Annotated in this window: 59 protein-coding genes and 1 other RNA gene (1 of these 60 running past the window's edge); 21 read left to right on the top strand and 39 right to left on the bottom strand. The window is 47.2% G+C overall.

What is annotated here, in order from left to right; genetic code table 11:
- Positions 1 to 392 precede the first annotated feature (392 nt).
- The 6 genes from pyrE to A3GA_RS0107955 form a co-directional block, all read right to left on the bottom strand.
- Positions 393 to 1,079 (bottom strand): orotate phosphoribosyltransferase, encoded by a 687-nt coding sequence (gene pyrE, locus A3GA_RS0107930; protein WP_018026862.1) that lies wholly within the window; start codon positions 1,077 to 1,079, stop codon positions 393 to 395.
- Positions 1,080 to 1,164: 85 nt separating this feature from the next.
- Positions 1,165 to 2,418, bottom strand: coding sequence for a sensor histidine kinase (locus tag A3GA_RS0107935; RefSeq protein ID WP_018026863.1), 1,254 nt, complete (start codon positions 2,416 to 2,418; stop codon positions 1,165 to 1,167).
- Positions 2,419 to 2,421: 3 nt separating this feature from the next.
- Positions 2,422 to 3,138: a response regulator transcription factor gene (locus A3GA_RS0107940; protein WP_018026864.1), complete on the bottom strand. Its 717-nt coding sequence runs from the start codon at positions 3,136 to 3,138 to the stop codon at positions 2,422 to 2,424.
- Positions 3,139 to 3,141: 3 nt separating this feature from the next.
- Positions 3,142 to 4,605, bottom strand: a complete 1,464-nt coding sequence (locus A3GA_RS11505) for an ArnT family glycosyltransferase (protein ID WP_018026865.1) — start codon at positions 4,603 to 4,605, stop codon at positions 3,142 to 3,144.
- A gap of 16 nt (positions 4,606 to 4,621) precedes the next feature.
- Positions 4,622 to 5,731 (bottom strand): glycosyltransferase family 2 protein, encoded by a 1,110-nt coding sequence (locus A3GA_RS0107950; protein WP_018026866.1) that lies wholly within the window; start codon positions 5,729 to 5,731, stop codon positions 4,622 to 4,624.
- Positions 5,712 to 6,095: a GtrA family protein gene (locus tag A3GA_RS0107955; RefSeq protein ID WP_040614181.1), complete on the bottom strand. Its 384-nt coding sequence runs from the start codon at positions 6,093 to 6,095 to the stop codon at positions 5,712 to 5,714. The genes A3GA_RS0107950 and A3GA_RS0107955 overlap by 20 nt, the downstream gene beginning before the upstream one ends.
- 245 nt (positions 6,096 to 6,340) lie before the next feature.
- Here A3GA_RS0107955 and A3GA_RS0107960 point away from each other — a divergent pair, with 245 nt between their 5' ends.
- The 4 genes from A3GA_RS0107960 to A3GA_RS0107975 all read left to right on the top strand — a co-directional run bounded on the left by A3GA_RS0107960 (position 6,341) and on the right by A3GA_RS0107975 (position 10,042).
- Positions 6,341 to 7,141 carry an exodeoxyribonuclease III gene (locus A3GA_RS0107960; protein ID WP_018026868.1) on the top strand — a complete coding sequence of 267 codons (801 nt, stop codon included), beginning with the start codon at positions 6,341 to 6,343 and terminating at the stop codon, positions 7,139 to 7,141.
- Positions 7,142 to 7,300: 159 nt separating this feature from the next.
- A complete protein-coding gene (locus A3GA_RS0107965) occupies positions 7,301 to 8,188 on the top strand; it encodes an extracellular catalytic domain type 1 short-chain-length polyhydroxyalkanoate depolymerase (protein WP_018026869.1) in 888 nt (295 codons plus the stop codon).
- Positions 8,185 to 9,519, top strand: a complete 1,335-nt coding sequence (locus A3GA_RS0107970) for a class I SAM-dependent methyltransferase (RefSeq protein WP_018026870.1) — start codon at positions 8,185 to 8,187, stop codon at positions 9,517 to 9,519. Before A3GA_RS0107965 ends, A3GA_RS0107970 begins: the two co-directional genes overlap by 4 nt.
- A gap of 52 nt (positions 9,520 to 9,571) precedes the next feature.
- Entirely contained in the window at positions 9,572 to 10,042 is a 471-nt protein-coding gene (locus A3GA_RS0107975) for a DMT family transporter (protein ID WP_018026871.1), read from the top strand.
- A gap of 19 nt (positions 10,043 to 10,061) precedes the next feature.
- Here A3GA_RS0107975 and A3GA_RS0107980 read toward each other — a convergent pair whose 3' ends face one another.
- Together A3GA_RS0107980 and A3GA_RS0107985 are read right to left on the bottom strand one after the other, a co-directional pair.
- Positions 10,062 to 11,321 carry a tRNA nucleotidyltransferase/poly(A) polymerase-related protein gene (locus tag A3GA_RS0107980; protein WP_018026872.1) on the bottom strand — a complete coding sequence of 420 codons (1,260 nt, stop codon included), beginning with the start codon at positions 11,319 to 11,321 and terminating at the stop codon, positions 10,062 to 10,064.
- 9 nt (positions 11,322 to 11,330) lie between these two features.
- The gene (locus A3GA_RS0107985; protein ID WP_018026873.1) at positions 11,331 to 13,397 is read right to left on the bottom strand and encodes a lytic transglycosylase domain-containing protein; all 2,067 of its coding nucleotides are present in this window, start codon (positions 13,395 to 13,397) and stop codon (positions 11,331 to 11,333) included.
- Positions 13,398 to 13,444: 47 nt separating this feature from the next.
- Here A3GA_RS0107985 and A3GA_RS0107990 point away from each other — a divergent pair, with 47 nt between their 5' ends.
- Both A3GA_RS0107990 and A3GA_RS0107995 read left to right on the top strand, forming a co-directional pair.
- Positions 13,445 to 14,101, top strand: a complete 657-nt coding sequence (locus A3GA_RS0107990) for a 5-formyltetrahydrofolate cyclo-ligase (RefSeq protein WP_081606600.1) — start codon at positions 13,445 to 13,447, stop codon at positions 14,099 to 14,101.
- Between the two features lie 101 nt (positions 14,102 to 14,202).
- Positions 14,203 to 14,823, top strand: a complete 621-nt coding sequence (locus A3GA_RS0107995; protein WP_018026875.1) for a glutathione S-transferase family protein — start codon at positions 14,203 to 14,205, stop codon at positions 14,821 to 14,823.
- 83 nt (positions 14,824 to 14,906) lie between these two features.
- Here the strand turns inward: A3GA_RS0107995 and A3GA_RS0108000 are convergent, their stop codons facing one another.
- The 9 genes from A3GA_RS0108000 to A3GA_RS0108040 form a co-directional block, all read right to left on the bottom strand.
- A complete protein-coding gene (locus A3GA_RS0108000; RefSeq protein ID WP_018026876.1) occupies positions 14,907 to 15,332 on the bottom strand; it encodes a F0F1 ATP synthase subunit epsilon in 426 nt (141 codons plus the stop codon).
- A gap of 9 nt (positions 15,333 to 15,341) precedes the next feature.
- Positions 15,342 to 16,745 (bottom strand): F0F1 ATP synthase subunit beta, encoded by a 1,404-nt coding sequence (gene atpD, locus A3GA_RS0108005; RefSeq protein WP_018026877.1) that lies wholly within the window; start codon positions 16,743 to 16,745, stop codon positions 15,342 to 15,344.
- Between the two features lie 64 nt (positions 16,746 to 16,809).
- On the bottom strand, positions 16,810 to 17,721 hold the full coding sequence (gene atpG / locus A3GA_RS0108010) for a F0F1 ATP synthase subunit gamma (RefSeq protein ID WP_018026878.1): 912 nt from the start codon (positions 17,719 to 17,721) through the stop codon (positions 16,810 to 16,812).
- A gap of 72 nt (positions 17,722 to 17,793) precedes the next feature.
- Positions 17,794 to 19,332, bottom strand: coding sequence for a F0F1 ATP synthase subunit alpha (gene atpA / locus A3GA_RS0108015; protein ID WP_018026879.1), 1,539 nt, complete (start codon positions 19,330 to 19,332; stop codon positions 17,794 to 17,796).
- A gap of 33 nt (positions 19,333 to 19,365) precedes the next feature.
- Positions 19,366 to 19,905 (bottom strand): F0F1 ATP synthase subunit delta, encoded by a 540-nt coding sequence (locus A3GA_RS0108020; protein ID WP_018026880.1) that lies wholly within the window; start codon positions 19,903 to 19,905, stop codon positions 19,366 to 19,368.
- A gap of 12 nt (positions 19,906 to 19,917) precedes the next feature.
- The gene (locus tag A3GA_RS0108025; protein WP_018026881.1) at positions 19,918 to 20,388 is read right to left on the bottom strand and encodes a F0F1 ATP synthase subunit B; all 471 of its coding nucleotides are present in this window, start codon (positions 20,386 to 20,388) and stop codon (positions 19,918 to 19,920) included.
- A gap of 149 nt (positions 20,389 to 20,537) precedes the next feature.
- A complete protein-coding gene (gene atpE / locus A3GA_RS0108030; protein ID WP_018026882.1) occupies positions 20,538 to 20,777 on the bottom strand; it encodes a F0F1 ATP synthase subunit C in 240 nt (79 codons plus the stop codon).
- 149 nt (positions 20,778 to 20,926) lie between these two features.
- On the bottom strand, positions 20,927 to 21,814 hold the full coding sequence (atpB, locus tag A3GA_RS0108035; RefSeq protein ID WP_018026883.1) for a F0F1 ATP synthase subunit A: 888 nt from the start codon (positions 21,812 to 21,814) through the stop codon (positions 20,927 to 20,929).
- A 122-nt stretch (positions 21,815 to 21,936) separates the two neighbouring features.
- Positions 21,937 to 22,362 carry an ATP synthase subunit I gene (locus A3GA_RS0108040; protein WP_018026884.1) on the bottom strand — a complete coding sequence of 142 codons (426 nt, stop codon included), beginning with the start codon at positions 22,360 to 22,362 and terminating at the stop codon, positions 21,937 to 21,939.
- Between the two features lie 308 nt (positions 22,363 to 22,670).
- Here A3GA_RS0108040 and A3GA_RS0108045 point away from each other — a divergent pair, with 308 nt between their 5' ends.
- Entirely contained in the window at positions 22,671 to 24,548 is a 1,878-nt protein-coding gene (locus A3GA_RS0108045; RefSeq protein ID WP_018026885.1) for a M61 family metallopeptidase, read from the top strand.
- Positions 24,549 to 24,644: 96 nt separating this feature from the next.
- Here the strand turns inward: A3GA_RS0108045 and A3GA_RS0108050 are convergent, their stop codons facing one another.
- The 4 genes from A3GA_RS0108050 to gpmA are packed head-to-tail and all read right to left on the bottom strand — an operon-like array spanning position 24,645 to position 29,403.
- Complete coding sequence (locus tag A3GA_RS0108050; protein ID WP_026156888.1) at positions 24,645 to 25,400, bottom strand: HesA/MoeB/ThiF family protein; 756 nt, start codon at positions 25,398 to 25,400, stop codon at positions 24,645 to 24,647.
- Positions 25,393 to 26,916 (bottom strand): S41 family peptidase, encoded by a 1,524-nt coding sequence (locus A3GA_RS0108055; RefSeq protein ID WP_018026887.1) that lies wholly within the window; start codon positions 26,914 to 26,916, stop codon positions 25,393 to 25,395. Before A3GA_RS0108055 ends, A3GA_RS0108050 begins: the two co-directional genes overlap by 8 nt.
- Positions 26,917 to 26,938: 22 nt before the next feature.
- Entirely contained in the window at positions 26,939 to 28,615 is a 1,677-nt protein-coding gene (locus tag A3GA_RS0108060; RefSeq protein ID WP_018026888.1) for a murein hydrolase activator EnvC family protein, read from the bottom strand.
- A 41-nt stretch (positions 28,616 to 28,656) separates the two neighbouring features.
- Positions 28,657 to 29,403, bottom strand: a complete 747-nt coding sequence (gpmA, locus tag A3GA_RS0108065) for a 2,3-diphosphoglycerate-dependent phosphoglycerate mutase (protein WP_018026889.1) — start codon at positions 29,401 to 29,403, stop codon at positions 28,657 to 28,659.
- 151 nt (positions 29,404 to 29,554) lie between these two features.
- Between gpmA and A3GA_RS0108075 the strand changes: the two genes are divergently transcribed.
- The 4 genes from A3GA_RS0108075 to A3GA_RS0108090 are packed head-to-tail and all read left to right on the top strand — an operon-like array spanning position 29,555 to position 31,960.
- Complete coding sequence (locus A3GA_RS0108075; protein WP_018026891.1) at positions 29,555 to 29,974, top strand: rhodanese-like domain-containing protein; 420 nt, start codon at positions 29,555 to 29,557, stop codon at positions 29,972 to 29,974.
- A 52-nt stretch (positions 29,975 to 30,026) separates the two neighbouring features.
- On the top strand, positions 30,027 to 30,284 hold the full coding sequence (gene grxC / locus A3GA_RS0108080; RefSeq protein WP_018026892.1) for a glutaredoxin 3: 258 nt from the start codon (positions 30,027 to 30,029) through the stop codon (positions 30,282 to 30,284).
- A 47-nt stretch (positions 30,285 to 30,331) separates the two neighbouring features.
- Positions 30,332 to 30,853, top strand: a complete 522-nt coding sequence (secB, locus tag A3GA_RS0108085; protein WP_018026893.1) for a protein-export chaperone SecB — start codon at positions 30,332 to 30,334, stop codon at positions 30,851 to 30,853.
- Positions 30,854 to 30,874: 21 nt separating this feature from the next.
- Positions 30,875 to 31,960: an NAD(P)H-dependent glycerol-3-phosphate dehydrogenase gene (locus A3GA_RS0108090; protein ID WP_018026894.1), complete on the top strand. Its 1,086-nt coding sequence runs from the start codon at positions 30,875 to 30,877 to the stop codon at positions 31,958 to 31,960.
- A gap of 35 nt (positions 31,961 to 31,995) precedes the next feature.
- On the opposite strand, the gene A3GA_RS0108095 is transcribed toward A3GA_RS0108090, so the two are convergent.
- Positions 31,996 to 32,949, bottom strand: coding sequence for a methyltransferase domain-containing protein (locus A3GA_RS0108095; RefSeq protein ID WP_018026895.1), 954 nt, complete (start codon positions 32,947 to 32,949; stop codon positions 31,996 to 31,998).
- Between the two features lie 92 nt (positions 32,950 to 33,041).
- Between A3GA_RS0108095 and A3GA_RS0108100 the strand changes: the two genes are divergently transcribed.
- On the top strand, positions 33,042 to 33,827 hold the full coding sequence (locus A3GA_RS0108100) for a ComF family protein (RefSeq protein ID WP_244264055.1): 786 nt from the start codon (positions 33,042 to 33,044) through the stop codon (positions 33,825 to 33,827).
- 20 nt (positions 33,828 to 33,847) lie between these two features.
- Complete coding sequence (locus A3GA_RS0108105) at positions 33,848 to 34,318, top strand: tRNA (cytidine(34)-2'-O)-methyltransferase (RefSeq protein ID WP_018026897.1); 471 nt, start codon at positions 33,848 to 33,850, stop codon at positions 34,316 to 34,318.
- Between the two features lie 49 nt (positions 34,319 to 34,367).
- On the opposite strand, the gene A3GA_RS0108110 is transcribed toward A3GA_RS0108105, so the two are convergent.
- The 6 genes from A3GA_RS0108110 to rsmB form a co-directional block, all read right to left on the bottom strand.
- A complete protein-coding gene (locus A3GA_RS0108110) occupies positions 34,368 to 35,837 on the bottom strand; it encodes a TrkH family potassium uptake protein (protein ID WP_018026898.1) in 1,470 nt (489 codons plus the stop codon).
- 51 nt (positions 35,838 to 35,888) lie between these two features.
- Entirely contained in the window at positions 35,889 to 37,265 is a 1,377-nt protein-coding gene (trkA, locus tag A3GA_RS0108115; RefSeq protein ID WP_018026899.1) for a Trk system potassium transporter TrkA, read from the bottom strand.
- Between the two features lie 70 nt (positions 37,266 to 37,335).
- Complete coding sequence (locus tag A3GA_RS0108120) at positions 37,336 to 38,049, bottom strand: response regulator (RefSeq protein ID WP_018026900.1); 714 nt, start codon at positions 38,047 to 38,049, stop codon at positions 37,336 to 37,338.
- Between the two features lie 115 nt (positions 38,050 to 38,164).
- Positions 38,165 to 40,471 carry a sensor histidine kinase gene (locus tag A3GA_RS0108125; protein WP_162138012.1) on the bottom strand — a complete coding sequence of 769 codons (2,307 nt, stop codon included), beginning with the start codon at positions 40,469 to 40,471 and terminating at the stop codon, positions 38,165 to 38,167.
- Positions 40,472 to 40,485: 14 nt separating this feature from the next.
- Complete coding sequence (locus A3GA_RS0108130) at positions 40,486 to 41,121, bottom strand: DUF4390 domain-containing protein (protein ID WP_018026902.1); 636 nt, start codon at positions 41,119 to 41,121, stop codon at positions 40,486 to 40,488.
- 27 nt (positions 41,122 to 41,148) lie between these two features.
- Complete coding sequence (gene rsmB, locus A3GA_RS0108135; protein ID WP_018026903.1) at positions 41,149 to 42,570, bottom strand: 16S rRNA (cytosine(967)-C(5))-methyltransferase RsmB; 1,422 nt, start codon at positions 42,568 to 42,570, stop codon at positions 41,149 to 41,151.
- Between the two features lie 36 nt (positions 42,571 to 42,606).
- On the opposite strand from rsmB, the gene rimO reads away from it, so the two are divergent.
- Positions 42,607 to 43,935 carry a 30S ribosomal protein S12 methylthiotransferase RimO gene (gene rimO / locus A3GA_RS0108140; RefSeq protein WP_018026904.1) on the top strand — a complete coding sequence of 443 codons (1,329 nt, stop codon included), beginning with the start codon at positions 42,607 to 42,609 and terminating at the stop codon, positions 43,933 to 43,935.
- A gap of 85 nt (positions 43,936 to 44,020) precedes the next feature.
- Here the strand turns inward: rimO and fmt are convergent, their stop codons facing one another.
- The 6 genes from fmt to A3GA_RS12275 all read right to left on the bottom strand — a co-directional run bounded on the left by fmt (position 44,021) and on the right by A3GA_RS12275 (position 48,793).
- Positions 44,021 to 44,965: a methionyl-tRNA formyltransferase gene (gene fmt, locus A3GA_RS0108145; RefSeq protein ID WP_018026905.1), complete on the bottom strand. Its 945-nt coding sequence runs from the start codon at positions 44,963 to 44,965 to the stop codon at positions 44,021 to 44,023.
- A gap of 9 nt (positions 44,966 to 44,974) precedes the next feature.
- A complete protein-coding gene (locus A3GA_RS0108150) occupies positions 44,975 to 45,649 on the bottom strand; it encodes a DUF484 family protein (protein WP_225792238.1) in 675 nt (224 codons plus the stop codon).
- Between the two features lie 223 nt (positions 45,650 to 45,872).
- Entirely contained in the window at positions 45,873 to 46,931 is a 1,059-nt protein-coding gene (locus A3GA_RS0108155; RefSeq protein ID WP_018026907.1) for a metal ABC transporter solute-binding protein, Zn/Mn family, read from the bottom strand.
- 39 nt (positions 46,932 to 46,970) lie between these two features.
- Positions 46,971 to 47,819 (bottom strand): metal ABC transporter permease, encoded by an 849-nt coding sequence (locus A3GA_RS0108160; RefSeq protein ID WP_018026908.1) that lies wholly within the window; start codon positions 47,817 to 47,819, stop codon positions 46,971 to 46,973.
- Positions 47,820 to 47,828: 9 nt separating this feature from the next.
- A complete protein-coding gene (locus A3GA_RS0108165) occupies positions 47,829 to 48,542 on the bottom strand; it encodes a metal ABC transporter ATP-binding protein (protein WP_018026909.1) in 714 nt (237 codons plus the stop codon).
- A gap of 74 nt (positions 48,543 to 48,616) precedes the next feature.
- Positions 48,617 to 48,793 (bottom strand): hypothetical protein, encoded by a 177-nt coding sequence (locus tag A3GA_RS12275; RefSeq protein WP_018026910.1) that lies wholly within the window; start codon positions 48,791 to 48,793, stop codon positions 48,617 to 48,619.
- A gap of 130 nt (positions 48,794 to 48,923) precedes the next feature.
- Here A3GA_RS12275 and A3GA_RS0108175 point away from each other — a divergent pair, with 130 nt between their 5' ends.
- From A3GA_RS0108175 to hslU, 5 genes are all read left to right on the top strand, one after another.
- Positions 48,924 to 49,394 carry a Fur family transcriptional regulator gene (locus A3GA_RS0108175; RefSeq protein ID WP_018026911.1) on the top strand — a complete coding sequence of 157 codons (471 nt, stop codon included), beginning with the start codon at positions 48,924 to 48,926 and terminating at the stop codon, positions 49,392 to 49,394.
- A gap of 174 nt (positions 49,395 to 49,568) precedes the next feature.
- Complete coding sequence (locus A3GA_RS0108180; protein WP_018026912.1) at positions 49,569 to 50,633, top strand: CobW family GTP-binding protein; 1,065 nt, start codon at positions 49,569 to 49,571, stop codon at positions 50,631 to 50,633.
- A gap of 37 nt (positions 50,634 to 50,670) precedes the next feature.
- A complete protein-coding gene (gene dksA, locus A3GA_RS0108185) occupies positions 50,671 to 51,126 on the top strand; it encodes an RNA polymerase-binding protein DksA (RefSeq protein WP_018026913.1) in 456 nt (151 codons plus the stop codon).
- 163 nt (positions 51,127 to 51,289) lie between these two features.
- A complete protein-coding gene (gene hslV / locus A3GA_RS0108190) occupies positions 51,290 to 51,823 on the top strand; it encodes an ATP-dependent protease subunit HslV (protein ID WP_026156891.1) in 534 nt (177 codons plus the stop codon).
- Between the two features lie 32 nt (positions 51,824 to 51,855).
- Positions 51,856 to 53,190: an ATP-dependent protease ATPase subunit HslU gene (gene hslU / locus A3GA_RS0108195; protein WP_026156892.1), complete on the top strand. Its 1,335-nt coding sequence runs from the start codon at positions 51,856 to 51,858 to the stop codon at positions 53,188 to 53,190.
- 71 nt (positions 53,191 to 53,261) lie between these two features.
- On the opposite strand, the gene A3GA_RS0108200 is transcribed toward hslU, so the two are convergent.
- Complete coding sequence (locus A3GA_RS0108200) at positions 53,262 to 53,558, bottom strand: copper-binding protein (protein WP_018026916.1); 297 nt, start codon at positions 53,556 to 53,558, stop codon at positions 53,262 to 53,264.
- A gap of 104 nt (positions 53,559 to 53,662) precedes the next feature.
- Between A3GA_RS0108200 and A3GA_RS0108205 the strand changes: the two genes are divergently transcribed.
- Both A3GA_RS0108205 and lgt read left to right on the top strand, forming a co-directional pair.
- Entirely contained in the window at positions 53,663 to 54,229 is a 567-nt protein-coding gene (locus tag A3GA_RS0108205) for a cob(I)yrinic acid a,c-diamide adenosyltransferase (RefSeq protein ID WP_018026917.1), read from the top strand.
- Positions 54,230 to 54,299: 70 nt separating this feature from the next.
- Positions 54,300 to 55,088, top strand: a complete 789-nt coding sequence (gene lgt, locus A3GA_RS0108210; protein ID WP_026156893.1) for a prolipoprotein diacylglyceryl transferase — start codon at positions 54,300 to 54,302, stop codon at positions 55,086 to 55,088.
- On the opposite strand, the gene A3GA_RS0108215 is transcribed toward lgt, so the two are convergent.
- From A3GA_RS0108215 to ssrS, 4 genes are all read right to left on the bottom strand, one after another.
- Entirely contained in the window at positions 55,057 to 55,782 is a 726-nt protein-coding gene (locus A3GA_RS0108215; protein WP_018026919.1) for an SIMPL domain-containing protein, read from the bottom strand. The two genes, lgt and A3GA_RS0108215, sit on opposite strands and share 32 nt — an antisense overlap.
- A 24-nt stretch (positions 55,783 to 55,806) precedes the next feature.
- Positions 55,807 to 56,541: an SIMPL domain-containing protein gene (locus A3GA_RS0108220; RefSeq protein WP_018026920.1), complete on the bottom strand. Its 735-nt coding sequence runs from the start codon at positions 56,539 to 56,541 to the stop codon at positions 55,807 to 55,809.
- A 58-nt stretch (positions 56,542 to 56,599) separates the two neighbouring features.
- Positions 56,600 to 57,211 (bottom strand): class I SAM-dependent methyltransferase, encoded by a 612-nt coding sequence (locus A3GA_RS0108225; RefSeq protein WP_102705707.1) that lies wholly within the window; start codon positions 57,209 to 57,211, stop codon positions 56,600 to 56,602.
- A 69-nt stretch (positions 57,212 to 57,280) separates the two neighbouring features.
- Positions 57,281 to 57,425: non-coding RNA, 6S RNA (ssrS, locus tag A3GA_RS12020), on the bottom strand (it continues 39 nt past the right edge of the window).

A 57,425-nucleotide genomic window follows, 5' to 3' on the forward strand; every position in this document is an offset into this window, starting at 1 on the left:
ACCGTAAATTCAAACATAAGCGGGCAGGCTATTTTGGTCTCGTCAAGGTGCATGCGCAGTCGCTTTTGAAAGCGATTTGCATCAATTGTTTAAAAGCTGCCAATAAGCTTAGGATAGTTGCGCCTAATTTTGCCTAAAAGGCAGAATTAGGCAGATAAATGTCTAAAAAACAGGCATTTATCGATAAAAGCGGGGTGAAATTTGTCGAAAATTTCCAAAAAAAATCAAAAAATTTCCAAGTAGAACAGAAATCCGGTATTTAACTGCTTTTATGCAAAAGTCTCTATCTGTGAAAAACACTTCAGGGTGACCCAACGCTGAAGACAGGAAAAAGCTCTGCCGTCATCACGCACAGAGCCCTAGGTTTTGTTTTTAGTTCTTAATTAAATTAATTAAGCACCGTACTTCTCACGATAAGCAGCAACAGAGTTTTTATGCTGAGAGAATTGCTCATCCTCTTCTAACAAGCTCATAATATCGCTTAATGAAGCGATTGAAATCACCGGTAAACCGTATTTTTGTTCCACTTCTTGTACTGCTGAATGTTCGGCGATTTCCTCATGATTACCGCCCCGCTCCATACGATCCAAAGCAATTAAGACGGCCGCTGGCGTTGCACCCTGTGACTCGATAATATCAACCGAATGGCGCACTGACGTCCCAGCGGTAATCACATCATCAATGATCACTACCTTACCAGCAAGCGGCGCCCCCACCAGCACACCGCCCTCACCGTGATCCTTGGCTTCTTTACGGTCAAAGGCATAAGGCACATCGCGCCCCTCTAGCTGAGGATGATTCGCTAAGGCGATGGAGGTTGCCGCAGCCAAACTAATGCCCTTGTAGGCAGGGCCAAAGAGCATATCAAATTCAACACCCGAGTTAACGAGCGCATCTGCATAAAACTTCGCTAATTCGCCTAATGATTTACCGCTATTAAATAAACCGGCATTAAAAAAATAAGGACTCAGACGCCCTGACTTAGTTTCAAACTGACCAAATCGCAACACCCCAAGATCCAGGGCAAAACGCACGAAATCACGGCGCTGTTGAGCTTGCTGTTGAGTAGTATTCGTCATATCAATGATTCAGCAACAAAAAAGAAAAAGTCATTATACAATTTTTTACAGTTTTAACGATCCAAGGCACCACTCAAATAGCGGATTAAGGCGCAAATATCACCCGGATGCTTGCTCCCTGCTGCTGAGCCTCCACCACTTCCAAGCGCCACTGTAAGCGCTCACACATCAATGTCACAATATACAAGCCCAAACCGCCACCACTCGGCGCCTTTGCTAGACCCATACCTTGCTCCAACAAGGCCACTTGCTGAGCGGTCAAACCTGAACCCTCATCACAGACCGTAAAGTAGGTAGCAAACAAACTCACTGCCACCTGACCCTTACTATGCTGAATCGCATTTTGAATTAAATTTCTGGCTACCATATAAGCCATATTAAATTGTGTTAGCACCGTTGGCTCTGCCAACACATTAAGTGACAAACGATCAGCTACCGCCGGATCCGCTGCTTCTAAGTCTGTTTGCACCTGCCTCAAAATCTCTGCTAAGGAGTGCTGCGCTAATTCACTGGGGTTCGCTTCAGAGCGCGCTAATTTCAAGAGCACCTCGACATTATTCTGCATAATTTGACAAGCGTGCCGTACGCGCTGTAGCGTCACCTCGTCCTTTGGCGAGAGATTGCCCCGTTTATCAAGAATATCCAAACCACCTAACATAACCGCAAGCGGTGTTTTTAACTCATGACTCGCCATATTTAAGAGATTTTTTTCACGCTGTACAAACTGCTCAATTTGCATCAAAAACTGATTAAAACTGTCCGAAATTGAATGCAGTTCAATCTCATCGTAATCGGTATCCAAGCGCTGCATCTGCACTCCCGCTTGCGTGCGACTAATCGCATCGGCAAGCTGCTCCAGAGGCCTAGCAATGCGCCGACTCAAATACCTGGCTAAAAATAAGCTCAATAAGACGGCAATACCACTAATCACCAGCAAAGCCAATGCAAATAGCATCTCCTGCTTTTCAAAATGGCTAATATCCTTGGAAATATATAAAGCACCGCCGGGTAGTGTTTCAATCGTAAAAAGATACGTTTTACCATTGCGCTCGATTTCGCCTCGGTAATTTTCAGGGAACTCCAAAAAAAATTCGGGTAATTGAGGTAGCGGATCGCCCTTTTTCGCATAAGCGATCAAATGCCCCTCACTATTTATCAGCACACTCTCGGCAAAATCGAACTGCTGCAAAAAAAAGTCCCGCTCCTGCTGAAACTCAATCTCCAGCATGGTTGCTTCCAGACCTTCCTGCATACTCCAAGCGATCAGGTTAAACACCACGAGCAGCAGGCAGCATAAACTGATAATGGCATAATAAATGCGTCTTGCAATGGGCTTCATTACTTATTCCCCTGCCTCGGGCGCATCAATACTCAGCTCATAACCCACGCCATAAATAGTTTTAATCAATGGTCTACCAAAGGTATCACTTAATAACTTTCTAAGCGCATAGGTCTGGGTGCGAATGGTATTCATATCCACCTCGCGCTCTCCCCATACCTGTTGCTGTAATTCCTGATAGCTCACATGATTGGGATAGCTTTTCATCAGTGTTTCAAAGATCCTTGCGCCAATCCCTGATAAATGCAAAGAACCTACCTCAGCCACGGTCAGTAAGAAGCTACGGGGGTCATACACTATCTGACCGACGCGTAACTTCTTTTTGTCCAAACGCCCTGCATGACGACGTGCTAAGGCATGAATGCGTAATTCCAACTCCTTTAAAGCAAAGGGCTTTACCAAGTAGTCATCAGCACCCAAACTAAAGGCTAAGGTTTTATCCTCAATCTGATCCTTTGCCGTCATCATAATAATTGGCGTGCTGCTATCCAAGTCCTCCCGAATACGTTGACAGAGCTCAATCCCGGAAATCGCCGGCAACATAATATCCAACACAATCACATCGTATTGATTAGTGGCTAATAAATGTAAAGCGGTTAAGCCATCAGCGGCAAAGTCCAACTGATAAGCGGCTTCATCAAAGTACTCCGCCAGATTCTGCGCTAAGGCAGAATGGTCCTCAACAATTAAAACTCTCAGACTCTCGGTAGCAGTCATCATTATTCACTGGTTAGTAACATACGATGGTGGCGATAATTTAAATAGTATATAACGCTTGCTGCTAGCAATGATCGTATCTTGATAAGGCGCCAAATCGCTTAAGCTTTTTTCATCTCGTTTTGACACCGCAAGACAGATCGGTGCACTTTTATGTGCCTGTAGCCAGCTGTGAATATCAGCTACCGCTAGACTTTGACTTTGCTCTGAGCTGTAAAATCTTGCCGAAAATGGTGCTTTATCCACATAGTACAAAGGACATGACGGCGTGATTGCTTGCCATGCTTGAATCAAATACTTCTCCGTTTTAAATTGCTGCGGCACCAACAACACGAGCGCACACAACACGACCCCCGCCACTGGCATCAACAGTGCTGTTGTGACTGGCAAGAGCTTCAAACGAGGCCTAGTCTCCATCACATAGGGCACGAGCAGCATGGACAATAAATAGGCAAAGGCTGGTATTGCGGGTAACACATAGGTCCACAGCACATTACCGGAGAAGGTAAAAAAGCTCGGCACAAACAGTCCATAGCATAAAAATAATGAAAAATACGGTGCTTGAGAAAGTGCTTGCCAGTGCCCCCGCAGCTTCGTTGAGAATGCGGCACCCACTGCAAAAGCAATTAACAGTAGACTCCACGGCGCCATTGCCTGTAACGCAAACCACCAAATAGTGCCATGCATATACTCATGCGCCGTGCCATACATATCACCTTGCCAACCCGGATCAAGAAAGCGTAAAACATGCTCGCCCACGATAAAATAATACAAAAAACCAGGCGTTTTAATCTCTGCCAAGATATACCATGGCAGCACCAATATCGCTGTGATGACTAATCCACTGCACCAAGCAAAGCGCTTTAAGAGCAGCACACGCTCTTTGAAGCTTAACAGTACCCACAATAGCAAGGGTGCCCCTAACAACACCAAAGCCAAAGGACCTTTAGCTAATAAAGCAATGCTTAAGCCAATAAAAAAACCGTAATTCCAAGCACTTTGGCCCTCCATCACCATCACAAAGGATACTAATGCGAGCAATAAGCCTAAATTAAGCAAAGGATCGGTTAATACCCCAGCGCCGGTGGTAAAACTTAAAGCGCAACTCACATAAATAATAGCCGCCCATAAGCCCTGCCAGGCGCTATGTAGCTGCTGAACAACACGCTGCAACAAAAAGGCACAGGCACATAAACTTAAGTAAGACGGCAAACGAGCAGCAAATTCCGATACGCCGAAAAACTTCATACTTAAGGCTTGCAACCAAAAAGATAGCGGCGGTTTACCCCAAAATGGCGTTTGTGGATCAAACCAAGGCGTGATCCAGTCATTACGCTCTAGCATCAAGCGGGCGATTTCCGCATAACGTGGTTCGGTGGTATCACTAAAAGGCATCAAGGCCATCACTGGCAACAAAGCCACTAAAATTAGCGCCAATAAAAACAAAGGACGCTCAAATAACTTCAACATTTATTCAATTCACTTATTAAGACACTTTGCGCTGAGCTAGCGGCGCTTTCTCAGCTGAGGGTTCCAGCGATTGCGCCATAGGATGACCGTGCACCGTGGCCACGTAAGGACTTGCTTGCGAGACGCCACCATACGCTGGACGACAAGCTTGCGCCTGCTCTACCGCATCACTCAATAAATAAATTGGACGCTGCTTAGACTCATAGTAGATTTTGCCCACATACTCACCTAATAAACCGACCGTCATTAATTGCACCCCACCCAAAAATGTCACTAAGGCAATAATCGACGGGTAACCTGGCACCACCTCGCCTAACATTAAGGTTTTAAAAACAATCCAAAGACCGAATAAGACGCCTGCCAGTGCAATAAACACACCCAAGCCCATGGCAAGACGTAGCGGAGAACGGGAAAAAGAAGTAATCCCTTCAAAGGCCAAACCCACCAAAGCAAAATAATCCCACTTGCTTTTACCGGCAACACGCGCCTGACGATCGTATTCCACTACCTTGGTTTTCATCCCAATCCATGCAAATAGCCCTTTCATATAGCGATTACGCTCGGGCAATTGCTTTAAGGCTTCTAAAGCATGCCGACTCAACAAACGAAAATCACCCGTATCGGTAGGAATATCAACATCACTGATTTTGTTCAACATGCGATAATAGCAATGCGCCGACCATGTCTTGAAGCGCGTCTCACCCTCACGGCTACGACGCTTCATGCTGACAACATCATAGCCTTCACGCCAATGCGCCACCATTTGCGGAATTAACTCAGGGGGATCCTGTAAATCCGCATCCATAATAATCACAGCCTCGCCCCGCGCATGATCCAGACCGGCGGTTAAAGCCGCTTCTTTGCCAAAATTACGGCTTAGACGCAAGACATGTAAGCTGGGATCGCTTAAGGCTAAGCGGTACATTAATTCACCGGAACCATCACGACTACCATCATCGACTAAGACAATTTCATAACTCAGCTCTAAGCCTGACATGACCTGTTTCAGTCGTTCTAACAACAGAGGAATCACCGGTTTTTCGTTGTACACAGGAATCACTAGCGACAGCGCTACAGAAGCCTGCTGATTGACTGCTACAGTCTCTTTAAACGGATAAGGTGTCATAGCAAAATACCTTTTTGTATAAAACAAAATTAACTAAGCTCACAATGGTGCTCACCATCAGTTGTAAAATCAGCTCAGGCGCAGCGAGCAGTGCTTGTAAGGCATAAAATAAGAGCGCGTTGAGCCCGCAAGACAAAACACCGACGATCAAAAAACTCGGAAATGCTCGACCATGTGAGATAGCGCTGGCAAAGGTGAAGTGATATTGCAACAAGTAATTAGCAACGAGACCCACCAAGGCACCCACCGTAGTAGCAACGAGTCCGCTTGTCCCCAGTTGCAGCAGCCATATAAAAACCGCATAATGCATCGCCGTCGCCAGACCGCCATTGATTAAAAAACGAAGAAAAATGATGTAGTGCATGGTTTCCAAGCGGCTAATTTCCTAGCCCAATATTCATCTCATGGGTAGTGTAGAGAATCAGACTTCAAATTCTTATCAAAAAAATATCAAATACTTATCAAATTTTATTTTTTTGTATATCAGAAAATCTAAAAGAAAGACAATAAAAATCAATACCTTAGAACCTTACACCCAAGGGTAAACCCCTAGGTGTTACAATGACTTAACACGATAAAATTTGACCATTTTTCATAACATCATTTGCTATGCTAAAAATCACCACGCTTAATGTTAACGGTATCCGTGCGGCGGCCCGAAAAGGCTTTTTTGAATGGATGCAGACTCAAGATGCTGATATCCTCTGTCTTCAGGAAACCCGTATCAGCGAGGCCGATCTTAAGGACGAGATACGCCATCAAAGGGGTTATCAAAGTGTTTATAACCATGCTCAGAAAAAGGGCTACAGTGGCGTGGCGCTCTATTACAAGGGTAATCCTGACATCGAACATGGCATGGACTGTGAGGAATTTGACCCAGAGGGACGTCTAATCAGCGCCACCTGGGACGATCTCACCGTTATCAGTGCCTACCTACCGTCCGGCTCCAGTAGCGAAGAACGTCAAGCGGCCAAATTTCGCTTTTTAGACAAGTTTGGTCCATGGATTGATCGCATGATGGAACACCATCGCCAAACGGGTCATGAGTATATTATTTGTGGTGACTGGAATATGGCGCATAAAGAAATTGATCTAAAAAACTGGCGTGGCAATTTAAAAAACTCCGGTTTTACCCCAGAAGAGCGCGCCTGGATGAGTCATCTCTTTGAGGAACGCGGTTTTGTCGATGTGTTTCGTCAATTAAATCAAGAGGCTGAGCAATACACTTGGTGGAGTAATCGCGGACGGGCGTGGGACAATAATGTCGGCTGGCGTATCGACTATCATATCAGCACCCCCGGCATTGCCTCCAAAGCCATCCGTACCGAGATTTACAAGGAACAACGCTTTTCTGACCATGCGCCTTTAACCGTGGTGTATGACATTGATAAGGAACCATACCTAAGATAAACACTAGCTAGGCAAAGTGCAAACGACAGCATAGAATAGCAAGATTAGGTATAAACATATAAGTAAAACTTATAAAGCGATGTGTGCGATTGACTGTAACCCGGACGATAAGCGCCCATCAACATTAGTGCTCACTCAGCGCTAAGGATGCACAATAAAATGAATACTATCCATAAATTTGAATTTGTCGAAAAGCATGGCTTTGCTAACTTAGAAGGCAAATGGTTAGAACCCGTTCTTAAAAACAGTTCACCCATCGGCTTATTTAATTTTCAACAATTGGAGTATGCAGCCTATTTTCCAAAAAACAAAGCACAAACAAAATTACCGTTGATCGTGATGATTCACGGCTGTGGTCAAAGCGCTAATAGTTTTGCGGCTGGTACACGGATGAATGAATACGCCGAACAATACGGTTTTGCAGTACTTTATCCCTATCAAAACACCTTTCGTAATATGAATAACTGTTGGCATTGGTTTGATGCTGATGGCAGGCAAAGTATTGAAGAAAAAAACTCTGTGGTTGAGCTGCTGAGCGCCATGGTGGAGACGGTGGATAGCATTGACCCAGAGCGGATTTATTTAGCCGGTATTTCCTCGGGTGCAGCCTTGGCAGGTCATATCGCCATGGACTACAGCCATTTATTTGCTGGCTTAGCGCTCCACTCCTGTCCGATGTTTCCCCTTGCCCGCAATGCCGCCGGCGCCATTCGCATCATGAAGGATGGCTGTAGCGAGGACATAGCTGATATTCCAGTGCCTATTAACTATATAGAGCACCCCCTACCGCTGATGATTATTCATGGCGAAAAGGATGATTACGTCAATCCGCTGAATGCTGAACAACTTAAAAAGTGGTTTAGCAGCCTAAATCGCAAAGCAGGACGGATTCATCAAACAAGTGCCCAGCCAGTACGCCTTAAAATGATCCCCGACTTATGGCATGGTTGGGCTAATGGCAACCCTGATTATCGCTATAATGAAGTATCCGACTTTGACGCTAGCAAAGAAATTTTAAAATTTTTTCATCTGCATAATACTAAATGAACATTAAAAACCTGCCGCAGCTACACCCTGCCGAATTGGAGCACACCCAAAGGCTAGCTGAGCTTTTAAAAAAAGAAATCGAGTCCAATGGACCGATTTCTTTTGAGCATTTTATGGCTCAAGCGCTTTATCACCCCCAATACGGCTACTACACCAGCGGTAGGCTAAAACTAGCCAGTCATCAAAGCAGTCAGGAAGCGATTGCCGCCTCCAGTCTAGCTTATCTTGAACGAGGTGAGGCGATTCCGCTAGAGGGCGATAACCCCTCCATCGGTATGAGTCGCGTTGATAAAGGTAACCCTGCGGCCATGAGCAGCGCTTCCGCCGTGAGTGGTGACTTTATTACTGCACCTGAGTTGAGCCCTTGGTTTGGTCGTACGTTAGCACTTGCGGTTAGCGATGTGCTAAGTCACTGTAGCGAAAAAAATATTCTCGAATTTGGTGCCGGCAGTGGTGCTTTAGCGGCACAGATTTTGGAGAGTTTAGACGATAGCTCGGTCAAGTATTTCATCCTTGAAGTTTCTTCCGACTTAAAAGAGCTACAACAGCAAAGCTTGTCGGCCTATGCCGACCGCGTGGTCTGGTTAGAGCAATTACCGGAGAGCTTTGTTGGTTGTGTAATAGCCAATGAGGTGCTGGATTCAATGCCAGTGCGCCTTTATATCTACGACGATGAAGAAAAGCTCAAGGAGAGCCATGTCACGCTACGTCCTACCTCCACCAGCGAGGAGGAGACGGTAGCAACCCAGCCTCAAAACCTCTTTACTTGGGCTGATGAGGAGGTGACAGCCGAACGCTTAGCAGATGGGATTGAGCGTATGCCTAAAATTGCCGGTTATAGCTCTGAATTCAATCAACAAGCCAGAGCTTGGATTCGCAGCCTGGGTGAGTGGCTAAAGCAAGGCGCAGCCATCATTATTGACTACGGCTTCCCTGCTGCCGAGTACTACCATCCCCAGCGTGCTCAGGGTACCTTAATGTGTCATTTCCGCCATCATGCGCACCCGGATGTACTATCCTTACCGGGCATTCAGGACATTACCGCTCATGTGGACTTTTCAGCAATCGCTGATGAGGCTTTCAAAGCCGGTTTAGAGCTAGCTGGCTACACCTCACAAGCCAATTTCCTCATCAATTGTGGTATGTTGGATTTATTATCCACGCTGGATCCAGAGGATGTTGAAAGCTATGCATTACATATTGGTCCGGTGCAAAAGCTACTCTCCGAATCGGAAATGGGTGAGCTCTTTAAAGTGATGATACTTAGCAAGGGGCTGCAAGGTTTTTGCCCCATTGGCTTTAGCCACGCCGATCGTCGCTCGCAGTTGTAATGAGGAGCGAAGCTTAAGCGATTGAGACCCAGTACTATCAAACGAGAAATCTATGCTTTTATACTATCTTTTGGCCTTTACTGCGGCCATCGCCATTGCACTGCAAGCACCTATCAACTCTAGACTGGGTCAGGATTTATTAGGGCAGCCTTTATTGGCAGCCCTCATCTCTTTTTCCGTGGGTACCATCACCCTCTTTATTATCTGCTTATTTCGTGCTGACTTCAGCCCCCTGGCTCCTACCCTCGGACAACAGCCCTTATGGAAGTTTTCCGGTGGTTTACTGGGGGCCTTTATGGTCTTCTGTAGCGCCTTTTTACCCTTAAAAATGGGTTTAAGTAATTTTCTCTTTGTGGTGGTTTTTACCCAAATTATGGTGGCAATTGTGGTGGATCATTTCGGTTTAATCGGCATGCCGACTAGACCAGTGGATGTATGGCGTATCCTGGGCGCAATCATTAGCTCCATCGGTCTCTTTGTGTTTTTCTTTGGAGAAAAAATCACTAAGCAGCTACTCGCTTAGACTTGATTCGCCCCACACACTAAGCACAACGGACCTGTTCCAATGCCCTTAGACGTGCACTATAAATTGCCTCTTTAATTGGTCGCCCCTCTGCCGCACAAGCTTTAGCGATCGCTCCCGCGTCAACCGCTTGTACAGCGGCAAGTAGTCGACGCCATTGACCCAGTTCCGCCTCAATTTGCTCAGCCGACACCCCTTTGACGCTTAATAGTAAGGCAGAACTCTGCAGCAACTCCTCAAAGCGCTCAGGCTTTCTAAGCGGATCGGTAGCTAATATCGCCCGCAATAATTGCTCGGGTGGCGTGGTAGCGTTCAAAGGATACTGCTGCATGGCTTGCACCCATTGGGCAATTAACTGCGCCGCTTCTTGACAGGCATGAGGCGCTCTCAAGCGCTGAGAAAACGCCATAATATCGGCCACACGATAAAAGATCAAACCATAGCTAAAGGCTAAACTGAGCTCGCTGTTAGCTACTAAATGTAGCAATTCAGCCGCCTCCCTATCCCAAACAAAGCCTGGTAACACACGCTCCAAGGCCGCAATCTCTGCTAAAAACCGGAACGTACGGTAGGGTGCGGGCTGCATCAAAGCGCGTGATAACTCCTGCCACACACGCTCGGCCACCAAATGGTCGACCTCGCCATTGTCCACCATTGTTTGACAGTAACTCAAGGTTTCAGGGGCTACCCTAAAGTCCTCAAAACGCGCCAAAAAACGTGCCAAACGTAAAATACGAACAGGATCCTCAATAAAGGCCTCACTGACATGCCGAAAAACCTTTTGTCGTAGATCCTGTAAACCACCAAAGGGATCGCTTAAAAACGGTGGACTACCCGCACTGAGTCGTTGGTCTAAGGCACCGCTTTGCAATAAGGTATTAAGCTGCGCTTCTCCCAACTCATCACTTAGTTGCGCCAAATAACGCTGCCCCGCTTGACTCAAGGCCATGGCATTGACCGTCAGATCACGCCGCAATAAGTCCTGCTCCAAACTAACATCGCTGCCAGTATAAAAGGTAAAGCCTTGATAACCTCGACCAGACTTACGTTCGGTGCGGGCTAAGGCGTATTCTTCATGGGTGCTAGGGTGTAAAAACACAGGAAAATCACCACCCACGGGTAGGTAGCCATTGGCCACCATTTGTTCAGGGGTAGCACCTACTACCACCCAATCATAATCACCCGCAGGTAGACCTAATAAGCGGTCACGCACCGCCCCACCCACCGCATAAATGGCTGTGGGGTCTAGGGTATTTTGATGACTCGTCTGCGCTGACATCCTTAGCTACTAGGGATGAATGGTACCCAAACGCTGCGTGAGCGAGGCAGGTCTACCGTGATTAAACTTAATATCGTACCAAACAGCATTAGACAATACATGCTTCACATATAAGCGAGTTTCGGTAAAGGGGATCGTTTCCGCAAAAATCGCCCCCTCTACTGACCGTGTCAGGCTATTACGCCAACGTACAGCACGGTTCGGACCTGCGTTATAACCCGCAGTGGCCAAGACTTCAGAACCTGCCTGCTTATCTAAAATATCCTTAAGGTAGGTCGTACCAAATAAGGTATTGGTATCGAAATCGTTAATCATGCTGTGATTATAATTTTGCACCCCCAGCTTACGCGCCACTAATTGCGCCGTACCCGGCATCAGCTGCATCAAACCAGAGGCACCGACACCAGAACGAGCCACCGGCACAAAGCGCGACTCCTGACGAATTAAGCCATACACCCAGGCTGGTGATACCCCAACCCGACGAGCTTGCGCAGTCACTCGCCCATCAAAGGGAGCCACATAGCGTTGCTCAAAGTTCACACTGTGTTTTGTCAGTAAGGAGGTATTAATGGTGCGATCATAAAAGCCCACTTGCTTGGCCCACTCAGCAGCTGACATTAACTGCCTATCGTTGAGACCACGAATGGCATGATTCCACTCCACCACCGCATACTCACGCGCCCCAATCCCTAGAAGCGCTACCGCATTTTGTAAGCCGCTATTGCGCTTAATCGCCGCTAATTCGGCCGCCGTGACCGGCGCTGCTTGCTCTGGCCAAGTGATCTGCTGCCCCAATGCCTCACGGGCCAATTGACCATAAAAATCATAGTGACTCCATAAACTCTGATAGCCCGTATGCGCCGCTGCCGTCTGGCCTAAGGCTGCCAAGGCACGTGAATGCCAATAGACCCAAGCCGTCTCTTTTTGCTGCTCCTTATTCATCATCTCGATGGTGTCTTTCACACGGCGCCAATCAACTGTGGGCTGACGTAAGGCAGCGCGAACCCTCCAAGCCGCATTGTAATCGCTTAAGGCCACATCCTCCGACTGCCGATACCAGCGATCCGAGCGATCCTCCAGATTGAGGGCTGAGACTAATCCAAACTGAGCATAAGCCCATTGCTTATCCTGTTTACTGAGCAGATTAGTGGCATTCAACAGCTGAATGCCTTGCTCACGATCCTGACGTGCCAAGCGGCTAAAAGCAATGGCACGCAATTCCGCCTCCAGTGGTGAGGCGGCAGCACCGGATTGGCGACTAATCCAAGCGCGCGGATCGGCCATAATGGCACGATACTGTGCTAGCTGTGCCGGTGAAAAAACCAGTGCCGCATAACGGGCCGCAGCGTTTTTATTATCATATTCTACTGCCGCTCTCAAGGCTGGCTGTAATTGCTCAAAGCTCAAACGCCCTTGACGATTCAAAGTTTCTAACATCGCCCAACAAGACTCACCTGGACTAAAGCTTGCCAACGCTTCACGAATCCCAACGCGCTGACCTGTCATGGCGTGACTTTGGATAGAGGCGCATTCAGCTTGGCTCAAACTTACGTTTACCGGTCCCAAGGCTGCTGCCGTTTGATAGTCACCCAAAGCCGCAGCCTTGATAATCCATTCTGCCTTAAGGCGCTCAGCCATATAGCTGTGGGGGTGCGCTTTGATAAACTGGTCTAAGGCAGCCGTATCCAAAGCAGCTAACGTGCTGCTACGATTGAGATGATTGCGTAAAAACCAATATTGCGGATAAGCACCAAGCTCATGATCCGCTTTGGCTGCATGAGCAAAACTCGGTAACAGCTCCCACTGGCGATTCTGCAAAGCCAGGTAGGCATTGGCCACTGCTGCTCTAGCGGCAGCATCAACTGGCTTTAAATCGCGCTCAGGCAGGCGTGAACGTGTTTGTTGTGCTTCAATCTCCGCTGCGCTTAGCTCCGCTTCTTCATCCACAGCGCCTGTCGTTAAAGCGGATTGTGATTGAGCTGTCGAACTGCATCCGCTCACCACAAATAAGGCGGAGGCCAAAATACCTGCCAGCAGTGTATACTTCCAATAAGGTGATAATGATTTTTGAGTCATGGTTGCTCCACGCATCAGATGGCAGTGTGCCAATTATTAAATAGTCTATGCAGCAGAATAACACAAACTACTATCAATCCATACGATCTAAGTTATTGAATCAACGCATGCAACTGAGCGAAGTGGCATATCAAGCACGCTCCAAGGCGCTGAGCGAGCATTTTATGGGTTGGCTTAACAGCTTAGAATACGAGACACAAGCGCAACACGACTTTGATGCCCTAAAGATCCTCCCCGCGCGTCATAAAATACGCCGTCAGGGACTAGTGATTGCCGCTTATTGGCCATTTCGGCAGGAACCTGATATCCGGGCTTTACTAGATGAGCTCTATGCCATGGGGCATGAAATTGTGCTACCCAAAATTGTAGAAAAAAACGCAGCCTTACAGTTCTTTTACTGGGACCCGGGTGCCCCCTTGGTTACGGGTCATTTTGGCATCCTGGAGCCAGAAGCCAAAGAAATCGCCAATACCCCCGATATTGTGTTGTTGCCCATGCTGGGTTATGGGGAACAAGGTGAGCGCTTAGGCTATGGCGGTGGCTACTACGATCGCACCATTGCCGCTTGGGAAGCACAAGAGCAGTCCCCTATACTACTCGGCGCAGTGTGGTCGGATGCGCGTTTACCAAGCGATTATGAGGCATTAGCGCATGATAAATTACTCGATGGTATTGTGACGGAACGTGAGCTACGATTTTTCTAGTAATGGCTAAAGCATATTACTCACCTAATCTGCATGGCAAAATTTTTTGAAGTAGATTACATTATTAGAACAAATGATCTTAACTAAGGAGTGAATGCTTTATGAAGCTTTATTATTTACAGGGTTCTTGCTCAGTCGTACCGCACACCGCATTATATTGGTTAGACGCAGATTTCGAGGCATATCAGACACCACGGGACTATTTGAAGTCGCCCGAGTACCTGGCCAAAAATCCGGCCGGCTCAGTGCCTACCTTGGAGGATGGTGATTTTACAATCACGCAAAATATTGCGATTCTCACCTATTTGGATGCAAAGTTTCCTGATGCCGAGCTATTTGGTGCAAAAAACAATTTGCAGCAACGAGCTTTAGCATATCGTTGGTTAGCCTATGCGAACTCCGACATACATAAGCAATTTACACCTTTTTTCTCTACCCCAGGCTTTATTGAGGGCGATCAAGCACTGCATGATAGAGTAAAAAAAGCAGCCGAGCAATCCCTAATAAAAAGCTATAAAATTGCCGATGATCACTTAGCCAATCGTGAGTACTTAATCGATCAGATTTGTATTGCGGATATTTACTTATTTGTGACCCTGCGATGGGCCAAATTGGTCAAACTAGATCTCTGCCAATTAGCAAATCTGCAAGCCTACTACGAGCGTGTGGCGCAGTTTGAACCATTACAAAAGGCACTACAAGCTGAGGGCATCAGAGCCTAGTTTGCTAAACGCTAAAGCAAACAAAAAACCCCGTTAAAACATAGCCTATGGCTGATTTTAACGGGGTTTTTATACTATCCATCTTAGTGATGAGATTTGAGATCTCGGTAGCGCTGGATGGCAACCACTTGTGCTTGTAATAAAGCAAGTTCAGCTTCAATTGCTGCCGCTTCTTGTGGCGAAGCAGCGTTTTTAAGCGTTTCTTGGGCTTTCTTACGAGACTCTTCAGCTTTGGCTGCATCTAGTTCCTCTAGACGAACTGCCACATCGGCCAACACAGTCACTGCATAAGGCTGTACCTCTAGAATACCACCAGCAACGAACACCACCTCTTGTGAGTCATCTTCGCGCGTGATTCTAACGGTACCTGGACGAATACGGGTAATCAAAGGGGTGTGACCAGGCAGTACACCTAGCTCACCCGCTTCACCCGGAAGCACGACCATTTTGACCGTGCCCGAGTACAATGACTTTTCCGCACTCACTACATCGAGTTTCAGAACTGCCATGACAATTCCTTATTTAAGGGTTTTGGCTTTTTCGAAAGCTTCGTCAATCGAACCAACCATGTAGAATGCCTGCTCAGGTAGTGCATCACACTCACCAGAAACAATCATCTTGAAACCACGAATCGTTTCAGCTAATGGTACATACTTACCAGGTGAACCGGTAAATACTTCAGCTACGTGGAACGGCTGAGATAGGAAACGCTGAATCTTACGAGCACGTGCAACCACTTGCTTATCTTCAGGCGATAACTCATCCATACCAAGAATCGCAATAATATCGCGTAATTCCTTGTAGCGCTGTAATGTATGCTGTACTGACTGAGCTACATTGTAGTGCTCCTCACCAACGATCTGAGGATCGAGCTGACGGCTGGTTGAGTCTAATGGGTCAACCGCAGGATAAATACCTAAAGAGGCAATATCACGAGACAATACAACAGTAGAGTCTAAGTGCTGGAACGTAGTCGCAGGTGACGGGTCAGTCAAGTCATCCGCTGGTACGTATACCGCTTGAATTGAGGTAATCGAACCGGTCTTAGTTGAGGTAATACGCTCTTGTAGTACACCCATCTCCTCAGCAAGTGTCGGCTGATAACCTACCGCTGAAGGCATACGACCTAGAAGTGCAGATACCTCAGTACCAGCTAGGGTATAACGATAGATGTTATCCACGAAGAATAGAATATCACGACCTTCATCACGGAAACGCTCGGCCATGGTTAGACCAGTCAGTGCAACACGTAAACGGTTACCTGGTGGCTCGTTCATCTGACCGAAAACCATTGCTACTTTATCAAGAACGTTAGACTCTTCCATCTCGTGGTAGAAGTCATTACCCTCACGAGTACGCTCACCAACACCAGCAAACACGGATAAACCAGAGTGCTGCTTAGCGATGTTGTTAATTAATTCCATCATGTTAACGGTTTTACCTACACCGGCACCACCGAATAGACCAACCTTACCACCCTTGGCGAATGGGCAGATTAAGTCAATTACCTTAATCCCGGTTTCTAATAGCTCAACTGATGGAGATAACTCGTCAAACTTAGGTGCAGGCTGGTGAATTACACGTTTTTCGTCGTGCTCAATCGGACCCGCTTCATCAATCGGACGACCCAATACGTCCATAATGCGACCTAAGGTACCCTCACCAACTGGTACAGCAATACCAGAGTGCGTACGCTCAACCGCTAAACCGCGGCTTAAACCGTCACTTGAACCTAAAGCAATGGTACGAACAACACCGTCGCCCAATTGCTGCTGTACTTCTAAAGTTAAGCCTGCTTCAACAAACTTATTGCTGCTATCTTCAGCCACCTTTAATGCCTCGTAAATCTTAGGCATATTGTCGCGCGGGAACTGTACGTCCACTACTGCGCCGATGCACTGAACAATTGTACCGTTACTCATGTTGTATCCTTACCTTTATAACGATTGAAAGTTACTACTTCATTTAACACTCATGTGATGAATATTAAACGGCAGCAGCACCCCCCACAATTTCTGAAATTTCTTTTGTAATTGCTGCTTGACGTGTTTTGTTATAGACAAGTTGCAATTCACCAATAACCTTTTTAGCGTTATCCGATGCAGCCTTCATCGCTACCATACGCGCTGACTGCTCCGATGCCATATTTTCCGCAACAAACTGATAGACCAAACTCTCAACATAACGCTGTAGAAGATCATCAATTACGCTGCTAACATTCGGCTCGAAGATGTAATCCCAGCCATGAGAAGATAAACCACTCTCCCCTTCTTCGAGTTTATCGTCGTAAGAAGTGGTATAGGGATCCTCTAGGTTAGACGGCAATGGCAATAAACGAATAAATGCCGGCTCCTGCTTCATCGTATTCACGAAAATCGTGGTTGCTACATAGAGTGCGTCAATCTTGCCCTCTTTATAGTCGTCCAACTGCACTTTTAGTGCACCAATTAGGCTTTCCATATTTGGCACATCACCTAATTGTGTTTGTTGTGAAACGATATTGGCACCTAAACGGCTTAAAAATGATAAGCCCTTTGAGCCCAAAGCGGTTGCCTGAACACCGACATTCTGAGATTTGAACTCTTGCAGACGATTTAAGGCTAAACGCGTAATATTGGTATTTAATCCGCCACAAAGACCCTTGTCCGTTGTAATCAACACTAGACCCACATTTTTTACCTCCTTTCTAGCTTCGAGGTAAGGATTTGAGTAGTCAGATGTTGTCAACATCAAGTGTCTGGCAATATCACGTACTTTTTTGGCATAAGGACGACCGGCACGCATACGATCCTGTGCTTTACGCATCTTGGACGCAGCTACCATCTCCATGGCCTTAGTGATTTTGCTCGTATTTTGTACGCTCAAAATCTTAGTACGGATTTCTTTAATTCCAGCCATATTAAATTCCTATTAGAATTAGACCTCAGTCAGACCTGATTCATCCCGGTCTGACTGTGCTAAATCACCTTATTAAGCGTAAGACTTTTTGAAAGCTGCGATGGCATCTTTCAGTGCAGCCTCGTCTTCTTTGCTCAACTGCTTAGTTGATTCAATGCGATCAATTAAATCAGCATTTTTAGACTTCAAGTGCTCTTTAAGCGCTTTTTCAAATGGTAGAATTTGTGTAACTTCTACATCGTCTAAATAACCGTTGTTAACCGCAAATAGCGAAACCGCCATTTCCCAAACTTTGTAAGGAGTGTATTGTGGCTGCTTCAATAACTCAACCACACGCTCACCGCGCTCTAGCTGACGACGAGTTGCTTCGTCAAGGTCAGAAGCGAACTGCGCAAAGGCAGCCAACTCACGATACTGTGCCAAGTCAGTACGAATACCGCCTGATAAGCTCTTAATCACCTTAGTTTGAGCTGCACCACCCACACGCGATACCGAAATACCTGCGTTAATTGCAGGACGAATACCAGCGTTAAATAAGTCAGTTTCAAGGAAGATCTGACCGTCAGTAATTGAAATAACGTTGGTTGGTACGAAAGCAGAAACGTCACCTGCTTGAGTTTCAATAATCGGTAAGGCAGTTAATGAACCGGTTTTACCCTTAACCTCACCATTAGTGAATTTTTCTACGTAATCAGCATTTACACGTGCAGCACGCTCAAGTAAACGAGAGTGTAAGTAGAATACGTCACCCGGATAAGCCTCACGACCCGGTGGACGACGTAATAATAACGATACTTGACGATATGCCCAAGCCTGCTTAGTTAAGTCATCATAAACAATTAAGGCATCCTGACCACGGTCACGGAAGTACTCACCCATTGTACAACCGGCATAAGGGGCTAAGTACTGCATAGCAGCGGAGTCAGAGGCGTTAGCAGCTACCACGATGGTGTACTCTAAAGCACCTGTTTCTTCAAGTTTACGAACAATATTGTTTACGGTAGATGCTTTTTGACCAACAGCCACGTATACACAAATTACGTTTTGGCCTTTTTGGTTAATAATGGCATCCACAGCAACCGCTGTTTTACCTACCTGACGGTCACCAATAATTAACTCACGCTGACCGCGACCGATAGGTACCATTGAGTCAATCGCTTTAGAACCTGTTTGTAAAGGCTCAGATACGGATTGACGTGCAATTACGCCCGGAGCAACCTTCTCAATAACGTCTGTTTGAGTCGTGTTAATCGGGCCTTTACCATCAATTGGATTACCTAAGGTGTCAACCACACGGCCACATAATTCCGGACCAACAGGTACCTCAAGAATACGACCAGTTGTTTTAACCAGATCACCCTCGGAAACGCTGGTGTAATCACCTAAAATCACCGCACCAACTGAATCACGCTCTAGGTTTAGCGCCAAACCGAAAACATTGTTGGGAAATTCGAGCATTTCGCCCTGCATCACATCGGATAAACCGTGGATGCGAGTAATACCGTCGGTTACGGATACTACCGTACCCTGCGTACGGACATCGGCAGAAGTACCTAGACCCTCAATTCGGCTCTTTAGTAATTCGCTGATCTCTGACGGATTGAGTTGCATAATCAGACTCCTGAAATCCTATAGTTATGGCGCTTATTCAGCAACCAACTTATCGTGCAAACGTGTAATTTGCGCTTGCACCGAAGTATCTAAAACTTGATCACCCACGATCACTCGTACCCCACCAATTAAGGCTGGATCAACCTTCACCTCGGGTTCTAGAGATACGCTAAATTTTTTTTCAAGACTTGCAAGCAAATCTTTTAATTGTTCTTGAGTTAACTCAAAAGCGCTCGTAATTTGGGCGATCGCCTTGCCATCATGCTTATTTTTAAGTTGAATAAATTGTTCAGCAATCTCTGGCAATACTGCCCAGCGATCGTTTTCCACTACTAATTGAACAAAATTCTTAACATCAGCAGGCATATCAGGCAATAGTGTGTCAAAAATAGCCAAGCTGTCAGCTTCGGTCGCTTTAGGATTTGATAAAAGCTCCTTGACTTCAGCGACAGAAACTATTTCTGACAATTGTTTTACAGCCTTAGCCCAAGTCTCTAATCCGACTTGACTGTCCTTTGCCGCTGCAAATGCAGCGCTTGCGTAAGGACGGGCAATAGTTGAAAGTTCAGCCATAGCAATCCCAAATTAAAGCTGTGCCTTCAGTTGATCGAGCAACTCGGCATGTGTTTTCGCATCCACTTCACGGCGAAGAATCTGCTCAGCACCTTGTACTGCTAATGTTGCAACTTCGTCACGTAACTCATCACGTAAACGTGTTACCTCAAGAACAGCGTCCTGTTTGGCCTGGGCAATGATGCGGGCACGTTCTTGCTCAGCCTCTTCACGAGCGGCTTCAACGATTGAGGCAGCGCGTTTTTCAGCTTCAGCAAATCTTGTTTGATTCTCGGTCTTTGCTGCATTTTCGATTTCGGCGATACGACTCTGGGCTTGAGCTAAATCAGCCTTACCCTTGTCAGCAGCCGCTAGACCATCGGCTATCTTCTGTCGGCGATCGTCAATTGCTTTGATTAGTGGTGGCCAAATAAACTTCATAGTGAACCACACTAATACTAAGAAAACGATTACCTGGAAAAAGAGCGTCGCATTTAAATTCACGGTCGTTTCCCTTTTGCTAATTAAGGTCTTGCACTATGCACTACCTATCCAAAACTATACTGAATTTTTGGATGCAGAGACTGACTCAACAGCCCTGCACCAATCCATCCAGTTCACAAACCATCAAGCGATGGTGTTAAATCTATCGCTTAGACGAATGGGTTAGCAAAAGCGAATAACATAGCAATACCAACGCCGATTAAGTAGGCAGCATCGATAAGGCCGGCTAATAAGAACATTTTGGTTTGCAAAGCGTTCATCAACTCAGGCTGACGAGCAGATGCTTCTAGGTATTTACCACCCATCATACCGATACCTAAACACGCACCGATAGCACCTAAACCAATAATAAATGCGCAAGCAAGAGCTACTAAACCTGCAACTTCCATGACAACTCCTTGTGGTAATGAACCAATAGTTAAAAGATGGATAAATTAATTTATAAAATTAAACAGACTCTGATGAACGAGATGCCACTCAAAATCTGCTACTTAGTTGACTGAAAACATGCACTAAGACCATTTCAGCCAACTAAATTCTAGTGATCTTCATGCGCCTGACCAACGTACACGAGAGTCAACATCATAAAGATAAATGCTTGTAATAAGATAATTAAAATGTGGAAAATCGCCCAAGCTGAACCAGCTAAAATGTGACCGATACCTAAACCGATACTTAAGGCATTAAAACCACTCCATGCCGCACCCATCAGCGCGATCAGCATGAACACTAACTCACCGGCATACATCGTTGCAAAAAGTCGCATACCTAGTGATACGGTTTTAGCAAAGTACTCAATAATATTTAATAGTAAGTTAGCTGGTGCTAATAAAACCTTAGCAACCACACTCTCCGCACCGAAAGGTGCAGTAAATAAACTCTTAATAAAACCGCCTGGATTTTTGATCTTCACACCGTAATATAAAGAAATTAACAACACGGTGATTGACATACCTAAGGTCATGTTGAGGTCAGCCGTCGGTAAAATACGGTGGTAATAAAGCACACCGTGATTCTCAGCCGTACCCGCCAAACCAGTCCATGAGTAGATTGATGGCATCAAATCAATTGGCAATAAATCGAGGGCGTTCATCAAGGTCACCCAGACGAAGATTGTTAGCGCTAATGGCGCAACAAACTTACGCGAAGTGGCATTGTGCACGATACTTTTAGCCTGCTCATCAACCATACCGACCAACATCTCAACGGCCATTTGGAAGCGACCCGGTACACCAGAGGTAGCGTTTTTAGCAGCCTTATACAAGAAGAAAAGACCGATAACGCCTACTAACACAGCCCAGAAAATAGAGTCAAAGTTAATGACACTAAAATCAGCAATCGATTCCTGTGGCTTATTACTAAAATGCTCCAAATGGTGCTGAATGTAATACTGCTGTGGTGATGGTTTAACTAAAGAAGCATCCATTTTGCTCCAATCTCCGTATGAACCACCCTCTTAATCAACATAACTCAATCAAGAGAGTAACAACTAATCAAATCTACTACTCTAGCCTGGCTATCAGAAGCCACCGCCCAAGCGGCTTTGAACTATAGCTTTTTAAAGACTAAAAGTAATACGTATGCCTTTAAAACTACTAATAAGCCAACAAAAAACGCCGGCCATACTAAATTCGTACCAAATACCTTAATGACTAATACCATTAAGATCATCGCAACACCGATTTTAATCGCCTCACCCACTAAAAACATCGTGGCCGTGGCCGGTTTTTGCGATAACAGCCTTAACACCAAGTGCAAGACAAATAAAGCAGTCGGAATCAAATAGGTCATACCGCCTGCAATGATTGATAGCGCCGCCCAACTTGTCGATACAAGCAATGTAATTAGCGTAGCTATCAGCAATGCTACCAGTTGAGCAAGCACTGTATTTAGTAGCCCCCGAACGGCTGCCGCACTCATGCGCCGCCTTTGCTCTGGGGTTAAGCTTATCGCTTCAAATTGCTCCTGATCCATAGCGCCCTAAGTATAACCTTTTTTTTACTACTTGTCACATTCAGTTGATGTGCTAGTTACATATTTTGTTGCAGTGCCGTATCAGCTTAATACGCTGTCAGTTTAAACGCTCAGCGCCTAAGCTTCACAAGCCCATCAGTAAAAATATGTGCAATCATCATGCTGAATAAATCCCTGCTCAGAGCTTGTTTATAATACTAAAGAAGTACTAAACATACGCCACAACGCTTTTGATTTGCAAAACTTTCAAAAAGCTGTCAAGAATTTAAGAACTCATGGATTTTATCAGAACTAAAGGCATTACATAGATGAATAATAAAATGTTTGACGATAAAGTTTTTTATCGCATTACCTCAGATGATTTAAGCGGTCACCGTTTTAAAGTCTCACTGACCATTGCCGAACCTAACCCTGCGGGTCAAATTGTCAGCCTCCCACGTTGGATCCCTGGTAGTTATATGATTCGCGATTTTTCTAAGCATATTGAGACCTTGCGCGCCACGCATAATAACTATCCTTTGAGTATTACCCATCTGGATAATCACACATGGAAAATTGAGGCGGTACGAACTGGTCCGATTCAAATTGACTACACCGTTTACGCTTGGGATTTATCGGTACGTAAGGCGCATCTTGATGAAACGCACGGCTTTTTTAATGGCACCAGTGTCTTTCTTAAAGTCCATGGACAAGAGCATTTACCTTGTTTAGTGGAGATTAAAGCGCCCAAACAAAGTAGCAAATGGCGTGTTTATACCAGTCTACCACCGGCTGAGGGTCACCCTAAAGCGGCAGCACATACACGCTTTGGTTTTTACCGCGCCAAGGATTATGATGATTTAATCGATCACCCAGTCGAAATGGGTCGCCCTAAGGTCATTAGCTTTGTGGTGGCCGGCATTGTCCACGATATGGTCTTTACTGGTGTCTTACCCAATATTGATTTTGAGCGCATTGCAGCCGATACGGCTAAAATCTGCGAGGCACAAATCCGCCTATTTGAACCTGAGAGCAACACCCCTCCCTTTGGCGATCATGGTGCACGCTATGTTTTCTTAACCACGGTCACCGGCAATGATTATGGCGGTCTTGAACATCGCAATAGCACTGCCTTAATCTGCTCGCGTAAATCCTTACCGATCATTGGTCAGAACGAACAGTCCAAGGAATATCGTGAGTTCTTAGGTTTAGTCAGTCACGAGTACTTCCACAGTTGGAATATAAAACGCATTAAACCTGCGGTATTTGCGCCCTATCGCCTAGATAGAGCCACCCCTACCTCCCTTTTATGGATTTTTGAAGGCTTTACCTCCTACTATGATGATTTGATGTTGTTACGTAGTGGTTTAATCAGCGAGCAACAGTATTTTGACTTAGTAGCAGAGACCATTAGTCGGGTTAACAATGACTCCGGACGGATTAAACAAAGTGTGGCTGAAAGCTCTTTTGATGCGTGGACTAAGTTCTATCAACAGGATGAAAATGCCCGTAACCAGATTGTTAGCTATTACACCAAGGGCTCATTGGTCGCGCTTTGTTTGGACTTATTTATACGTCAAAAGACCGAGCATGAAAAATCACTTGATGATGTGATGCGCTACTTGTGGACACATTTTGGCAAAAACTTCTATTTAGGCAGTCAACTGGGTTTACGTGAGGCGGATGTTCCCGAGGTCCTGCATCAAGCCACTGGCATCAGTCAAGATGAACTACTCAATTTCCTTGAACGCTATGTTTATGGCACGAAAAAGCTCCCACTAAAAGCATTGCTCGAGGCCGAAGGGCTTAAACTAACGACGCTAACTAAGAAAAGCAACACACCGGTGAGCTTGGATATTCGCACGGCCAATCGTGAGGGTCAATGTGTGATTCAAAGTGTAATGCAACATGGCGCGGCACATCAGGGTGGCTTATCGGCCGGTGACGTGCTGGTGGCCATTGATGGCTTACGCGTAAATGCTAGCAATCTGGAAGAGCTTTTAAGTCGCTACCAAAGCAAGCAAAAAGCACTAGTACATGTATTCAGACGTGATGAGTTACGCAGCTTTACGGTGGAATTTAATACCCCACTCTATGCGGAATTTCAGCTTCAACCTAAGAAAGACCGCCTTGCTACCATGGCGCCAACGAACGAGGTTGAGGACACTAGTGAGCAAATGCCTAGCCAAGTCGAAAGCGAGCAATAGCAAAACACTAGCTGCTTCCTAAGCTAAATTTATAAGCAGCAAGGGCTTTTCTTTCATCGGCGCACAAGCCGTGATAGAGAAGCCCTAAACTAGACTTTATCGCGATGTGTTGGCACAAACACGACACTGTGGGTTTTTACTGAGTTTAAACTCATGCCAACGGGTATTGCGCCCATCAAACATCAATAAACGCCCCTGCAGGGACTGACCTATTCCCAACAAAAGCTTTAGCGCCTCATGTGCCTGCATCATACCGATACTCCCCACCACCGTGGATAGCACACCTAAAGTAGCGCAGTTATCGGGTTGTAAATTCTCACTGGGATCATATTGACAGGCGTAGCATGGGCTTTTTTCATCCCTAAAATCAAACACCGTCACCTGTCCATCAAAGCGAATTGCTGCCGCTGATACCATGGGTACACGATGCTTGAAACACATGCGATTTAGTTGCTGGCGCGTAGCAAAGTTATCGGTGCATTCAAGCACCAAATCGACTTGTTGCATTAGCGCATCGAGCTGCTCATCATTGAGACGCCCATGATGGGGGATAAGCTCCACCTCGGGATTTAGCGCTTGCGCCATCAATTTAGCCGACGCCACTTTAGGCATAGCGATCCGCTCATTGGTGTGCACAATTTGGCGCTGCAGATTGCTTAATTCAACCGTATCATCGTCCACCAAATGAATGGTGCCCACACCGGCGGCTACTAAATACATGAGCGCCGGTGCGCCCAGGCCACCCGCTCCCACCATCAGGATACGGCTATTGATTAAACGCTCTTGGCCCTCAAAACCAAAGCCGTCCAGCATAATATGACGGGCATAGCGTAACAACTGCTCATCATTCAGCTGACTCAAGATACTCTCCAATCAAGTAATTCACTGCTTGCTGCAGCTGATAGTCCTCAGCCGAACCAAAAGTATACATCTCAAGCTCTGAAGCATCGTCTGCCGTCTCAGACTCAATCGCATCAACCTCTTCAACGGTAGTTGTCGCCTCATCTGCAGAGGTACTAGCAGCGGCGGACTCGGCACTCGCCTCAGCGGCTGGCTGCGAACTCACAACTTCCTCATCGCCGACTAAATGGTCTTTTAAGTCTGACTCGCGCGGTACACTGAAAAAATTACCCTTTTCAGTGTCAGTCACCACAATATCCGGCTCAATCCCAGTGGCCTGAATAGAACGGTCCTTAGGGGTGTAATAACGTGCAATGGTCAATTTAACGCCAGTGTCATCACCTAATGCCATCACCACCTGCACAGAGCCTTTACCGAAACTGCGATTACCCATAATCGTGGCGCGTTCATAATCCTGCAAGGCACCCGCTACAATCTCTGAGGCCGAGGCAGAACCAACGTTAATTAGTAGCACCATTGGGATCTTGCGACTCCACGTCGGTAAGTTCTTGAGCGGATCACGATGATTTAAACTATAGTCGCTAGGTACCACACGATAACGTAAGTTCACCTCACCACGGCTTTTGGTATAAACAACCAACTTTTCAGGTTCAATAAAGGCGCCAGCCACACCTACCGCAGCATTTAATAAGCCACCGGGATCATTACGCAAATCAAGCACCAATGCTTTAGGCTCTACTTTAAAATCATTGAGATGCTTCACCAAATCCTCAACCGTGCGCTCTTGAAACTGAGAAATTCGGAGATAAGCAATATCACGCTCAAGCATTTTGCTACGAACACTTTGCACCTTAATTAAATCTCTAACGATCTCAAAATCCAGTATTTCCTCGCCACGACGCACCGTCAACACAATACTTGAACCCGGCTCCCCACGTAGTTTTTTAACCACCTCAGCTAAAGGCATCTCGGTGACAGCCATGCCATCGACTTTAACAATCACATCACCGGGTCGAATACCAGCTTTGGCAGCAGGACTATCCTCAATCGGGGAGATAATTTCAATTTCCTTATTAGCCCTGTCCTCAATCTCGATACCCAAACCACCAAAAGCACCCTCGGTTGCCTCTTGTAAACTAGTAAAGGCCTCTTCGTTAAGATAACTGGAGTGTGGATCTAAACTATCCATCATGCCGTTAATGGCCGCCTCGACCAATTTAGAATTTTCCACGGGCTCAACATAACGATTTTTAATAGCGGCAAAGACCGAGGCAAAGCGACGCAACTCCTCATAGGGCAAACGATCGTCTAACTCGGGAATCGCTTCAATCACAGGGACCTGCTCGATCACTTCAAGACTAAGTTGATCCTGCTTTTGCGCCTGCAAGGAATCCGCTCTAGCCACCGAGGTGTAAGCCAGCAAAACCAATAGACACAGCGCCGAGCCTAATGCCGTAAACTGCTTGGAAAGCGATTGCTTAGAGATAAGATTAGAAATAGAAAGCATGATGCACCTTTGCTTTTAAAAGCTATTTTGCCAGCATCCGCAGGGGATCAATGGGCTGCGTACCGCGACGAATTTCAAAATATAAAGCCGGCTCCACTTGACCACCGGTTGAACCTGCACGAGCGATGGTTTGACCAGAGCGCACTGTCTGACCAACCTTTAGCGATAAGCTCTGATTGTAGCCATAGACACTCATATAGTCATTACCATGATCGACGATGATTAAATTACCAAAACCGCGCATCCAGTCCGCAAATACCACCGTACCACCCGCAACGGCTTTTACCGGGGCCCCTGCCTTGGCCTGAATCAAAATACCGCGCCAAACCCCACCCGTATCAGGACGGGTACGACCAAATTTACCCTGTATCGTGCCGCGTAAGGGCCAAGGCGCACCTTGGGGAATACCGGCAGTGGTTGAGGCAGCCAGGGCTTTGGCCTTACGTTCATCCTCACGTGCTTGAGCTTCCAAGCGTTGTGCTTCTAAGGCTCGCTCTCTTGCTAGCCGCGCCTTGGCCGCTTCAATTTCGGCATTTTCCTGCTGCTGACGGGCTGCGGCTAATTGCTGCTGACTTTGCGCTCGCTGATTCAACATCGCCGTCATCCGACGCTTGGCTTGATCTAAGGCCTCAGGACCTATGGCACGGGCAATATCATTTTCAACGGCGCGAATCTGAATTTCAGTTAAACGCTGCTGTGATAGGGCCTCTTGCTGCTTTTGTTGAGCTTGGGCACGCAAGGCTGCTGCACGTTCAGCCTGCTGTTGTGCGAGCGCAGCCTGCTCTGCTGCACGCTTGGCTTGTGCCTCACGTTCTTGCGCCAACTGCTGCTGATGCGCTAAGGCGCGACGTTGACGCTCTATGGCCGCTTGTTGTGCTAGCTCCCTTTGTTGAGTAATGGTACGACCAAGCTCACCAATAAGACTATCCAAGCGCTGCTGATCGCCTTTAAGACGCCCCTGTTCGGCACGACGACGCTTCAGATCGCTTTCAATCTTAGCCAACTCACCCTGATACTTTTGCTGCTCTTTTTCTAATTCATTTTTACTCGCTAGGCTTTGCTGTGCTAGGCGTTCAATCTTTTGCTGCCGTCCCTTAATCTCGGATTCGGTTTTTTGCAGGCTTAATAACGCCCGGTTTAACTCTTCGACGGCACGCGCCCGAGCTCTAGCCACATAACTTAAATAACCCATATCACGACCGATTTTCTGAGCATCGCCACCGGATAATAGCGCCGACCACGGTGATAAACCAGAAGTGTATTGGGTATAAATCTGCTGCCCTAGATCCTCCTGCCGCTCCGCTAGCAGTATGCGCTGACCATCCGCTTGTCGGCGCAACAAGACGATCTCATGCTCTGTTTCATCCTGCTGCTCTTGTAAGCGATCGAGCTCAGCATTAATGCGCGAGATATTGCGCTCGGATTGACCAAGCCTATCCACCACATCCTTTTTCTCAGTTTCCTGAGACTGAATGGCTTTTTTGATGGAGTCGATCCTTTTCTCCAGCTCGGCACGCTGCCTTTCAGCCGATTTTTGCTGTTGACTTAAATCGCTAAGTGATTGCGATTGTGCTATTGCCACCTTGGCCAAGGCAGAACAGACCAAAAAAAGAGCGGCACAGGCAGCTACTGCTGCTCTGCTCGCTCTTTTTATCTGCTTAGCTCGAATTGAATTACGTGTTATCGGTACCACAGCCATTCATTTAAATATAAACTAAAAATCACTCGGCCTTGTGGTAACTACTTCGCCTTACCCTGAGCGGCCACCTCAGCCATCGCCTTAGCAATTTCCTCTGGATCGCCTAGGTAGTAGTGACGAATTGCCTTAAGATTTTCATCTAACTCATACACTAGCGGCTGACCGGTCGGGATATTTAAATGCACAATATCCTCTTCGGAAATTTCGTCAAATAAGTTAATTAGGGCACGAATGCTATTCCCATGCGCTGTCACCAAAATACGCTTACCGCTCTTAATGGCAGGGGCAATTTCCTCATCCCACAGTGGCTTAACACGCACAATCGTATCTTTGAGACACTCAGCTGCCGGCAACTCCTCCGCTGGGATCTGCGCATAGCGACTATCAAAACGTGGGTGACGCTCATCATCCAAAGACAAAGGCTCAGGACCAATCGCAAAAGCACGACGCCAGATGAGCACTTGCTCATCACCGTATTTAGCCGCTGTTTCAGCCTTATTCAGGCCAGTCAGCGCCCCATAATGACGCTCGTTTAAACGCCAACTCGGCGTATAGGGTACATACATCGTCTCCATGCTATCTAAGGCAATCCATAGGGTGCGAATGGCACGCTTTAAATACGAGGTATAGGCCTGATCAAAGACATAACCCTCCCGCTTTAAAAGCTCACCAGCCTGCTTTGCTTGAGCTCGACCCTCCTCCGTCAAATCCACATCCGCCCAACCAGTAAAACGGTTTTCTAGGTTCCACTGACTTTGACCATGACGCATTAAAACGATTTTATACATAATAATTGCTATCCTTAGATTGATAAATAAAGCGTTTCTATGATTAATTTCATCTATTTTAGCCAACTTAGCTTATTGTGGCTAAGGCTATTTTATAATCGACAAATTAATCTTATTAATATCGCCATTTTGGCAGAGTCAGGTAGCAAACGTGGAATTTATTACTTTTAACAACACTTATTTATTTATTATTGCTGCGCTTTTGTCTGGCGCTGTACTGGCTGTTCAATATAGCCGTGCCGGCAAGGGTCTTTCACCGGCTCAAACCGTCTCCATGACCAATAGCAAAGCGCTGATTATTGATATACGAGACAGCGAGCAGTATCAAGCAGGCACCATCGCTAACGCCATCCATATCCCCATGGATCAACTAAAAGCGCGAGCTGCGACCCTCGCTAAAGACAAAGCTGTGGTCGTGATTGATCAGGATGGACGCCGTGCGCCTGCTGCTGCCAATCTATTAAAAAAAGAGGGTATTGAGGATGTACACTACCTCAGTGGTGGTTTGGTCTCTTGGCTCAAAGAGAATTTACCCTTAAAAAAACCCACTGGCGCTAAAAAGCTCAAATAGTGCTCTCTGAACACTATAATACGCATACACTTTCAACTTATAAGAGGAAACAATGGCTCAAGTTACGATGTACTATAAGGTCACTTGTCCTTACTGCACTCGCGCAGAAAAAATTCTTAAAGAACATCAGGTCACCGATTTAGAAAAGATCAGCATCGACACCAACCGCGAAGCGCGGGCTGAGATGATCGAGCGATCCAACGGTCGCACGACCGTGCCACAAATCTTTATTAACGGCCAGCATATTGGCGGTTGTGATGATTTACAAGCCTTAGAGCGTGAGGGTAAACTAGCCGACTTATTGGCTTAATTTATTCGCTTTTTTAAACCTTTTTATCTTATTGGGATTTATTTATTATGGCCGAAGAGCAAAACACACAAAATCAGGACGCTGCAGCTCAGCAATCGCAACAACCGAGTTTCGGTATGCAAAGATGCTATCTCAAGGATCTATCCCTCGAGATGCCTAATGCGCCACACATTTTCTTAGAGCAAGAGCAACCCGCCGTTGATATCAGCTTAAACATTGGTGCTGAGCGCTTGGCCGAGACGATTTTTGAAGCCACTGTACGTGCTACCATCACCACTAAAATCAATGACAAAGTCTTGTATTTAGTTGAAGGCACCCAAGCCGGCATTTTTGAGATCGCCAATATCCCTGAGGATCAGGTTGACCCGCTACTTGGCATTGTTTGCCCATCCATGATTTTCCCGTACTTACGTGCCAACTTAGCGGATGCCATTAATCGCACAGGCTTACCGTCTATTCATATGGCCGAGGTTAACTTCCAAGCTTTATATGAGCAACGCCTCCAAGAGGCAGCACAGTCTGCAGCCAACGGTGACACGGCGACGGACGACAATCCGACCATTAACTAGGCCCTTACCTCTTAAGCACGCATGCAATTATCTAGTAGCACCCCAAGCAACACGCCTGTCCACACCTTAGTCATCGGTGCAGGTAGCTGGGGCACCGCACTAGCCATTGCCGCCGCACAGACGGGACCGGTACTGCTCTGGTCTCGTCATGCGGAGCAAGCTGAACACATCAATCAGCAAGCTTATAACCCCTCCTATCTACAAGACATCCGGTTACCGGCGTCGCTCCAAGCCACTGCCGATAAAAATACGGCCATTGCTTTTTTACAGCAGGGAATCGGGGCTAATGCCTCAGGTTCCGCCTTAATTATTTTTGCTTTGCCCGTCAAGGCAATGCGCCAAGGTATTCAAAGCTGGCTGCCTTTATTCAAAGAGGCTGGCCTTGAGCATGCACCTTATGTTTGGACCTGCAAGGGCTTTGAGGAAGACTCTGCCTTGCTGCCGCACGAAGTGATTGCCGCTGTCGCACCCGACTCTACGCAGCCTAACGGCGTTTTATCAGGTCCCACCTTTGCTAAGGAAGTAGCCCAAGGCCTACCCGTTGCGATGACGGTTGCCAGTCAAGACCGAATCGTGGGTGAGCGGGTGATACAGGCTCTCCACCATAAGCAAACGCGTGTGTATTACAGTAACGATATTATCGGCGTTGAGGTTGGTGGTGCTATGAAAAATGTCATAGCCCTCGCCTGTGGTATCAGCGACGGCTTAGCCCTAGGCAATAATGCACGCGCTGCACTGATCACCCGCGGTCTCTATGAAATTCGACGTCTTGGTTTAGCCATGGGCGGTCAAGCGGAGACCTTTGCTGGCTTAACCGGATTAGGTGATCTCGTACTCACGGCGACAGGTGATTTATCACGTAATCGCCAAGTAGGTCTAGCCCTGGCAAAGGGACAACGTTTGGATGAGATTCTCGCCACTGGTTTAACTGCTGAAGGCGTACGTTGTGCGCGTGCTGCGCTCGCTCGCGCCAACAGTCTCGGCATCGAAATGCCGATCACTGAGGTAGTCTGCGATATTCTCTTTGATGATCTAAACTCACTAGAAAGCGTAGCTAAGCTACTCGCCCGTGAGGTTAAGGCAGAAGAGATTTCAACACTGCCCTAGCATGGGCGCCAACTGCCAGCATACATAGACAAACGCTACTTTCTCCCAATCGAGCTGATAGCAATATGCGCCACACCGTCACTGTGCAAGCTAGCGCCACGCCAGGCATGACCATTAATCAGCTCAAAGCTCAGATGAATTAAACCATCGTCCTTGCGTTGTTGCTCTAAGGCCTGATGCAAACGAGCTAAGGCCGCACGGCTAAGCAATCCGGGCTGTCTACCAATACTAGGATTACCACCCAAAGCACGCACATCGGCTAACAGCTTTTGAGTCGTTTTATAGGTCAGTGTAATCATTTGCTGATCCATGACCGGATCGATAAAGCCACTTTCCATCAGCATATCACCAAAATCATGCATATCCACAAAGGCCATGGTACGCGTCTGCCAGCCCGCCACCTCCAGCGCTTGGCGCAGCTCCAGCAATGTCGCTGGACCGAAACAAGAAAACATTAATAAACCATTCACCTCTAATAGTCGGTACCACTCCTTAAATACCGCCGGTGGATTGGCATGCCAATGAAGTGCCAAATTAGACCAGATAAAATCAAAGCGATTTGGCTCTAAACCACTGGCTGCCAAATCTGCCTCAACAAAGTCCACTAAGCCTGAGGGCACAAACGATTCAGCTGCATTAGCACCTAAAGCAGCCACCCTAGCCAACAACTTTTTAAAGCCTCTAACGCTCTGTTGCTTAGGCATAAAGCGCGCTTTGGCAGCTTCCAAAAATAGGGCTTGATTATCTAAACCGGTGAATTTCGCCTCGGGATAGCGCTTTTGTAAAGCCTCTATCCCATGCCCTAGGCCACAACCCGCATCTAATACTGCCGTAGGCTGCTGCTTAATATACTGCAAACGATCCAGCATCCTCGCTGCCACCTCATCAAGTAAAAAACGCGCCGGTTCAAGCAACTGGCGACGCGCAAATTGCTGTTGTACATGCTGATGATTAATCGCTAAAACGGCTGGGGACTGAGTAGAAGACATAACAAAACTATCTGTAGCGGACAAATTAATCCTATCATACTCTAGCCACCGCAGATGATGTTAAAACGACAAGAAGCCATCGGCTTTTGGCGATGTTTACCCATCTCATGGAGGAGGATGCTATGCGACATCTGAGTGATATTATGACAGCTCAGCTACGGCGACCCAGCGCAGTGTTTAAAAATATTATTCCTTATATTGGTGGGCGTTGCCCTCTGTGTCAGGAGCTCTGCCTTGCTGGCAGCTTTTGTGCCGCATGTAGTGAGGATATTTTGACCGCCAGTGACAGCCATCAGCATCGTTGTCCACGCTGTCATCTTGCGCTTAGGGGCTTAGACTATTGTGAGGCTTGCTATTTATTGAAACCGCGCTATGACAAACTGAGCATTGCCTTTGACTATGTGCAACCCATGAAATCCTTAGTTTTACGCTATAAAAACTCTGGTCAATTGGCTTTGGCTAAGCCATTTGCCAAGCTTTTACAAGCACGCTTACAGCGGCAAGGCATTACTATCCCACCGGCAACTTTATGTATCCCCCTTCCCGCCAGTAATCAATCCCTTAAAAAAAGGGGTTATAATCCTGCATCAGAAATTGCCAAGGAACTTGCTAGGCTAAATGCATGGCGCATTGACCACCACAGCCTACATCGAGCGCAAGGGCATCACTCTATTGAGCAAAAAGCCTTAGACAGTGTGGGACGACGGCTCAATGTACGTGATCTGTATTATTGTTCAGCACGCCTTGAGGTGCCCTTGGTGATTTTAGTGGACGACATCATGACCAGTGGCGCCACCCTGGATAGTGCGAGCCAAGCTTTAAAAGCCGCCGGCGTTAAGCGGGTGCATGCGATAGTCTTGGCACGTGCTAGTTATTAGTATTTTAAATTCAAATTATTGTGTTTCATATTATCCTTGTTTGCCCCGAAATCCCCGCTAACACCGGCAATATTATCCGGCTAACAGCAAATACCGGCTGCACCTTACACCTCGTCAAGCCCTTTAGTTTTGAGCTCGACGACAAGCGCCTAAAGCGTGCGGGTTTAGATTATCACGAGTGGGCGGAGTTAAAGACACACGATAGTTTAGCGGAAGCCATTGGCACCACCGGCGCTGCCAAGGATCGCTGTTTTGCCCTGTCGAGTAAGGGGCAGCGCAACTTGGGGCAAATCAGCTTTCAAGATGGTGATTGCTTTATTTTCGGTCGTGAAACCGCTGGTTTAAAGACCGCTGAGTGGGACCTTATCGGCAGAGAGCAATCCATCCGCTTACCCATGGTGAACACCAGTCGCAGCCTTAACTTGGCCAATAGTGTGGCCATTACCGTGTATGAGGCTTGGCGCCAGATAGGCTTCGTGGGCGGTATTTAACAGCAACAGCGCAAGCTTCAAGCGACACTTAGCCCGCCCCTAAGAGCCGTTAGCGCCGCCAGAAATGTGGCGTAAAAATCACAAAAGCGGTTAATAATTCCAAACGGCCCACCAGCATCGCCGCACTACTCACCCACAGCTGAAAATCATTAAAGTGGGCATAGTTACTCATTGGTCCAACCGAACCGATAGCCGGACCAATATTGGCTACCAAGGCCACAGCAGCACTGGAAGCCGAAATAGGGTCGGCGCCACCTAAGGCCAAAAGCGCAAAGACCACCATCAAGGTCATCATATAGAGCGCAAGAAATGTCATCACTGATAACAGCACCGAATCGGACACGACGGTTGTTTTAAAACGCACCGGAAACAGCCCGTGCGGATGCAGGAGCTTTAACATTTCCACCCGAATCCGTCGAAAAACTAATAAGATGCGAATTAACTTGATGCCCCCACCCGTCGAGCCGCCGGACGAAGCAAACGAACCCAGCGCTAACATATACACCGGTATCACAAAGGGCCAAGTCAGATAGTCAACATTCGCAAAACCGGTGGTGGTGGCAACAGACACTGTATTAAAAATACCGTAACGTAGCGCTTCAAACCAGGTAGCATAGTTACCATTAAAATAAAGTATGGCACTGATAATCAAGCCACTACCCAATACCAGCTTGAGAAATGGTAGGGCCTCAGGACAATAAGCATACAAGCGTAGGCTGCGGTTGCGTAAGACCTTAAAGTGGGTGGCAAAGTTAATCCCAGCAAACAGCATAAAGACCACGGCCACCGCATCCACAGCGACATTATCAATGCTTTGAAAGCTAGCATTAAAGCTAGAAAAACCGCCCAAGGCCATGGTCGAAGCCGCATGACACCAGGCGTCAAACCAGTTTAAGCCGGCAACTCGATAGGCAATCAGGCAAAGCACCGAAGCCACAAAATAGATACCATATAGCGTTTTAGCCGTGCTCGCAATCCGTGGCGTCAAACGCTCATCCTTAAGCGGCCCGGGCATTTCACTCATCATCACCTCACGTCCACCGACATTAAAGAGCGGCAAGATCGCAACGGCTAATAATAAAATCCCCATGCCACCAAACCATAACAGGGAGTGACGCCAGATATTAACCGAGATAGGCAGTCGCTCAACCTCATTAATCACCGAGGCACCGGTAGTGGTTAGACCAGACACCCCTTCAAAAACCGCCTTGGCAATACCAAAATCCTCTTGCAAGAGCTGTTCAGCAAAATAAATCGGCAATGAACCGATAAAGGCCAAGCAGATCCAAGATAAAAAGACCACCAAAATCCCTTCACGCCGGCGTAAGGCACCACGAAAGGGAAAGCACAGTACGGTCAACAACAAACCAAACACAAAAGCACCCACTGCTGGCATCACAAAATAGCGGGCGGCTCCGTCATCAATCAGAATCGACAACACAAATGGGAAAACTAAGGTCAGTGAAAAAGCCATCACGACCATGCCTAATTTATGTAGAGAATTTAGGGTGTGATACATAAAAATTCGCCTACGTCTTCCTATTCCTTTGCAACTGCATCATGCGTGTGCTTACAGCACTAGCGCCGAGACTTGGAAGAGCTTATTGACTTGTTCCATGGTGCGCGGATCGCTTGCATACATAATCACATGATCCTCGTGATTGATGGTTGTGGTAGGCACTGGGATAATCACTCGACCCTCTCGCACAATAGCCGCTACGACAGCGTTTTTAGGCCAACGAATTTCGCCCACGGTGCGGCCCACCAGTTTAGAATTCGACGAGTCGCCCAAGACCTTAAACTCCACCGCCTCAGAGCGCCCTTGGCGTAAGCGGTGTCCGCGCTCAACCGACCCCTGCTTTAAATCACGCATTAAGGCACTAATCGTGGTCCAAATGGGTGATACGGCAATATCAATCGCACTACCGCGAATCAATTCACCGTACGATTGACGGGAAATTAAGGTGAGCACCTTTTCAGCACCGAGACGCTTGGCTAATAAGGAGGCCATGATATTATCCTCATCGGCATTAGTCACTGCCAAAAAAGCATCCATATCCATCACATGCTCATCTAATAACAAGGTCTCATCGGTGCTGTTGCCATGCAGCACGATCACATTTTCTGGCAAGCTACGCGCTAGCTCATGACAACGCTCTTCATTCATCTCAATGATGCGCACATTATAATCGTCATTAGCCAAGAGGCGGGCCAAGCGCTCGCCAATATTACCACCACCGGCAATCATAATATTTCGGACCCGATGCATCCGCTTATGTAATTGCTTAATGGCTTTACGCGCCTCCGCCGTATCCACCGCTAAGACCACCTCATCATCACGCTCCAAACTGAAGGTACGCTCCAATGGCAATGTCTTTTCCTGCCGGATAACCTCGAGAATACGACCATTGGAGTCCGGCAAATTTAAGTGGTTTTCATTAACCTGCAACTTAAGAAACTGGCTTTTACCACCAACCTTTAAGGTTAATAGTGACACTAAGCCATGCGCAAAGTCGACAATTTCCAAGACCTCGGGAAACTCGACTAAGTGAAAGAGATAGTCGGTGATACTTCGTTCGGGGTTAATGATGTGATCCACACCGAACTTTTCTTTGGCAAATTCAAGATGCGTATGATAGTAATGAGTGCGGATGCGGGCAATTCGGCGCGGGATATTAAACACCTCACGTCCTAAATAACACGCCATCAAGTTAACCGCATCAGAAGCTGAGCAGGCTACCAGTAGGTCAGCATCATGTGCGCCAGCCTCCTCTAGCACTTGCGGTGAACTGGCATCACCGTACACCGTGCGTAAATCAAAGTGCTCCTGCAGCTCGCTCAGGCGCTCACGGTTAATATCCACCACGGTAACGTCATCTTTGCCGCTGACCAAATTTTGCGCTAAGCTGCAACCGACACGGCCCACACCCACAATAAGAATTTTCATAATTAAGCCTAATCAGCTCGTCATGCGAGGACAGAGCGATGACAGAACCGTCATCGCAAGATAGACATAACTAGTTACCGCTATTGCGCTTACGTGATGTATCGATCCCTAACTGGCGCAATTTACGATACAAATGCGTACGCTCTAGACCCGTACGTTCAGAAATGCGGGTCATACTGCCATTTTCCTGTACCAAATGATACTCAAAATAAGCACGCTCAAACTCATCCCGTGCTTCGCGCAATGGCAAATCTAAGGAAATGCGTCCCAACATGCCTGAGCTAATATGATCGTCGGGCGCTGTAACTGCTGCCACCGCCGGCGCTGTTGCAGTCGGTGCTGTAGCCGGGCTACCACTATCGGCCTTTGAAGCCTCAGTCGCCGTGGTCGCCGGCGCTGCTGCCGCTTCCTTACGAATCACCGGGCGCGACAAGCAGGACTGCACCGTCTTCAGCAGCTTTTGCATGGTGATCGGCTTTTCTAAAAAGTCCACCGCACCAATACGCGTGGCTTCTACCGCCGTATCAATCGTGGCATGACCACTCATCATCACCACCGGCATATCGAGTAAGCCCTGAGCCCCCCACTCCTTGAGTAAGCTCACCCCATCCGTATCCGGCATCCAGATATCTAATAACACCAAATCTGGGCGATAACGCAAACGCGCAGCGCGAGCTTCGGATGCATTTTCCGCTAGCTCTACCGTGTGACCCTCATCATACAGGATCTCAGACAGTAGCTCGCGAATACCAATTTCATCGTCGACCACCAGAATTTTGGCCATATAAAAATACCTCAACTTTTTTCTGAACCAATCAAGTGCACAAGCATGTGACGACTTATCGATAGGCCCTAGATTGTTGTAAAAATGTGATTAATCTAATTATAACAACGCTTTGTTACTTTTTTCCTAGCGGAGCGAGTCGAGTCAACAAAATTGATATACGAGCGCCACCACTTTTAGCATTCGCTATCTCAATCTTGCCATGATGCTCCTCAATGATTTTACGCACAATCGCCAAACCCAGACCGCTACCAGTTTTTTTCGTGGTGACATAGGGCTCAAAGACATTTTGTAACACATGCTCAGGAAAGCCTGTACCCCTATCTTCAATTATAATACGCACCATATCTTGCTTTTGCTTACTCAGCTGCTCCGACGCCAAGTACTTCGTGCTGATTTTAATACCGGGCTCATCCCCTACTAGCTCCAAGCCTTCCATCGCATCACGGGCATTGGCGAGTAAATTATTCAGAACTTGTCGTAATTGGCTTTGATCGGCCTCAACCAAGGGCAGCTGATCATCCAGACACAGCGCGAGTTGGCGCGACAAAGGCTCTTCCTTGTGCTTTTGCTCCGGATCCCACCCATAGAGTACGGCCACATCTAAAATCAGCGCATTAATATCGACCGCAGTAAACACGGCTGGTGGCGTCCGCGCATAATCACGGAAGTCATTGACCATGTTTTTCAATGAGGTGACTTGATTGATAATGGTATTGGTTGAGCGCAGCAACATGGCCGCATCTTTTTCATCCAGCTTGTCCTCTAACTTCATCGCTAAGCGTTCAGCTGAGAGCTGAATCGGTGTGAGCGGATTCTTGATCTCATGCGCCAAACGCCGTGCCACTTCGCCCCAAGCCACGGTACGACTAGCCGACATCACTTCAGAAATATCATCAAACACCACCAAATAACCCGTGAAATGATTATCTACCATCAAACGTGTACCACGCATTAATAAGGTGGTGATGCGATGCTGATCCAAACTCTCAGTGGAGGTATTGGCCTCATCAAAGTTTAATTCAATCTGCTCTTGCCAATAGTCACGCTCCGACTCGACCGCTGCGTGCTTAGCAAAGGCGTTGCGAATGGCTTTGGTAAATTCATTTAAGCCCTTAATAAACTCCAAAGGGCGCCCCTGCGCAGCGCGTAGCTCCGTACGTAAAATATCACCAGCGCCTCGGTTAACCGTGCTCACATTAAAACGTGTATCAAAAACAATCACGCCAGTGCTGAGACTGGCCATCACATTTTCTAAATACACATTGGACTTTTCCAATTGCTGACGATTCGACTCCACCTGACGACGCGCCTCATCCAGTTGATAGGTCATCACATTAAAGGAGCGGGTTAACTGGGAAATCTCATCACGCAATTTAGGCTCGGGCAAGGGTCTATAGTCACCCGCCGCCACGGCTTGCGTCCCCTCTGCTAGTGTTAATAAAGGTCGCACCACACGTCTAGCCAAGCTTAATGCGACCGCTAACGATGCTAATACCGTCATCACCAAGGCTAAGGTTAAGGTAATGGTAAATAAGCGCCGTAAACTGCTGCGCGATAAAGACAACTCCTCGTAATCGCGTATCCCCTGCTGCACCTCATTCATATTAAAGGTGACATTATCCGGAATGGCGCGGGTGATTTGTAGCCAATACCCCTCTGCAGGCGTGGCACTAAAGTTTAAACTGTCATAACGCAATTGCTTGGCAACGACTGGCACAATGACCCGAATACGATACAGCGGCTGTTCTGGATCGGAATTCGGCATCAGCTCCGCTTGGGCATAGCTATTTGACAGACGCAGCTGATTCATCAAGGCAGCCGAAGGTAGCTCTGGCAATAAACTACCAAATCCGGAACCAGCAAAAGCAATCACACGATTACCCGATGCGCCAGAAAACACGAGGGCATCAGTGATCACTGGATTGGCCTCACGCTGACGAGCGAGGCTCAACGCCATGTCCGAGTCATTTAAACCACTTAGTTCCAAAGACATTAGTCGAGCACGGGTCGCTAAATCCTGCACATAGCCATTCATCGTGGCGCGACCCAAGGATAATCCGGAGTCTAAGGCACTATCCACTTTTACGTTAAACCATGACTCCACTGACTTTGCCATAAATTGCACGGAAATAATATAAATCAGCACCCCCGGAACTACTGCCATTAAGGCAAAAACAAAGGCAAAACGACTGGTTAAACGGGCACCAAACTGCTTTCTACGAATTTGTCGAATCAAACGTACCATTAAGATGCTGACCCACAACACCATAATCAGTGTCAACACACCGTTTAACATCAACAATAAATCGAATTGCCGCGTCAATCCCGACACATTATCCGTCGCTCGAAATAACATAAACAACAAGGTAATCAGGCTTAACACGCCCAACACCAAGCCTAGTTTCAAAAGCCAACTGATGAGTCGCTGGATTTTTAGATGGATGGTTGAAATAGTAAGCTTTGCCATTCTGATGAAAGTGACCAAACACTGCGGAAATTAAATAAATTAAACTGAAAAGCACCAGGTAATTGGGTCGTATCTAGGTGCAGTCGCAACCTGGCCGTATAAACCTTATCCCGTGCTAAAGGGGCATCCAAGCTCAGGGTCCAGGTCTTGGTGCTACTAATATGCTCTAGCGAATCTTCGAGTGAGATTTCCTGATAGGTACGCTGATTGTCTTTAACACTCCACTGCCTTAGCAATGGTTGATAGTTAATTAACCACGCTTGCGATTGATAAGCGACTTTTTTCTTAAAAAAATACCAATAAGGCTCGCTAATCTCAATCTCATAGACAAAGTTTAGCGGCACACCACGTAAGGCAGCATTCACTAACTCAGGGTCTGGCTGTAGCGCCAAATCAGCTTTTAACTGCAGCTGGGGGCCATTTTGTCCTACCTCATAAGCCAGTACCTCAATCGCTTCAACCGTTGCGCCTGAGCTACTCGCCCCGGCTTCATCCTCCTCAGTGGGCTGCGTCGTTTGCGAGCAAGCCGCCACCGCAATACATATTAGCAGTAGCAACCGCCACCTCAGCTTAAAGAATAATTGCTTAGCTTGCTTCATCATCCGGAAAATCACTGCTTGTGGCAGTCTTTAGTCAGACTTCCTAAAAAGCGCATAAAAGAAACCGTCATGCTTTACTATGCCATGTTCATCCGGCAATGCCAATAGCTGCCCCAAGGCTGGCAATCGCTGCGCCCCCGGCAAATGCTTGGCTAAATAAGTAGCTTGCAACTCACCCTCTTCAGGAAAAATGGAGCAGGTAATATACAGTAAATGTCCGCCCGCTTTAAGCGTACTCCAGAGGGCCGACACAATACCTCGCTGCAATGCGGCGGTTTGGTGAACATCCTCAGGACGACGTAGCCACTTGATATCCGGATGACGTCGCACAATGCCAGCCGCCGTGCAAGGCACATCCGCCATAATCACATCAAAGGGCTTGCCGTCATACCAACGATCGAGAGCCGCCGCATCAGCTGCTACGGTACGAATTTGATAGTGCGGATTATCCGCATGATCGGCTTTAAGCAATTTTAAGCGCGCCAAATTCTCATGCACTTGTGCCAAACGTCGCGCATCCACATCCAAGATACTCATATCCAGATCATAATACTCAAGCATATGTGCGGTTTTACCACCAGGCGCTGCACAGGCATCTAGCACCCGCATCCCATCTTTTAATGGCAACATTTTAATGGCCTGCTGGGCCGCCAAGTCCTGTACTGAAAAATGACCTTCGGCATAGCCGGGTATTTGCGGCACAGGGATTGCTTGCTCCAGCATCAGCGCATCCTCATCTAGCTGCTTAGTGCGTATACCTGCCGCTGCCAACTTCGCTTGAAATTGCGCTAAGCTCACTTGACGCCGATTAACCCTGATGCATAAAGCAGCTGGCTGATTGGCTGCCTGTAAAAGCGCCGCATAGTCCTGAGGATAGGCTTTAGCTAGGGCATCAATCCACCAAGCAGGAAAGTTATAACGCACCTCCACCTGTTGCATCACCTGCGCTACTAAACTCGCCGATTCGCGTTGATAACGTCTTAGGCAGGCATTTAGCAGACCCTTAAAAGGGGCGGTTTTACGATGCAGCGTAACGGCTTTGACCGCCTGATTCACCAAGGTAAAGGCCTCATATACCGGATAGTCGCTCGCCTGGGGCTCATCCTGCGCCAACTCAGCAAAATCCTCAGCACTTAAGAGTGTCAGTGAAAGCGCTAACAAGGATTTAAACAAGGGGTTCGGCGCTTTTTTACTTAGCAACTGCTCACTTAGGGCTAGGCCACGATGCCAGTGCCTTAACGCAAAAAAACTAAGTGCCTGCACACCGGCTCGATGACGCTCATCCATCGCAGGTAATAAACGGGACAGGGACTGACCTTGCATCACCTGATGGATGATTGTGGTAGTTTCAGCAAGCAGCTCGGATAAAGGGATTTGTGACATAGTTAAGGGTGTGAGAAATTCAGCCTCTAGTTTACTCTGTAAAATGCTAAAATCAGCTTCATCAGTCAAAAATTCAATTCTTTATTCAATAAATTAGCATTAATTATGAACTCTCCAAAAGTCGGCTTTGTCAGCTTAGGCTGTCCTAAAGCCTTGGTAGATTCTGAGCGTATTCTGACGCAATTACGCTTAGAGGGTTATGAAATCTCGCCCACCTATGAGGGCGCTGATGTGGTCGTGGTCAATACTTGCGGCTTTATCGACAGTGCCAAAGCAGAGTCCTTGGACGCGATTGGTGAGGCCTTGGCAGAAAATGGCCGAGTGATTGTAACCGGTTGCATGGGGGTGGAGGAAGATACGATTCGCCAAGTCCATCCGAGCGTCCTATCGGTTACCGGCCCTCAACAATATGAAGAAGTGGTGCGCGCGGTACATGAAGCAGCGCCACCGATGATTGAGCATGACCCCTTTGTGGATTTAGTGCCACCTCAAGGCATTCGTCTAACACCGCGTCACTATGCCTATCTCAAAATCTCCGAGGGCTGTAATCACTCCTGTGCCTTCTGTATTATCCCCTCCATGCGTGGCCGCTTGGTCAGCCGCCCCATCGGCGATGTGATGGATGAGGCCCAACGCTTGGCTAATGCTGGTGTCAAAGAGATTTTAGTGATTTCTCAGGACACCAGTGCCTATGGTGTGGATGTCAAGTATCGCACCGATTTCTGGCAGGGGCGACCCATCAAAACTCAAATGACAGCGCTGTGCGAGGCCTTAAGTGAGTTAGGCCTGTGGGTGCGCTTACACTATGTTTACCCCTACCCTAATGTGGATGATGTGATTCCATTGATGGCTGAGGGCAAGATCCTGCCCTACTTAGATATTCCGTTTCAGCATGCCAGCCCCAAAATCCTCCGTGCCATGAAACGACCGGCCTTTGAGGATCGCACCCTCGCCCGTATTCATCAGTGGCGTGAGCAATGCTCGGATATCACCATTCGCTCCACCTTTATTGTGGGCTTCCCTGGTGAGACCGAGGAGGACTTCCAGTATTTACTCGACTGGCTAACTGAAGCCCAACTCGATCGTGTGGGCTGCTTTAAGTATTCAGCGGTTGAGGGTGCACCAGCAAATGAACTCGCCGATCCGGTACCCGAGGAGGTGAAGCAAGAGCGCTGGGAGCGCTTTATGGCCCATCAACAAGCCATTTCTGCCGCCAAATTACAAAAGAAAATCGGTACCACCATCGAGGTGCTCATTGATGAATTAAATGAGCAGGGTATTGCCATCGGTCGTTCCGCAGCAGATGCGCCGGAAATTGACGGCGTGGTGTATGTGGATAGTCCCTATGAGCTGGCACCCGGCGATATCGTCAAGTGCGTCGTGACCGATGCCGATGCCTATGATTTATTTGCTGATACCGTTGAGGAAGCCTAAACAAACCACGCCTTGAGTAGCAGTTTTGGCAGGTGAAGCAAAGGGGCGGACGCTTAAACCGCCCGCTCGACCCTGCCATAACCTATTAATTGCGCCAGCCCTGAATAAATTGCTCAGCCGTCTGGCGTCGACCGCCTGCTCGTTGCAGCTCAGTTAAGCGGAGCGCACCTTGACCACACGCCACATCCACCCCCTCTGCTGAGCGCGCCAAAATCGTACCCGGCGCAAGCTCATGTGCTGTCTCAAGCAGCTCAGCCGACCATACCTTCACCGGCTCATCAAAACCCGCTAAATTAACACGCGCACCCGGCACTGGTGTAAAGGCACGAATCCGGCGCTCCAACACCATCGCCGACTCAGCCCAGTCTAATAAGGCATCTTCCTTTGTCAGCTTAGCAGCATAGGTCACGCCCTCCTTCGCCTGCACGCTAGGCTCAAAGGCCGCATCGCCCTCGGCAGCTAATTTAGTTAACACCTCCACGATGGCCTCAGCACCTAGGCTTGCTAAGGCATCATGCAATTGAGCCGCATTCATACGCCCAATCTTAAGCTGCTTTTCTAATAGCACGGGCCCCGTATCCAAACCAGCTTCCATCTGCATAATACCGATGCCACTATACTCATCACCCGCTTCGATAGCGCGCTGAATCGGTGCGGCACCACGCCAACGCGGCAATAAACTAGCATGAATATTTAAGCAACCATAAGGTGCTAAATCCAAGGTCCACTGTGGCAGAATCAAGCCATAAGCAGCCACCACGATCACATCTGGTTGCACCGCTTTCAATGCCTCCCTGGCTGCTATCGCCTCTTCAGGGTGCTTACCATCTAAACGCAGGCTCAGCGGCTGTATCAGCTCTGCGCCACGCGCTAAGGCCTCCTGCTTCACCGCACTGGGACTTAACTTCATCCCTCGCCCCGCACGCCGATCCGGCTGCGTCATCACGAGAGGAACATCAAAACCTGCATCAGCTATTGCCGCATAAGCTAAGCGTGCAAACTCCGGGGTACCGGCAAATACTACTTTCATCGACTCTTCCTAGCGCATTGTGCGACTTAAGGCTGATCCGGCCAAGGCTGAAATAATTAATAAAAAGCTAATGCCCATACCCTCTTGAAAATGCTCTGGATCATCTGAGGCAAACACCAGCACACCGATATCAGAACGTTCGTCATCTAAAGGCAAAATCGCCACAGAGGCTGGCGTACGCTCAAACCAAGCATTCATCTCCTCAGGATAACTACGACCACAATAGGGCTGCTCCATTTGCTGCACATAGGCTATCAACTCCTGTGATGCGCCATCAAATTGTGACTGAATCTGCTCCGGGCAAGGCCATAGCTTAATGGCTACCTTTAAACCGGGGAAGCAATGCTCTAAACTATCAATACAGAGTTGAGGTAAATAGGCGGCATCATTTTCAGCCAACATATACACACACCATTGCAACAGCGACTGGCTAATGTCCTGATTTTCCATGGCGTATAACGACAATTCTTTTAAATGAAAATCCTGCTTTTTTAATTTACTGCGCAAATCCGCAAGCTGGCGTTGCGCCAATGACAAGGTGCCGCCACCCGTCTCATCCTCGATCGTCATTGACAAAAAAACATCCGCATGATCTTTAAAAAAACTAGGATTTTGTTGTAAAAAATCAGCCACTTCTTGTGCTGTAAATGCGGTCTTGTCCGTCATCTCTAAACCTCTAAACATTGAAATTCACTATGCGCTAACAATTCGTGAAACTAAATTAGCCTCAAGCATCATACTACCAAGACAAAAGGAATACTTAAAGTCAGCGCTCTAAATTTAAACTAAGAAATTAGAAAATGCGGTTGTGTCACCCGTCCAAAGTTGAGCCTAGTAATGGAATCAAAAAAAACCGACGGCCCCTCAACAGAAGAACCGCCGGATCAACGACATCAGTCTTTAAAAACTACTTTAAGGCGTCTAATAAGGTATCGGCATTTTTCTTAATCATGCCAAGATAGCTAGCACCCTCACCCTCTTTTTCTAAGGCATCGGCCACCAAGGTGCCACCGACCTTCACGCCCGCATCATGTGCCACTTGCTCGATTAAGCGATTATTGGTGGTGTTTTCAAAAAACACAGCCCTAACCCCTTCCTGCTTAAGGCGTTTAGAAACGGCTGCCACTTGTGCCGCAGATGGCTCGCCCCCACTAACACCGGTAACAGGGATTTGCGTCAAGTCATAAGCTTCAGCAAAATAAGCAAAGGCCTCATGATTCGTACCAAAGCGACGTTGTTCCTTAGTTAAGGCAGCAAAGGCTTTTTTAATCTCGGCATCAAGCTGCTTGATTTGAGCCAGGTATTGCTCAGCATTGGCCTCGTAGCTAGTGGCATTCGCTGGATCAGCTTTTTTCAATGCGTTCAGAATATTATCTACGTAAATCACGGCATTTTGAGGATTTTGCCATGCGTGCGGATCCCATTCGCCATGGTTATGCCCATCATGCTCGTGATGATCGTGCTCGTGCTCATGATGATGGTCGTCTTCATGCGCATGATCGTGATCGTGTTCATGATCGTGCTTATGATCATGTTCGTGTTCGTGATCGTGCTTATGATCATGTTCGTGTTCGTGATCGTGGTCATGATCGTGATGAATATCATCGAACTTAAGTGGCTTAATCCCCTCACTCACCACCACAGTCTCACCCTTAAAGCCTGACGATTGCTTTAAGCGCTCAGCCCAAGGCTCCAGCTCAAGACCATTAATAAATAGCAATTTTGCGCCCTCTGCAGGAGTTAATTTTTTGACATCACTTGGCTTAGGCTCAAAATGATGCAAATCAACATCATGACCAGCTAAATTGCTAACCACAACGTGTTCACCACCCACATTTTTTACTAAATCACCAATAATACTAAAACTACTGACTACCTTGAGCTGCTCAGCCTGAGCCACAGACCAGTGACCAAAGCTAGCAACGGAGGCGGCCGCTAGCACTGTTAAAATACGCGATAACTTCATATCATCTCCATGTGTTTATAATGGCTGTTTTGAAAAAACTTAGGCTTGATAACGCTTGCGCACACTACCATAAGGACCAAATAGCATGGCCAATACCGTCACAATGCCATTAATTAAAATGATGATGGCTGATGTTGGCAAATCATAAGCATAGGAAATCACTAAACCGACATACTGACAAAACACCCCAACAAGCGGCGCTATAATCAGCTGGAAGCCGAGCGTTCGACCCAAAAAGCGGGCTGTGATAGCAGGTAAAATCACGACGCCCACCACCATCAAAGTACCCAAAATCTGAAATCCTGCAACCAGATTCACTACCAGCAGCACAATAAAAACACTAAACACCCACGAGCGTCTACCCAACTCCACCCTTAAAAACACGGGATCAAAACAATCCAACACTAAGGGTCTATAGATCAAGGCCAAAATCAAAATCGAGACGCTACTGACGCACATCGTGGTGAATAAAGACTCATCACTGATGGACAAAATCGAACCAAAAAGCACATGCATCAGATCCACATTCGTGCCGCGCACGGAAATCAGAAAAACGCCAAGCCCCAAGGAAATTAAATAAAAGGCAGCAAAACTGGCATCCTCTTTTAGACTGGTATGACGGGAAATAAAACCCGCCATTAAGGCCACCACAAATCCAGTGATCAAGCCCCCCAGCAACATCGCTAGCATCGAATTACCGGCCCAGAAAAAGCCCAAAGCAACGCCCGGCAAAATAGCATGCGTCATTGCATCACTAACCAGACTTAAGCGTCTCAAAATCAGAAAAATTCCTAGTGGTGCGGCAATCATGGATAAAAAGATGGCCCCAAACAAGGCGCGCCGCATAAAGGCAAATTCAACAAAGGGCTGTACTAATAACTCATACATCGTCGCCCCCTATCCTATCGCACGACATCGACGTTGTGCGGTACGCATATTAGCCGTGGTAAAGGTCTCTGCGGTCGGCCCCCAAGCCACAACACCACGCCCGATCACTAAGGTTTCCGGGACAATGCGCTGCACCAATTCCTCATCGTGCAAAACAATCAATAAGGTGCGACCATCACGATGCCATTGCTGCAAAATAGGAATGAGCCCCTCTTGCGTTTCTTCATCAACCGCAGCAAAGGGCTCATCTAAAATAATCAATTGCGCATCACGCACTAATAATCGGGCAAACAAGGCCCGTTGCAACTGCCCACCGGATAAACTACCAATCAAATCCTGCGCCTGCTCTACCAAGCCGACTTGTACTAAAGCCTGCATAATCTGCTGACGTTGCGCCGAAGATAAGGATCGAAAGGGGCCTAAATGACGCCATACGCCCATGCTGACTAAGTCAAAGGTGGTCATGGGAAAATCGCGATCCAACTCGCTTTGTTGCGGCAACAGTGCGATATTACGTTTGAATTCTGGTGCCAACAGAATCTCCCCCGACTTAGGTGCTAACTGACCAGCCAGGGCCTTAATTAAGGTGGATTTGCCTGCACCATTAGGTCCTACAATAGCAGTAAACGAGCCTTTTCTAAAGCCGCCACTAATCTCCTTTAGAATGGTCTGGTTACCCCATGCTAAAGTGACATTATTCAGGCGCAAGACATCACTGCTCATAAAACCCTATAAGCTTAAAACAATAACTCAGAATCACAAGAAATGCATGCCGCAAGATCTCGGCGGCATAAAGACTAAAACAGACGGGTCAAATCCCAACCCATCGCTACAAATACCACGGTCCAAAGCAAAAGCAACACCAAAAACACAGCTGAGGTCCGCTTTAATGCTGACATGGTCAAGCATGAGCGGCAACGACAACCGATGTCATGGACTTGCTGGCTGGTAAAAACGCTGTCAGAACTGTTCATATCAACATCTAAGGAGTTGGATTGTTATAATATAATGTATTATACATAGATTTTGTTTGATTTGTTATATTATAACTAGAACGACTATTTATCAATCCATTCATCTTCGATTTTGGATAGGCACAAGGCAATGATTCAGACTAAAGCTGTTCTACCTCTTGACGACTTTCTTCATCAAGCAGAGACCATTTGCCAGTCTCGGGGTAAGCGCTTAACACCGATTCGTAAGCAGGTATTAGCGCTGATCGTCAGTGATGAGCGTTGTATGAAGGCCTATGAGATTCTTGATCTGATGGTCAAGGACTTCCCTAGCGCCAAGCCTGCCACGGTTTACCGTGCCTTGGAATTTCTTGAAGCCGAGGGCTTTATTCATCGTTTAGATGCGCTTAACGGCTGGACTGCCTGTAATGACATCGAGTTGCACGGACATGATCATAATTTACTGATCGTCTGTACTGATTGTGGCTTAGTATCCGAAGTGGATGTACCAGATGTTAGCCACAAATTACAAGCCTTAATTACGCAAACCGGTTTTGTGCAAAAAAGCGCCCAAACTGAGATTCGTGCCATTTGCAAAAAGTGTAGCCAGCAAAGCGCTTAAACTCCCAGCCGCTGCCCACCCATGAGGCCTAGCCTAGCGCCGGGACACACACTTATGGCAAGATTATTACAATTGCTTAAGTATTTTTATCCCCATTCAGCCTATTTTATTTGCTATATCTCTAAAGCTGTGCTGTAATCTTCTATTAATTTTTGATTTAATTAGAAGAATTGTATGGCTGTTACTGAAAAGCAAGCTGAGCAAATGCTGCCTGTGACCATTCTTACCGGGTTTTTAGGCGCCGGCAAAACCACATTACTTAAACGCATATTAAGTGAGTTTCACGGTCAACGTATTGCCGTGATTGAAAATGAGTTTGGCCCCGAAAGCATTGATAATGAGCTCTTAGTGCAGGAAAGCGATGAGCAGATTATTGAGCTCAATAACGGCTGCATTTGTTGCACCGTTCGCGGCGATTTATTGCGCACGCTGACAGATTTACGCCATAAACGAGAAAGGGGCGAGCTACAGTTTGACCGCGTGATCATTGAAACCACCGGCATGGCCAATCCTGGCCCTGTTTGTCAGACATTTTTTATGGATGACGTGGTGGCCGAATACTACCGTTTAGACGGAGTCATTACGATTGTTGATGCCAAGCACGGGATGGATATTCTTGATCGTCAGAACGAGGCCCAAGCACAAGTCGGTTTTGCCGATCGCATTTTAATCTCTAAAAAAGACCTGGTGACTGAGGATGAGTATGAGCGCTTACGTCAGCGTCTGATTAAAATGAACCCGCGTGTCAATATCACGGCGGTGCATTTCGGTGAGACTGATTTAAATGAATTACTGGATATGAAGGGTTTTAACCTAGACTCGGCGCTAGACATTGACCCCGACTTCCTCAAAGCAGAAGATGAGGCTCACCATCACCACCATGATCATGAATGCGATGAGCATTGCGAGCATGACCATCATCACCATCATCACCATCATCAAGATGATATCGGTGCCTTTGTCTTTAGCTCCGAACAACCCTTTGACCCCTATAAACTGGATGATTTTCTTGGGGGGTTGGTACAGTTTTACGGTCCTGACATGTACCGCTATAAAGGCATTTTATTTTTCAAAGGTGTCCGTCAGCGTATGTTACTCCAAGGCGTACATATGTTATTGGGCACCGAGCCTGGCAAAGCTTGGGGCAAAGAAAAGCCATATAATAAATTGGTTTTTATCGGCAAGAGTCTTCCTAAGGATGTATTTCTAGCTGGCCTCAAGAATTGTTTGACTAAGTAATGATGTATGATTGACTATTAGCTGGGAGAATAGCGTAATGGCCAAAGCAAGTAAGCAAACACCTGAAAAATTAGAAGAGTTAGCCGCTGCCTTAACAGAGGAGCAGTTATTAGCGATGCCTGAAGAGGATTATATGAATGATCTGCAACTGGCCTTTTTCAAACATCGCTTAAAAGCTTTAGAAAAAGAAATTCTCGATAATGCTAACCAAACCACGGACAATCTACGTGAAACGCAGTTCGTACCGGATCCTGCCGACCGCGCTACCATTGAGGAAGAGCATGCGCTGGAACTGCGCACACGGGATCGTGAGCGCAAGCTCCTCAAAAAGGTACAGCAATCGCTCGCCTCAATTGATGAGGGTGATTACGGTTGGTGCGAAGAAACCGGTGAGCCTATCGGTATCCCTCGTTTACTGGCGCGCCCAACCGCTAATTTATCTTTAGAGGCCCAAGAGCGTCGTGAAAAGCGTCAAAAGCAATTCGGTGATTAATTGCTGCACACTTAATTAAGTTGCGCCCTATTCACAGCAACCGAGCTCAAGCTGCCCGTATCATCCGTGTGATACGGGCTTTTTTATTTTGGCATTCGCTCTTGAAAAATCAACAAAGCACTCCATCTAGCCATGACCCTTTATGAAAAATCAAAAAGACATTATGGAACAATTTCACGCTACAACAATTATCTGTGTCCGCCGCGGCAATGAAGTCGCTATTGGTGGTGACGGTCAAGTCACCCTCGGCAATATTGTGATGAAGGGCTCGGCCCGCAAAATCCGCAAATTGCATAATGACACGGTGCTCGCAGGCTTTGCTGGTGCCACAGCGGATGCTTTTACCCTGATTGAGCGCTTTGAAGCCAAACTCATTAAGCATTCTGGTCACTTAATGCGTGCTGCGGTCGAGCTTACTCGCGACTGGCGCACCGATCGTATGCTACGCCGTCTAGAGGCGATGCTGATCGTTGCGGATAAGGAGCACACGCTCGTCTTAACAGGTAATGGCGATGTATTGGAACCAGAACACAGTCTTGCCGCCATTGGCTCCGGTGGTGCGTATGCCCAATCGGCTGGTCTGGCACTATTACATAACACCGATCTAGCCCCTGCCGAGATTGTTAAAAAATCGCTAGAAATCGCTGGCGACCTATGTATTTATACCAATCAAAATCACGTGATTGAAACTCTTTAATCTTAAATCGAATTGCTAGAATGACTTATAAAATCAACGAAAGTATCATGACGCCCCAAGAAATTGTGTCGGAATTAGACAAAAATATTGTGGGTCAAACTAAAGCTAAACGCTCCGTTGCAGTAGCCTTAAGAAATCGCTGGCGCCGTCAACAAGTACCCGAGCCTTTACGCCATGAAATTGCCCCTAAAAATATTTTAATGATTGGCCCAACCGGCGTGGGTAAAACAGAAATCGCCCGTCGCTTGGCAAAACTTGCCAATGCACCTTTTATTAAGGTAGAAGCGACAAAATTTACCGAGGTCGGTTATGTAGGTCGCGACGTGGAGACCATTATCCGTGACTTAGTGGATATGTCTGTGAAGCAAACCCGCGAGCAGGAGCTTCAACGGGTGCGTACACAAGCAGAAGAAGCGGCTGAAGAGCGTATTTTAGATGCTATTATCCCGCCCTCCTATGATGCGCAAAACCAGCCTATCCGCCAAGAGGGTGCCGCTCGTCAAAACTTCCGTAAGCGCTTACGTGAAGGGCAAATTGACGATATGGAAATTGAAATCAGTGTTGCCAACACGGTTCAAGCGCTCGATATCATGGGCCCTCCGGGCATGGAAGAAATGACCGAGCAGTTGCGCACCATGTTTGCTGGCCTGCAACGTGATAATACCAAGCCTAAGAAAATGACGGTACGTAACGCCTTTAAACTCTTAGTCGAAGAGGAAGCGGCGAAACGTGTAAATGAAGAAGAAATTCGTAATGCCGCCATTCTAAACGCTGAACAAAACGGTATTGTGTTTTTAGACGAGATTGATAAGATTGCTGCGCGCCAAGAGAGTCAAGGAGCTGATGTATCACGTCAAGGTGTACAGCGGGATCTGCTGCCGCTGGTAGAAGGCACCACGGTAAATACCAAATACGGTATTGTTAAAACCGACCACATACTCTTTGTCGCCTCTGGTGCGTTCCATCTATCACGCCCATCGGATCTCATCCCAGAGCTACAGGGTCGCTTCCCAATTCGGGTGGAGCTAGAATCCCTCAGTACGGATGATTTTGTAGAGATTCTATCCGCTACCGATGCCTCCCTCACCAAGCAATACAAAGCGCTGCTCATCACAGAGGGGGTGGAGCTGGACTTCACTGAGGATGGCATTCGACGTATTGCTGAAATTGCCTTTGATGTGAATGAAACCACTGAAAATATCGGCGCTCGTCGTCTTTATACGGTAATGGAAAAACTGCTAGAGGATTTATCCTTTAGCGCCACGGCTGCACAAGCCGGCACTGTGGTTAAAATCGACACAGCTTATGTCAATGAAAAACTCGATCAGACCGCAGCCGACCAAGATTTAGCACGCTACGTGCTTTAACTGACTGCGTTCAAGCCAACAAAATCCGCCACGGCAAACAATGCTTGATGGCGGATTTTTTTGCTTACTAGCTACTTCTTAAGCTCAATCACTTCATATTTATTATCTTGGTGACGCACCTTAAAGCGCACCTGATCACCCGGCTCAATGCCTTGTAAAAGCGCTGGCGACACCTCATAGACTAAGGTCATGGCGGGTAAATTCAAATCTGTAATCGCACCATGCTTAATGGTCACTGTACCCTTGGACGTATCTAGGCGGCGCACCTCACCGCGAGCAGAGGCCTCATCCTGCGCACTACTCATGGTAGCCGCCCCCAACACACCTAAGCCGACCAAAAGACCTGCGAATATCTTTTTCATCTTCATAATTATCACTCCATTAAATCGTACTGACAGTTTAACTCTTGCTACGCTTGGCTATAATAGATTTATTTTCAAAATTACACCCTTTAACAATTTACTCAAGGACTATGACAGATCGCCTCAGTACCATCGTCACCAAAAGTGGTGACCAGGGTAGCACCAGCTTGGCTGATGGCCAACGCTTATGTAAAAGTCACCCGCGCATTGGCGCCATGGGTGATATTGATGAACTAAACAGCCATATCGGTTTATTAATCACAGCACTACAAGGTATGAAGCAGCGCGAAGTACCAACCCATCTGCGCTTATTGTCATCAATTCAGCATGCCTTATTTGACCTTGGTAGTGAGCTCGCGGTTCCCGGATTCAATGCCTTAAGTCCAACCATCGTCACGACACTTGAAAGCTCCATTGACACCATGCTGCAGCAATTACCACCGTTGCGAGAGTTTATACTGCCTGGCGGCTGCCACCAAGCAGCACAAGCACATATATGCCGCAGCGTCAGTCGTCGCGCTGAACGCTCCTTAGTCTTACTGAATCGTGAGGAGCCTGTGAGCGATTTATCCCTGCAATTACTTAATCGCTTATCCGACTATTTCTTTGTGTTAGCGCGTGAACTAAACCGCCTGAACGAGTACCAAGATATTTTCTGGCAAAAAAATGAGCGCTAATGCGTTAAACTTATGCTTAGCTTAGCTCGCTTAAATTCAACCATTCACACATTTGTTACTACAGCGCATGATCATTCAACACCCGCAATTTAATCCCATCGCCCTCTCCCTCGGTCCGCTGCAAGTGCATTGGTATGGGCTAATGTATTTACTGGCTTTTGCGATTGCGTGGTTTTTAGGACGGCAACGGATTAAACAAGGCTATTTTGATATTACGCAAAAGCGCTTTGAGGACTTACTCTTTTACGGCATCATCGGGGTGGTTGTCGGAGGTCGCCTAGGCTATGTGCTGTTTTATCAGTTCAGCTACTATCTACGCCACCCCTTGGAAATCTTTGCGGTGTGGGACGGTGGCATGGCCTTTCATGGTGGCTTAATCGGTGTTTTGGTAGCAATGCTTTATTTTGCGCACAAAGAGGGCAAGACTTTCTTTCAACTGGGAGATTTTGTCGCACCCTTAATCCCGCTTGGTTTAGCCTTCGGTCGTTGGGGCAATTTTATGAATGGCGAGCTCTGGGGACGCCCGACCAATGGTAATTGGGGCATGATTTTCCCAATGGTAGATAATGTGCCACGCCACCCCTCACAGCTTTATCAAATGGCCTTAGAGGGGATATTGCTGTTTGTGATTTTATGGTTTTACTCAAAAAAACCGCGCCCCACGGGATGTGTAAGCGCAGTCTTTTTAATCGGTTACGGCGTATTCCGCTTTATCGCTGAATTTGGTCGCGAGCCGGATAGCCATTTGGGCTTATTAAGCTTCAACCTCAGTATGGGTCAATGGCTCTCCTTGCCGATGATATTAGCCGGAATTATTCTTTTTGCCATCAGTATAAGGCAATCTCCCCGCTCACAGTAACCGATACTCGCTCCTTGCCTGCGCTGAGTGTCGGACCACTGTAGTCCTCACTCTGCACCATGGCCGCTTTAGCCATCCCAAAGCGTGGCGTCGGTGATTGGACCATACTCGAATCATCTACACGTACCTGCTTAATCTCGTAATTATCAAAACCGAACTCTCTAGTCACCGCTCGTGCTTTGGCTTGGAACGCTTGAATGGCGGCAGCACGAATCTCACTTTCCACGCTCTGACGCAGCTCCGTACTCATTTCAAATACGATATTGGATAGCGTCATGTGCTCACTTACCTGCTCTACAAAACGTGTCGCTTCCACCAGATCCTGAGAGCTAACAATCACTTCGCCATTGACCACATAGGTCACCTTGCCAGTGCGCTTAGCGTTGTCATCATAATCCTGCTGCGGCCAAAGATTATAGGTACCGTTTTTAAGCTCCAACTTTTGATTATCTTTACCGCTTGCCATTACCTGATTAATGGCTTTATTGACCGCATCTGACAAGACCTTAGGATCATCGCCACGCGCTTCTTTGCTTAGGGTCAATACCACCCGATCCTGCACCACTTCCTTGGACGAGTCAGCCGCCAAACTGAGCACGGTCCGCTCATCCGCCGTCACACTGGCACTTTGAGCCAAACTTGGCTGCGCCGCCAATAGCGTAGACAATAGAATCACTAAATGAGATAACTTCATGAATTTCTCCTAGGCTAAATGAAATTATTTTAAAACGATTTGACCTGACACTGACACCCGCACCATTTGCTTACCGGCCTCTAAGGGTGGTGCTTCAGCATAGCCCTCCTCCACACGCTCTGCCGTCATGGCACGTGCCATCATGGGTCGCAACGGTGGTCTTCTAATCGGCGCAGTAGCGGCGGAGTCATTAACATCAATATTACGCACTTCAAAACCCTCATAACCTAAGCCTTTGGCCACGGTTTCAGCCTTGCCTCTAAACGATGCGATCGCCTCTTCGAGGATTTCTTTTTCAATGGTCTGGCGCAACTCGCTTGATACATCAAAGCGAATATCATCCACCAACATATCCTCATGTGAGGCTTCGACAAATTTTAACAACTCATCAAAATTCTTTGAGCGCGCTATCATTTTACCCACTGCCGTGTAGGTAATTTTCTCAATTTGATTAGTATCTTTTTTATACTGAGTATGTTTACGAACCGAGTAATCCCCAGTCTCTAAGCTCAGTTCGGGATACTCCTTGGCACGTTCTGCCACCCTACGCATGGCCAGATTCACATCACGTAATAATTGACGCTCATCAGCGCCATCAATTTCCTTAGTCAGGATAACATTAGCGCAATCCTCAGCCACTTCTCGAAAAGCCTCTGCCCCCACCCGCACATACGACTCAGACTCCCTCTGCTCTGCGGCAAATGCCATTGAGGTGCTTAAGAGTAAGGGAATAAAAACAAGTGCTTTAAAATATCTCATCGTTCACTCCTTGATATGAATACTGCTTAGAGTGAACTAAGGCAAAATAGTTCGATGCCTACTTTTTGCGTGCAATCAACTGCACCACGGAAGATAAGCCTGTATGCCCCTGCCCCTCATGCACCTCACGCTCTAGCTCAGCCAAATGCAGAATATCCATCGCCGCAAAATCGCGTGCTAACTCCTCTGCGCTATACAACAAATCCACATGACTCGGGCCACCTGTCTGATACTGTGGTTGCTTGGTGCTATAGCATTCAAAAATTAACAGACCGCCAGGCTTTAAGCTATCCTGTATTTGCTGATGAAATTGAGCACGCTCAGACTGGTGCATATGACAAAAGATATTAATCACCGCATCCCAAGCATTTGCGCTAAATTGATATTGGCTCAGATCGGCGTGTACGGTTTTAAGCGCCACCCCTCGTGCCTGTGCCAGCTTTGAGGCCTTTTGTAAGCCGGACAAAGCGATATCTAGCGCCGTCAGACGGTGACCCTGCTCAGCCAAGAAAACGGCGTTACGGCCTTCACCCTCGCCTAGTGAGAGCACCTTAGAATGTTCAGTCAAATAAGAGCTGGCTTCGACTAAAAAGTCATTTGGCGTGGTGCCATAGAAATACTCATCATCACTAAAGCGTTGGTGCCAGATATTATCCAATAGATTGCTCATAGCATAGACCGTGATAGATTGAAAAATACCCAACACCGTGGTGGCAGTGTTGGGCACTTTATACAAGATGGGTAACCCGCAGTACCGTCAAGGTCGGCATCTCGAACCCAAAAAGTTCAAGTTGGCGGTCGGCTCGTATGATGCGCCGGGATTCTCTGACGAGAGAGATTCACTCCTGCATCTGAGCTAACTACCCTAGCCATAAGCATCGGTA

The organism is Oligella urethralis DSM 7531 (assembly GCF_000372065.1).
Taxonomy (GTDB): Bacteria; Pseudomonadota; Gammaproteobacteria; order Burkholderiales; family Burkholderiaceae_B; genus Oligella; species Oligella urethralis.

Bases quoted from the DNA above. Each gene is read 5' to 3' on its own strand.
- pyrE (WP_018026862.1), bottom strand. From the start codon at position 1,079: ATGACGAATACTACTCAACAGCAAGCTCAACAGCGCCGTGATTTCGTG.
- A3GA_RS0107935 (WP_018026863.1), bottom strand. From the start codon at position 2,418: ATGAAGCCCATTGCAAGACGCATTTATTATGCCATTATCAGTTTATGC.
- A3GA_RS0107940 (WP_018026864.1), bottom strand. From the start codon at position 3,138: ATGATGACTGCTACCGAGAGTCTGAGAGTTTTAATTGTTGAGGACCAT.
- A3GA_RS11505 (WP_018026865.1), bottom strand. From the start codon at position 4,605: ATGTTGAAGTTATTTGAGCGTCCTTTGTTTTTATTGGCGCTAATTTTA.
- A3GA_RS0107950 (WP_018026866.1), bottom strand. From the start codon at position 5,731: ATGACACCTTATCCGTTTAAAGAGACTGTAGCAGTCAATCAGCAGGCT.
- A3GA_RS0107955 (WP_040614181.1), bottom strand. From the start codon at position 6,095: ATGCACTACATCATTTTTCTTCGTTTTTTAATCAATGGCGGTCTGGCG.
- A3GA_RS0107960 (WP_018026868.1), top strand. From the start codon at position 6,341: ATGCTAAAAATCACCACGCTTAATGTTAACGGTATCCGTGCGGCGGCC.
- A3GA_RS0107965 (WP_018026869.1), top strand. From the start codon at position 7,301: ATGAATACTATCCATAAATTTGAATTTGTCGAAAAGCATGGCTTTGCT.
- A3GA_RS0107970 (WP_018026870.1), top strand. From the start codon at position 8,185: ATGAACATTAAAAACCTGCCGCAGCTACACCCTGCCGAATTGGAGCAC.
- A3GA_RS0107975 (WP_018026871.1), top strand. From the start codon at position 9,572: ATGCTTTTATACTATCTTTTGGCCTTTACTGCGGCCATCGCCATTGCA.
- A3GA_RS0107980 (WP_018026872.1), bottom strand. From the start codon at position 11,321: ATGTCAGCGCAGACGAGTCATCAAAATACCCTAGACCCCACAGCCATT.
- A3GA_RS0107985 (WP_018026873.1), bottom strand. From the start codon at position 13,397: ATGACTCAAAAATCATTATCACCTTATTGGAAGTATACACTGCTGGCA.
- A3GA_RS0107990 (WP_081606600.1), top strand. From the start codon at position 13,445: ATGCAGCAGAATAACACAAACTACTATCAATCCATACGATCTAAGTTA.
- A3GA_RS0107995 (WP_018026875.1), top strand. From the start codon at position 14,203: ATGAAGCTTTATTATTTACAGGGTTCTTGCTCAGTCGTACCGCACACC.
- A3GA_RS0108000 (WP_018026876.1), bottom strand. From the start codon at position 15,332: ATGGCAGTTCTGAAACTCGATGTAGTGAGTGCGGAAAAGTCATTGTAC.
- atpD (WP_018026877.1), bottom strand. From the start codon at position 16,745: ATGAGTAACGGTACAATTGTTCAGTGCATCGGCGCAGTAGTGGACGTA.
- atpG (WP_018026878.1), bottom strand. From the start codon at position 17,721: ATGGCTGGAATTAAAGAAATCCGTACTAAGATTTTGAGCGTACAAAAT.
- atpA (WP_018026879.1), bottom strand. From the start codon at position 19,332: ATGCAACTCAATCCGTCAGAGATCAGCGAATTACTAAAGAGCCGAATT.
- A3GA_RS0108020 (WP_018026880.1), bottom strand. From the start codon at position 19,905: ATGGCTGAACTTTCAACTATTGCCCGTCCTTACGCAAGCGCTGCATTT.
- atpE (WP_018026882.1), bottom strand. From the start codon at position 20,777: ATGGAAGTTGCAGGTTTAGTAGCTCTTGCTTGCGCATTTATTATTGGT.
- atpB (WP_018026883.1), bottom strand. From the start codon at position 21,814: ATGGATGCTTCTTTAGTTAAACCATCACCACAGCAGTATTACATTCAG.
- A3GA_RS0108040 (WP_018026884.1), bottom strand. From the start codon at position 22,362: ATGGATCAGGAGCAATTTGAAGCGATAAGCTTAACCCCAGAGCAAAGG.
- A3GA_RS0108045 (WP_018026885.1), top strand. From the start codon at position 22,671: ATGAATAATAAAATGTTTGACGATAAAGTTTTTTATCGCATTACCTCA.
- A3GA_RS0108055 (WP_018026887.1), bottom strand. From the start codon at position 26,916: ATGCTTTCTATTTCTAATCTTATCTCTAAGCAATCGCTTTCCAAGCAG.
- A3GA_RS0108060 (WP_018026888.1), bottom strand. From the start codon at position 28,615: ATGGCTGTGGTACCGATAACACGTAATTCAATTCGAGCTAAGCAGATA.
- gpmA (WP_018026889.1), bottom strand. From the start codon at position 29,403: ATGTATAAAATCGTTTTAATGCGTCATGGTCAAAGTCAGTGGAACCTA.
- grxC (WP_018026892.1), top strand. From the start codon at position 30,027: ATGGCTCAAGTTACGATGTACTATAAGGTCACTTGTCCTTACTGCACT.
- secB (WP_018026893.1), top strand. From the start codon at position 30,332: ATGGCCGAAGAGCAAAACACACAAAATCAGGACGCTGCAGCTCAGCAA.
- A3GA_RS0108090 (WP_018026894.1), top strand. From the start codon at position 30,875: ATGCAATTATCTAGTAGCACCCCAAGCAACACGCCTGTCCACACCTTA.
- A3GA_RS0108095 (WP_018026895.1), bottom strand. From the start codon at position 32,949: ATGTCTTCTACTCAGTCCCCAGCCGTTTTAGCGATTAATCATCAGCAT.
- A3GA_RS0108100 (WP_244264055.1), top strand. From the start codon at position 33,042: ATGTTTACCCATCTCATGGAGGAGGATGCTATGCGACATCTGAGTGAT.
- A3GA_RS0108110 (WP_018026898.1), bottom strand. From the start codon at position 35,837: ATGTATCACACCCTAAATTCTCTACATAAATTAGGCATGGTCGTGATG.
- trkA (WP_018026899.1), bottom strand. From the start codon at position 37,265: ATGAAAATTCTTATTGTGGGTGTGGGCCGTGTCGGTTGCAGCTTAGCG.
- A3GA_RS0108120 (WP_018026900.1), bottom strand. From the start codon at position 38,049: ATGGCCAAAATTCTGGTGGTCGACGATGAAATTGGTATTCGCGAGCTA.
- A3GA_RS0108130 (WP_018026902.1), bottom strand. From the start codon at position 41,121: ATGATGAAGCAAGCTAAGCAATTATTCTTTAAGCTGAGGTGGCGGTTG.
- rimO (WP_018026904.1), top strand. From the start codon at position 42,607: ATGAACTCTCCAAAAGTCGGCTTTGTCAGCTTAGGCTGTCCTAAAGCC.
- fmt (WP_018026905.1), bottom strand. From the start codon at position 44,965: ATGAAAGTAGTATTTGCCGGTACCCCGGAGTTTGCACGCTTAGCTTAT.
- A3GA_RS0108150 (WP_225792238.1), bottom strand. From the start codon at position 45,649: ATGTTTAGAGGTTTAGAGATGACGGACAAGACCGCATTTACAGCACAA.
- A3GA_RS0108155 (WP_018026907.1), bottom strand. From the start codon at position 46,931: ATGAAGTTATCGCGTATTTTAACAGTGCTAGCGGCCGCCTCCGTTGCT.
- A3GA_RS0108160 (WP_018026908.1), bottom strand. From the start codon at position 47,819: ATGTATGAGTTATTAGTACAGCCCTTTGTTGAATTTGCCTTTATGCGG.
- A3GA_RS0108165 (WP_018026909.1), bottom strand. From the start codon at position 48,542: ATGAGCAGTGATGTCTTGCGCCTGAATAATGTCACTTTAGCATGGGGT.
- A3GA_RS12275 (WP_018026910.1), bottom strand. From the start codon at position 48,793: ATGAACAGTTCTGACAGCGTTTTTACCAGCCAGCAAGTCCATGACATC.
- A3GA_RS0108175 (WP_018026911.1), top strand. From the start codon at position 48,924: ATGATTCAGACTAAAGCTGTTCTACCTCTTGACGACTTTCTTCATCAA.
- A3GA_RS0108180 (WP_018026912.1), top strand. From the start codon at position 49,569: ATGGCTGTTACTGAAAAGCAAGCTGAGCAAATGCTGCCTGTGACCATT.
- dksA (WP_018026913.1), top strand. From the start codon at position 50,671: ATGGCCAAAGCAAGTAAGCAAACACCTGAAAAATTAGAAGAGTTAGCC.
- hslV (WP_026156891.1), top strand. From the start codon at position 51,290: ATGGAACAATTTCACGCTACAACAATTATCTGTGTCCGCCGCGGCAAT.
- A3GA_RS0108200 (WP_018026916.1), bottom strand. From the start codon at position 53,558: ATGAAGATGAAAAAGATATTCGCAGGTCTTTTGGTCGGCTTAGGTGTG.
- A3GA_RS0108205 (WP_018026917.1), top strand. From the start codon at position 53,663: ATGACAGATCGCCTCAGTACCATCGTCACCAAAAGTGGTGACCAGGGT.
- A3GA_RS0108215 (WP_018026919.1), bottom strand. From the start codon at position 55,782: ATGAAGTTATCTCATTTAGTGATTCTATTGTCTACGCTATTGGCGGCG.
- A3GA_RS0108220 (WP_018026920.1), bottom strand. From the start codon at position 56,541: ATGAGATATTTTAAAGCACTTGTTTTTATTCCCTTACTCTTAAGCACC.
- A3GA_RS0108225 (WP_102705707.1), bottom strand. From the start codon at position 57,211: ATGAGCAATCTATTGGATAATATCTGGCACCAACGCTTTAGTGATGAT.